Raw genomic sequence first — 57671 nt, forward strand, 5'->3', positions numbered from 1 at the left:
TTTCAATTGAAAAGCTTTGACCCTAGCATCGTCTTTGAATAAATCTCTTAAAAGCCTGTTTACATCACTATGTTTGTCCTTTTTGCTCATTTGAGTGAAATAACCAAATAAAATATTTGTGGTATATCAGTAAAATTAGACATAAGAGGAAAAGTTTGGAAAAAAAACCAAACTTTTTATAAACAAGCTTTTGAACAATTGTTCAAATAGTATTTAGAGGCTACTTTTTTCAAACCAACCATCAATCATAGAATTTATTATAAATGGTGATTTGAAGAGGTTTGGTTTATGGTTATCGTAAGGTTTATCATACTTTATTAAAGTAAGGGAAAGATTATTACTATCTTAGACAAAGAGAAACACATAAAATTTGTGTTCAAAAGTTGTTTTTTGCTTTCCGTGTTCTTAACGGGAATGCCCTTAAGATTAAAGTGTCAAAGAATTGATATTTAGATAATTAAAAATTGGATGTGGTTTCTGCCACCCCGACAGAATCTAACCCACTGATTTTCAGTGGGTTTTTTGTTTTCAAAATCTTTTTTAGATTTTAAAAATTCACCTATTGTACCCAAAAATTTAATTTTAGGACTTTAGTATGGATCAAAAGGATATAAAGTGATGGGTGTAATTCTTGAAGCCTTACTTAGGAAAATGTTTGGCGTTAAATTCTTTGACAAAATCGTTTTGTCGAACGTTCCATTTTTTTCGAGACCTTATAATTAGGGTAGTCAAATAAATGGCAACGGAGTGATCATACTTGATGTATCTTGTTTTGTCCACTATAAATTTTTCACCATACTTAAGTTTCAGCCATGGAAGAGCTTTGATGATTTTCCGGTCAATGATTCCTCCCCTATGCATAAGAAGATTTCGGACTTGAGTTAGTTCATTAAAATCCTTTTTACAACTTCTGGTACTCGTCCGGACAATCCAAAAGGAGCAAGTAATTTTTCAAACCTCTGATATCCGTAGTTGATACCAATCGTGGATGATTTTTCATAAGTGGCAAACATGTAGTCATAAACTTCTTCCTTGCTAAGTTGCATGAACTCTGCTAATTTTATTTTAATACTAGAAAGTTCTTCAATATCTTCTAATCTAGTCGATTTTGCAATTTACCATAACCTTGTTCCAAGGATTTGATTGCCCTTGAGATATAATTACAAGGTAATCAGTTGGGAACAGAGCCACTTGCACAATGTTTCCGTAGATTGGTAGATTGCATGAACATAGGTTTTTGTTTTTTTGGTTTATTTCCAATAGGTTACTTTATTGGATTGATAGATTTTCAAAGATATTTTTGTTTTTTGTTTGATTAAATGTATTAATTGTTTTACTTAGCAATATGTAATACATAATACAATATGAAAAAAATTATAGCAGCCACCTATGCGCCAATGCATGAAGATAAGAACTTGAATCTGGAAATTGTTAAAGATTATGCCAAGTTTTTAAAGGAGAATAAAGTAATGGGGGCTTTTGTAAACGGTTCAACCGGCGATTTTGTGTCCTTGAGTACTTTGGAGCGCAAACGACTTATTGAAGCCTGGGGTAAAAGTAAGCCCGAGGGATTTTACCTGATCAACCATGTGGGACATACCAATTTAAGGGAAAGTAAAGAGTTGGCAGAACACTCCTCGGACATTGTTGATGCCATAGCAGCTTTGCCCCCTTTTTACTTCAGACCTAAGCGTATGGATGATTTATTGGTATACTGCTCCGAGGTGGCGCAATCTGCACCCAATTTGCCCTTTTACTACTATCATATTCCTGTTTTGACCGGAGTTGATTTTTTAATGGCCGATTTTTTGGATAGGGCAACGGAAATGATTCCGAACTTTTCAGGTATTAAATATACCAATGACCACATACAGGATTTTGGTAAATGTTTGGAGTTTGCCCCGGAAAGAATAAGTCTTTTTTTCGGGATAGATGAAAAATTTATGGATAGCCTCATGACTGGGGCAACCGGATGGGTTGGTAGTACCTATAACCATTTGGCCCCTTTGTATATCAAAATCGCTTCTTGTGTGTCCCATGGTGAAATGGAAGAGGCAAAACTTCTACAGAAAAAGGCTATCACTTTTGTAGAGACCCTGGAGTCCTTAGGTGGTTTTCACGGGGGAAGTAAGAGCTTTATGAAACAGTTCGGATTGGATATGGGTCCCAGCCGCTTTCCACATAAGGCTTTCGATGATGATAAACTTTTAAAAGCAAGACGCTTTTTTGAAGAGATGGAAATTTATGGGTATATGTCAAAGCCTTTTCACGATGACAAAGCTCAACAGTAAAAAAATTTAATGAATTATGTAATACATAATACAAATAATTTTTATATTCGCTACATAACACTTAGATAATCAAACTTTAAAATTTATGAAACTCTCAAACTATGCAGAAAAATGTTCAAGAGGTAATCTGGTGGGAAGCCCTTTGAAAAAGGGGAAGCTCATTCAATTCCTTCTTTTTGTATTGGTTGGTCTGCTTTCGGACGGAATGTATGGTCAGGAAGTAAAGGTCACTGGAAATGTAACAGGCTCAGATGGTGTGCCACTACCCGGAGCTTCTGTTTTGGTGAAGAATACCACCAATGGAACCCAAACAGATTTTGATGGCAATTATATCATTGAAGCTAATGCTGGTGATATTTTGGTCTTCAGTTATATTGGGTTCACCACCCAAGAAATAGCGGTCAACAACCAAACCACTGTTGATGTGATTTTGGCGGAGAATACGGCGATGTTGGACGAAGTGGTGGTAACGGGATATGGTACGCAGTCAAGGGCAACCTTGACCTCGTCTGTGTCAAAGTTGGATACCCAGGTTTTGGAAAGTGCCACACGTTCCAATCCGGCCACGGCGCTGCAAGGTACCATTGCCGGTTTACGGGTGACCAATACCACAGGCCAGCCGGGATCTACACCAGAAATTGTACTACGTGGAGGAACCAATTTTAGTGGTAGTGACGCTCCATTGATTTTGGTTGATGGGGTTCCCAGTTCCTTTTACGCCTTAAACTCAGATGATATTGAATCAATAGAGGTATTAAAAGATGCGGCGGCCACGGCCATTTATGGTGCACGATCGGCCAATGGGGTTATTTTGATCACTACAAAGACGGGTAAATCAGGTAAGTCTTCCATCAATTATAAGTACAGATATAGCGTAAACAATGAGCGCAATGATCAAAAATATATAGGGGCGGCAGATCACATTGATTACAACAGACAATCAGTGGCTTGGTATAGGGAGGCGTCCGGCGACCCTGGTGCGTTTAGTGCCTTTTTGGATGGGAACCATAGTGCGGCAACTGGAAATAATGCCACAAATGACCCCTTTACCACGCAATTATTGACCTCAGATAATCAGTACCTCCTTAATCAGCCAGGGTGGCAATCCATTCCGGATATTTTAAATCCTAGTCAACAGATTCTGTTTTATGACAATAAGGATGTAGGGGACCGAATTTATCAAACCAGTGAATCCAAGGACCATTATATATCCTTTGATGGAGGCAACGAAAAAGGTACATACTACTTAGGATTGGGTCTTTTGGACAACGATGGGCTTACCTTGGGAACGGGTTTTAAAAGGTATTCCGGTAAATTCAGTGGATCTTATAAAATCAGTGATAGGCTCAAGGTGAACTCCAATATTTTATATTCCCACTCCAATTTAAGCCTGGGAGGGTTGGGGAGCGAAGATACGGTTTTCAGAAGGTTCCAAGGTCAAGCGGCAACCTCCAGAACCTATGATAGCAATCCCGATGGAACTTGGTCCGATCAATATGCACCAGGGCAGAACCAAGGTTTTGGTAACCCTTTGTATTATCAGGATAAGTTTGTCAGAAAGAACTTGGAACAGCGTTTAACCGCTTCGGTGGGCCTCGATTGGAATCTTATGGATGAATTGAAGTTCTCTTTGAACGGAAGCCATTTCACCATCAATAACCATAACGAGAGTTTTAACAAAGCCTATAGGGTTGGCAGCAATACGGGGCCTTTACGCACCGGACGTGAAGCGTCCGTTAGCTTGACCCGAACATTGAGAAACCAGTTGACAAGCACCCTGAACTACATTAAATCTTTTGGAAACCACAATGTCAATGCATTGGTGGGGGCGGAATATTATAAAGATAATATTTTTCTTTCCTCTGCGGGAACCAGGAATTCCCCAACGGATCTGATCCAGACGCTCAATGCAGGGGCAGAGGCCAATGGGATACCCTCCACCTTTGAGTCCGAGCAAGTCATTGTATCGGCTTTTGGTAGGTTGCTGTATGATTATGATAACAAATATTTGGTTGGATTTACATTCAGGAATGACGGTGCCTCAAGGTTGGGTAACAACAAATTCGGGTTCTTCCCGGGTGCATCCCTTGGTTGGAATGTGCATAACGAGAACTTCTTTCAAGATTCAGGACTAGAGAAGACCATATCCGTATTAAAGCCTAGATTGAGTTATGGTGTCAATGGGAATGTTAGTTCACTGACCCCTCCTGGGGCACCAGATTATTTAGGGAACTATGTGGTTTTTGGAGCCTATAGCGGACAAGGAATCTATAATGGGCAAACAGGTTATGCCAATTCAAGTTTACCAACACAAGATTTGGTTTGGGAGCGTTCAACAACGCTAAACGCTGGTTTGGATCTGTCTTTGTTCAATAGTCGATTGAATCTGATCATGGATGTTTATTCAAGGGATATCAAGGATAAAATTGCAAACTTGACCTTGCCCTATTATACAGGTTTCGGTTCTATAAGGACCAATAATGGAACTTATAGAAACAGAGGTGTTGAACTCCAGATAAATGGGGATATCATCAGAAAAGATGATTTTACTTGGAACTTAGGGGCCACCATCACTTCCAATAAGAACTATGTGGTGGAACTGCCTGAAAATGACAATGATTTGAACAGGCAGGGTGGAACCTTGATTTGGAATTCTGAAACAGGCCAAGAAGAGTGGGTCGGTGGACTTCAAGAAGGACAACGCTATGGAGGTGATTTGGTGGTGGCCTTTGAACAGGAATCCATTTATGCCAACCAGGCCGAGGCGGATGCCGATAATGGCATTACTGATGAATATGTGCCCGGAGCTAGCCGTAACCAACGATGGGCAGGTGATGTAAAGTGGGTCGATCAAAATGGGGATGGAGTGATCAATAACCTCGATAGAAAAGTTATTGGACGTACCACGCCTGATTTTACTGGAGGTTTCAACACCAGTCTTACCTACAAAAACTTTAGTCTGTTCGTGCAAACGGATTTTGCCACAGGACACTTGGTATGGAACCATATCAGGAACAAAGGGTATGCCCAGACACAGGGTAACTTGGAGCAACCGATCGAGGTCTTGGATTCATGGACCCCTGACAATACCGATACCGATTGGCCCCGTTTTGTTTTTGTAAATGGTACCAAGAACGTTTGGAGAGGAAGCGAAAGCATAGGAAGCTTGCAGACTGAGGCCAACGAAAAGTTCTGGGAAAAGGGGGATTATTTGGCACTGAGGGAAGTAACGTTGACGTATAATGTCCCTACTGAATATTTTAATGATGTGATCAAAAGGTTGAGCATTAATGTAACAGGGACCAACCTGCATTATTTTAAAAGTATGAGCGGGGATACCCCTGAGGTTGGTGGCGTGCAGTACGGGGAATTTCCGGTACCTAAAACCATTACGGTCGGACTTAATGTAACATTTTAAAAAATACAGAAATGAGAAAGTATATAGTAATATCAATAATAATATTGGGCCTCTTAGCTTGCGAAAGTGAATTGGAACTGGTAGCGCCAAGTGAATTGACAGTGGCTGGGTTTTGGGACACCGAGGAAGGTGCAAGAACGGCCCATACAGGATTGTATGCTGATTTAAGGGATGCCACAGGAGGGTTATGGTCACTCGGTGAAATACGAAGCGATGTATGGGGAGGGAGAACCTATGAAAGCCCCGCAGATGTGTCCTTGATAGAATCCAGCTTTACGGTCTCAACCGCTCCTTATGGGGGCTGGGGTGGACTTTATACCCAGATTCATCGAATCAATGATTTCTTACTTAATATTCCGGACATAAACTTTTTAAACGAGTCCGATAAAAGCCATTTAATTGGACAAGCCTATGGATTAAGGGCATTGTATTACTATACCTTGTTAAAATCTTGGGGTAATGTTCCCATTATTTTGGAACCTTTGGCAACCGTTGACCCAGCTGGACTCAGCAGGGAAAGGTCCTCCCAAAGTGATGTCATGGCACAAATTAAGTCGGATATTGAAGCTTCCTTGAGCGCTTTTGGTTCGGACGATAGTTTTTGGGAAGGCAACAAGAACTTTTGGAGCAAGGCGGCCACCTTGACCCTGAAAGGTGATGTCTATATATGGTCCGGGAATTTGATGGGAGGAGGCAATGCCGATTTTACCGAAGCTAAAACAGCCTTGCAACAAATCGCTTCTTTTGGGATAAGTCTGGAACCCACAATCGATAATTTATGGGGAGTACCAAACGAAGGGAACAGTGAGTTCATTTTTGCAGTGCAATATCAACGGGATGAAGCCTCTAACATTTATAATAGTTTTACAGGTAGAAGTACAGAGATCAATCCCCAGTTTAACGCCATGGGAGAATCCATGAGCGACTTTATCATTGCAGGGGCCAATAGATATGGGCAATCTGAAAAGACCATTTTGCTGTTGGATGACAATGATGATGCTAGAAAGGATGCAACGTTCATTAGATTGTATACGGATGACAATGGCGGTGCCGGTTATCCCACCTATAGCGAGCCTACATATTTTGGATCGATACTTAAAAAGTTTTTGGGGCAAGTGGATGGATCTGAGCGGATTTTTGAAAATGATGTACCGTTGTACAGATATGCCGATGTACTCTTGCTATTGGCCGAAGCCAAAAATCTTCTTGGAGAAGACCCTTCGGGTGAGATCAACCAAATACGGCAAAGAGCTTATGGAGCCAATTATGATCCGGGTACCCATGGTTATGTGAATGGTTCCCAAACCGATAATGCCAATGCCATCTTGGACGAACGTTACAAGGAGTTTGTAGGGGAGGGAAAACGTTGGTGGGATCTAAGGCGGGCCGGAGACAGCTTCGTGATAGATAATGTAAGTTTTCTTAGCTCTGGAGATGAGTATAAATTAATATTGCCCATTTCTGAAGATATGATAGGTAGGAATCCATTGTTGGATCAAACACCTGGATGGCAGTAAAATCTAATTGATTGATTTGAGTTAGTTAGTTTAGTTTAGTTCAAGTGAAAGGGCCCGATAGTAGTCGGGCCTTTTTGTGTTTTATGATGTAAATCCCAAAGGGATATCAATGGTCTCCAGTTTTCTTGGCCCTCTGTTTTTTAGAAGAGGTGTTACTTCTTTCCGTTTTTGAAAATATGATCAAAATGGGGTTCTAAATGTCTTCGCATGGCATTTCTAAAAGTCTCTGGAGTGCCTACTTTTAGATTGTCCAAAAGCATCCTGTGGGTCACAAACGTGCCTTTCGTATAGTGATAGTCATCCAGATTACGATTCTTGGTTTCTTTCAAGTAAACATATTCAAAAACAGGTAAGAGCAAGCCTTGGAACCTCTGTAATGTATCATTCTTGGAAATTTGGTAGAGTTTTCCATGAAAGGCAACTTCCTTGTCCAAAGAAAATCTGGCTTTGCCTGTACTGGTGGCTTCTTCCGCTTCCACAATTTCTTCAAGCTCCTCAAGTTCCTTTTGGGTCTTATGCTCAAAAAGAAAGTCGGCCATACCCATTTCAAGGATCATCCGAAGCTCAAACAGATTTTTTAAGGTCTTCGTGCCCAATAGGGTAGGGTCCATGATCCGCTCAAAATTGTTGATGATGTCGGGTTGCTTTAAAATCATTCCCCGATGTTTTTTTGATTCTATCAGCCCCAAGGTTCGTAACCGCAATAAAGCTTCTCGCACAACAGTTCTACTTACCCCAAGGTTGGTGGCAAAATCCAATTCCTTTGGAATGGGGTCGCCAGGCCCAAGATTATTCTCCTTAAAAAATTCCAACAACCTGATTTCTACTTTATCAACCAGTGAAAGGGTATCTACTGGCTTTAACTTTTTTAGTGGCTCCATAAAGCTTTTGGTTAACTGTAATGGGATTGAAATAGCAGGCAAATTGCTGGAATTTGCCATACTTTAAACATAACATCTTTTTCCTCTGTTGTGACAAAGATATTTAAAATATATTGTATGTTTGCATTATGTCATACATAATATGAAATATTCTAAAGTTTACAAAAGTGCACTCTTTGGAGATGTGATCCCTTTTTGGGAAACCCATTCAGTGGACAAAAGGAATGGGGGTTACTTTACTTGCTTAAATCGGGAAGGAAAGGTTTATGACCATGATAAATTTGTATGGCTGCAAGGTAGACAGGCTTGGTTGTTCTCTATGCTGTATAATTCTGTTGAACAGAAGCAAGATTGGTTGGATATGGCCAAGACAGGAATCGATTTTTTGAGAAAATTCGGAAGGGATGGCCACGGCAATTTTTATTTTTCCCTCACTCGTGAAGGAAATCCATTGGTACAACCGTATAACATATTTTCCGATTGTTTTGCTGCAATGGCCTTTTCCCAATATGCCAAGGCCACGGACGATGAAGAAATGGGAAACTTGGCAAGGCAGATCTATAATAACATTTTAAGTAGGAGGGAGCAACCCAAAGGGCCATATGAAAAAGCTACAGGAAATAGACCTTTGAAAAATTTCGCCTTGCCTATGATACTTTCAAACTTGGTTTTGGAGCTTGAACATGTACTGGATCCAAAGGAAGTTGAGACGACGATTGACATTTGTGTTGATGAGGTTATGGAAGTGTTTTTAAGGGAAGGCTCTAATCTAATATACGAATACGTAAACCCGGATGGGTCACTCAACAATTCTTTTGAAGGTCGACTCATCAACCCGGGCCATGGTCTTGAGGCCATGTGGTTTATAATGGACATAGGGGTGCGGCGTAATGATTTGGGATTGATTCAAAAAGCAAAGCAGACCATACTCAGTTTGTTGGACTTTGGATGGGATGAACAATACGGCGGAATTTTTTACTTTAAGGATGCCATGGGCTACCCGCCGCAACAATTGGAACACGATCAAAAACTCTGGTGGGTCCATTTGGAAGCCTTAGTAGCCTTGGCTAAGGCTTATGAACAAACAGGGTGCGATAAAATTTGGCAATGGTATGAAAAAGTCCATGAATACACTTGGTCACATTTCCCCGACCCGGAAAATGGGGAGTGGTTTGGATATTTAAACCGTCAGGGAGAACCTCATATAACGCTCAAGGGAGGGAAGTGGAAAGGTTGTTTTCATGTACCAAGGGCCCTGTATCAATGCTGGAAAACATTTGAAAGAATAGAAAACAAAGAAAATAAATAATCAATGGGATTGGTGAAGAATAAACTCGGGATGACAGTTACGGCCTTAGCATTGGCAGGGATTATATCATGTGGACAAAAAAAGGATGCCGGAATCCAAATAGAAACACTGCAGCCAACTATGCCAGTTTTGGCCAAGAAGGAACGGAATGCAATTTTACATATGGGCATAACCTTGACCGATACTTTGGAAAGTAGGCAGCTGGAAACCTTTACATTTTCATTCGAAGGTACCACGGATATCAATGATATTGCCCAGGCAACAGTTTTGTATGGTGAAACCGGCAACATGGAAGAGGAAACTGTTTTTGGCACAATCACAAAACCAACAGCAACATTTACCATCACGGGGAGTAGTCCCATACGGTCCGGTGAACATAATTTTTGGCTATCTGTTGAATTGAAGGACATCCCGGAATTGACCCATAAAATAAATGCTGAGCTTGTATCTATAAAGCTTAATGATGGAACTGAGGTGAGACCCAAAATTACTTCAGGGATGAGTCCCCAACGTATAGGAATCGCCCTTAAGCAAGCAGGTGAGGATAATATTGACACCTATCGCATTCCCGGTCTGGCCACCACGAATAAGGGAACCTTGATTGCGGTGTACGATAATAGGTATAATGACCCGGTGGATCTTCAAGAAGATATTGATGTTGGGATGAGCAGAAGCACGGACGGGGGGCAAACGTGGGAACCTATGAAAGTTATCATGGATATGGGAGAGTACGGAGGTCTATCAGAAGATCAGAACGGTATTGGAGATCCCGCAGTGCTTGTAGACAAAAACACAAATACCATTTGGGTGGCGGCCCTTTGGCTCCATGGTCATCCAGGAGAGCGTGCATGGAATGCTTCCCAGCCTGGAATGTTACCAAAGGAGACAGGCCAACTGATTTTGGTAAAAAGTGAAGATGATGGGGTTACTTGGTCCAAGCCCGTCAATATCACATCCATGACCAAGAAACCAGAATGGCAATTGTTTTTCAATGGGCCGGGCTCCGGGATAACGATGGAGAACGGGACGTTGGTCTTTGCCGCACAATATAAGGACAAGGACAGGGTACCGCATTCCACTATCATCTACAGTGAAGATGGTGGTCAATCTTGGACCGTTGGAACAGGGGCAAAGTCTGAGACTACCGAAGCGCAAGTGGTGGAAATCTCCAATGGGGTTCTCATGCTGAACATGAGGGACGATAGAAATCGGTCCAATCGAAACGATTCCATCAATGGCCGGTCCGTGGCCATAAGTAATGATATGGGCAAAACTTGGGAAGAACATCCAACTTCCCGAGAAGCATTGATCGAGCCCAACTGTATGGCGAGCATCATTGTTTATGAACATCCTGAACGGGGAAAAATCCTGTTCTTTTCAAACCCCAATTCAAAGACCAAACGGAACCATATCACCATAAAGACCAGTTTCGATGGTGGAATGAGCTGGCCGGAGAATAACCAGCTAGAACTTTATGAAGAAGGAACGTATGGTTATTCCTGTCTTACCATGGTTGATGAAGACCATATCGGAATTCTCTATGAAGGAGTCAAGGAGCTATATTTCCAAAAGATTCCGATTTCTGATTTGATACAATAGGCCATGGAGCGTTTAAAAAAAGCCTTTGCCCTGTTTTCGATACTCATTTCTTTGTTGACCATCAATACCTTATGCTCACAAAGTTTTCAGTCTAAGTTTACCGTTGAAACACTGAATAATGCTCCTGTAAAATTGATTCCCTTTCCCCAAAAGGTGGAATGGGGTAAAGGGGTACGATTGATTTCATCTTTTCGGGTGGAGACGGATTCAACTTTGCCCTTGTCAATTCAGTCCGAATTGGAGTCCATTTGTCGTGACACAGGAATCCTAATGGATGGTAAGGCCACTGATACAATACATTTCCATAAAGACCCTTCCCTTCCAGATGAAGGATATGATCTTACTGTTACAGAAATGGCAATTCATATTACCGCTGCTACAGAGGAAGGTCAATATTATGCCCTACAGACCCTAAGACAATTGATTTCCCATCAGAAGGATGTTATTTTACTCAATCAATGCACTATCTCAGATTGGCCTGCCTTTTCCATAAGGGGCTATATGTTGGATGTGGGTAGAAATTTTCAAAGTATCCAATCGCTCAAGGAACAAATGGATGTGATGGCGAGGTACAAATTGAATACCTTCCAATGGCATTTGACCGATAGACCGGCATGGCGTATTGAAAGTAAGGTCCATCCAGAACTCAATGACCCCAAAAACCATAGACCTTCGCGAGACCCTGGCAGGTTCTATACGTATGCTGAAATACGGGATTTTATTGAATATGCCGCTGAGCGACAGATACAGGTAATACCGGAAATAGATATGCCTGGGCATAGCGATGCCTTCACAACGGCTACCGGATATAAGATGGAGTCAAGGGAAGGGATTAAAATTCTTGAAAGGATTTTGGAGGAGTTTTTTAATGAGATTCCCAAAAGCTACTGTCCAATCCTACACATTGGTTCTGATGAAGTTGAGATAGAAGACCCCAAGGGATTTATGGATCACATGGTGAACTTTGTTCGGGAGCATGATAGGGACGTCATGGTTTGGAACCCGGGACTGGAAGCCGATAATGATGTTATCCGTCAAACTTGGAAGCCTAATAATGTAGGCCACAGAGGGTACAGGGAAGTGGACTCTTGGAACAATTACATCAATAATGGCGATCCGTTCATCCATATCCCAAAACTTTTCTTTAAGCCCATCGGAAATGGTTCAAAAAATAAAATCTTGGGGGGAATCATTTGTTTATGGCCCGATGTCAATCTCAATGCAGAGGAGGAGGCCATCACTACCAATCCGCTGTATCCTTCCCTGCTCACCTACGCATGGACCACTTGGACTGCAGATGTTCAAAAGGCATCCAAAGATTATCTCACCATGGTACCCCCAAAGGGAACGGTTGAAAATGAGTATTTTGCAGCGTTCGAGAAATTCTTAATGCACCACAAAGAAGCTTATTTTAAGGATAAGCCCTTTCCCTATGTAGCACAGGCCAATACAATTTGGGAACTAATGGGTCCTATGGAGACGGCCCATAAAAGCAAGATTAAGAAGCTTGCAACCGGAAATACGGTCTATATCCGTGATCGTTTCAAACAGGGAGGCCAATTTCCAGAGGCCCAACCCGGAGAAACCTATATTGCAAAAACATATGTTCACTCCAGTAAAGAACAGGAAGTAGATGCCTGGATAAGTTTTGAAACACCATACAGGGCCAATAGGGTATATTCGGGTATTCCCCAAAGGGGAAAATGGGATGCGAATGGGGGTACAGTTTTGTTGAATGGACAGCCTCTGCCATCACCAGAATGGAAGAATCCCGGATGGAAACCCACAAAAACGGAAGGTTGGGGCACATTCCAAGATCAGGAAACACCATGGAAAAAAGAAGAACTGTATTGGACGAGGGAGCCCACCAAATTGTTTTTAAAAAAAGGATGGAACGAAGTGGAGATAAAAGTGCCTGGAACCAATTCATATCAAAACTGGATGTTCACTTTTGCCATAGGGCAGCCAGGAATCGAATTTTCCACTAAACCGGTTACCGAATGAAAAAAATAGTCGGCCATTTATTGATTGCAACCGTTTTATTGTTTGGATGTAATGTGAGGGCACAGCAGTTAGCTGATAAGGTCAAAATTGAAGAAGGAGTTGCATTGCCCTCAAAAATACAAGGTGAAACCGCTTTGGGGTACGCTGGAATGTTGGGAGGTCAATTGGGTGATGTGATTTTGGCAGCTGGTGGGGCCAATTTTCCCAATGGACGACCGTGGGAGGGAGGTGAGAAAGTATGGAGCGATGACATCTACCTTTTTGAAAACGGAGTTTGGCATAATGCTGAAGAGAAATTGCCAAAACCATTGGCATATGGGGCATCAGTACAATTACCCAACGGTATCTTATGCATTGGCGGTGAAAATGCAAGTAATACCAGTAATTTGGTTTTTCTGATAGGATATGACCCAGATAGCGGAGAAATCACTTTTGCGGATTATCCGTCTCTTCCTGAACCCCTGGCCTATACCACAGCAGTCCTTGAAGGAGGATATGTGTATGTAGCTGGAGGGAAAAACGATGACAGAAGTACCAATACTTTTTACCGAATGTCATTGGAATCAGAAAAGTGGGAAAAGCTGCCTGACTTTCCGGGAGAACCACGCGCACTGCATGTGGCATTGGTTCAAGAAACCCAGTACTCCCGAAAACTCTTTCTCATTGGAGGCCGAAACCAAATTTCAGGTCAAAAATCAACACCATTGACCTCTTTTGTCTCTTATGACCTTGGTAATGGTAGATGGCAGGAAGAAGGCAATATTGCCATTGATGGAAAGCCAAGGGTTGTCATGGGCGCATCAGGGCAAGCAATGGGTTCCATGCATCTTTTGATCTATGGGGGATCGGATGAAATCCTGTTCAACAAGTTGGAAGAGATTGCCTTGCAGGTTCCATCTGAACAAAACGATTCCATTGTTGGAGGAATGATTCGTAAAAGAGACTCCATTTTGAACAACCACCCTGGATTTTCAAGAGAGATATTGGCCTATAACACCATAACCCAAACGTGGTTTGTGTACGATACGTTGCCCCGACCCCTTCCTGTAACGGCCCTTTCTTTTCCAATGACCGATAATCAGGGGCTTAGAATTGTTTCGGGCGAGATTTCCCCGGGGGTCAGGACACCAATGGTGCTGACCCTGACATTGGGAGAAGCTGCCAATCCATTTGGGACCATAAATTATGTAGTACTGATAGCCTATTTATTGTTATCCTTATTGATAGGGGTGTATTTTTCCTATAAACAAAAGTCGACCAACGACTACTTCATTGGAGGCGGGCGTATTCCATGGTGGGCCAGTGGACTCAGTGTTTTTGGAACGCTGTTGAGTGCCATTACATTTATGGCCATACCGGCAAAAGCATTTGTCACGGATTGGTCATTTTTTATGCTGAATATGACAGCAATCATCATCACGCCGGTAATAGCGTTGGTGTTCATTCCTTTTTTCAATCGACTTAAGATTACCACGGCCTATGAATTTCTGGAAGAGCGTTTTAATTACTTGGCAAGGGCCTTTGGTAGTCTATCGTTTATTCTATTCCAGTTTGGGAGAATAGGGATTGTACTTTTATTGCCTTCGTTGGCGATAACCATTGTAACGGGAATCCCTGTGGAAACCTGTATTCTCATCATGAGCTTGCTTTGTATTGTGTATACGGCTTTTGGAGGTATCGAAGCTGTGATTTGGACCGATGTGATGCAGGTCATTGTTCTTTTGGGGGGAAGTATTCTGGCTGTGGTCTGGATAATGCTGAATACCGAGGCTTCTTTTGGGGAGATGGTTTCCTATGCTTCGGAAAGGAACAAGTTCAATATAGCCAATATGGATTTTGATTTTACGACCGCTACCTTTTGGGTCGTGACCATTGGTGGATTGGCTTCAGCCTTGGTCACCCAAGGAACGGATCAGACCATAGTACAACGCTATTTGACCAGTAGTGATGTGAAAAATTCCAAGAAAACCCTGTATACCAATGCGGTATTGACCCTTCCGGCCACCATTATTTTCTTTGGATTGGGAACCTTGTTGTTCATTTTTTACACGGAAGCCCCGGAACGATTGTCCCCTGGCATTTCAAACAATGACTCCATTTTTCCATGGTATATAGTTAGGGAACTTCCCGTTGGGGTTTCAGGGCTGTTGGTGGCAGGTATTTTTTCTGCAGCAATGAGCAGCATAAGCAGTAGTCTTAATTCGGTTTCCACCGCTTTTTGTAATGATTTCTATAAACGTTTCTACGATGACGTTCCTGACAGAAAACTGTTGAAGATTGCACGTATTGCAACCGTGCTCACAGGTCTTGTGGGCATGGTGTTGGCCCTATGGATGGCCAATTCCAATATAAAATCCCTTTGGGATGAATTCTATCGCTATTTAGGATTGTTTACCGGAGGTCTGGGGGGTATGTTCCTCTTGGGGATTCTTACCAAAAAGGCCAATGGTGTTGGCACCCTTATGGGATTGGTGTCCAGCGCGGTATTGATATGGTACATAAATGCTTATACCGAAATCAGCTTCTTGATGTATGCTTTTCTTGGTATGGTATCCTGTTTTGTTTTGGGCTACATTTTTAGTTTGGTATTCAGAGAAAAGAATTGAAGGATGAAGAGTTTGTTGGCGTTTGTGTTTTGTCTTTTTGGAATCAACCTGATTGCTGCCCAATTGAGTTTACCAAGTTTCTTTAGTGACCATATGGTCCTTCAAAGGGATAAACCTATTCATTTTTGGGGCAAGGGTACACCTGATATGCTGGTGCGTGTACAATTTCTAAGCCATACCAAACAGGCGAGAGTGGCCAAAGACTCTACATGGAGTGTGTATTTTAAGGCACAAGATGCGAACAATCTACCTGGGGCCGTTCATATTTCCCAAGGACGGGAGAAAATTGTTTTGTCCAATATGTTGATTGGTGATGTGTGGCTTTGCATAGGACAATCCAATATGGAATGGCCCATGGAAAAGGAGATGCACTTTGAGGAAGAACTCAAAAATATTGGCCAAACTTCGTTACGGTTCTACAATCCTACGTATGCGGGTAAGAATGTTTATAACAGGGTTTTTAGCGATTCCATTGGGAAAAGGTTACAGGTTGATAGGTTTTATGAGGGCAACTGGCAATTGAGCGACAGCAGTACCATAAAAACAATGAGTGCGGTAGGCTATTATTTTGGAAAAAAGATAGCCAAAGAAGAAAAAATACCCATTGGGTTGATCAATTTGGGCATTGGGGGAGCCCCTTTGGAAACCTTCATCAGCCTAACGACCTTAAAAAATGATCTTCAGTTTTCCGGGAAGACCAGAAAAGATTGGATACATAATGACAACCTACCTGTTTGGATACGGGAAAGGGCAACTCAAAATACCAAGACCGCAGCAAATATACCTTCCGATAGTTTGGGACCAAACCATGCCTATAAGCCTGGGTTTGCCTATTCTGCAGGAATAGAGCCTATGTTGGGGATGCCCATAAGGGGCATAATTTGGTATCAAGGGGAGAGCAATGCCCAAGAAATTGAACGCGTTCAAGAATATGCCGATTTGCAAGAACTAATGATTTTGGATTATCGGGAAAAATGGAGAGCACCCCAAATGCCATTTTATTGGGTACAGCTATCTTCCATTGATTCAACACAGTACAAATCACAATACTGGCCTCTTTTTCGGGATGAACAACGTAAAGCATTGGAGAGAATTAAATATGTAGGGATGGCCGTGTCCAGTGATATTGGGGAGAGGAACGATGTTCATCCCACCAATAAGAAAGATGTGGGAGAGCGTTTGGCCAGATGGGCCTTAAAAGATGTGTATGGCCATGATGTAATACCTTCGGGACCGCTTCCCAAAAAAGCCATTTATAAAAATGGCCAGGTTATCGTGTCGTTCAAATATGGTCATGGACTTTCTGTAAGCGGCGGGCAATCCATTAAAGGTTTTTCTGTGGACGGAAAAAGCCAGATAGAAGCTTTTGTCGTGGATGATAACATTGTGATACCGGTTTCCAAAAGACCTGATTTTTTATATTATGGATGGCAACCATGGACAAAAGCCAATCTGATCAATTCTGAAAAACTACCAGCGTCCACATTTAAGATTAAAGTAGGGAGTACTGACAAAAATTAACTTTGTTGTTCACAGTCATATTATTTGTTGATTTTAATCAAAGGAAGGTCAAAGATTGATAATAGGAGACCAATTACAAAATTGGGAATCTATTTAGTTGTTTTCTAGGTGGATAGAGGACTTTTTAGCGTTCTGCCACAATCTCTGGTATTCATAAGGCCTCAGAGAGTTTCTCCTTCCGAGACTTATTTTTTTGCAAACATCTCATTACCTAACGTTTTTTAACTCTTCTTGGTGAGATTTGAACATTTTTAATGCTGGTGATTCTATGTTAGATTTCTTCTGTAATCAGAAACACTTTTGAGGCTCTAAAAACAGCTATTTTGAATAATTTTTATTTGAAATAATCAATCTAAATTTAGACTTGACAATGCATTATATGACAACTTCTCATTTGCCATATAATGCATTCAAAAGTTAAGGTTATTGGAAATTGGATATATACATTCCATTGTACATATTTATTACGGTTATATTTGAAAAATATGTTTTTGGTTTTTCAGAGGAGTCTCAAAATTTAAATAGATGAAAAATCTTAATTTAATATTTTAACCAAAAAGAAATCTGTGAGAATGATAAGTTTTGTTGATTCTTAAACTTTTACATATTCTTTCTAATATTGCCAATGATTGATTTACTTCAGAAGATAACCTTGTTCAACTTCTTACTTTTCACTGTGCTTATCTGGTATCATAGAAAAAAGTTGGATGATGCTATTTTTATCTTTTCTTTTTTTCTTTTGGGAAAGGGAATTACTTTGTTGAGTAATTTATTATTGGAAGGTTCAATTTTTTCGGGGAATGGATTTGCTTTTTATAGTGGTGTTTTATTGAACTCTTTTTTACTCTTCTACGCGCCTATTTTGTATTGGTTTACTTTGAATATTGTTCGGTCCGGGGTCTCAATTAAAAAGTTCATCCTACATTTTGTACCGTTTTTCATTTTTACCATACTTAATGTTATACTGGTTATCTTATTGGTGATAGGTGTTCGGAATTCTGGTTTTGAAAGCTTTTTAATGCTTAGGAATAATTTTCAATCCCTATACTTCTTACAAGTTGTTGCTTATACCGGTATATCTTTTTGGACTGTCCATAGAACTGAAAAACGCAATCCAAGTTTTAATAAAATGTTGAAATGGTTAAAACAGGTGCTCTTGTTGTTTTTGGCCATTTGGGTTCTGTTTTTTTCAAGCTCTGTGTTGCAAAACAATTCAACCTTCTCAGAAATACTGACATTGATAGGGGTCTTTTTTTTACTGTTGCTATCCAACGCAACCATAGTTTTAATGTTAAGTAGCCCCGAGGTTTTTTACAACAACTTGTCCGTTAAGTTGAAGAAAGAACCCAACAATGATGTCATAAATAAGAAAGTCTACAACAGATTATGTGACCTCATGGTAAATAGGGAGTTGTACAAAAACGCAGATTTAAAAATTGGCGACCTTTCTACTGCATTGGGCGAATCCCCCAGAAATGTTTCCAGCCTAATCAATAATTTTTTTAAAGGCAACTTTTATGATTTTGTAAATTATTATAGAATAGAAGAAGCCAAATCACTTTTAAAAAATGGTAAAGACGATATGACCATTTTAACGATACTATATGAATCCGGATTTAACAATAAATCCGTTTTTAATGCAGTGTTCAAGAAAATGGTTGGTGAAACACCATCCGCCTATCGAAAAAACCATATTACCAAACTTTATGGCTAGTATTTTTTACAATCTTTTCTTTTAAACTCCCTGTTAAAGTCTCTTAAAAGTAGGTAAAGATTTTTGCAGCTGCAGCTATTCGGACGACTTGAAAAGCTAAAACCGGTACGTTTGCTTCCAAATTAAAAATGAATTAAAGCAGACTGTATGATACGTTTATCTTCCATTTGGGCTTTTCTTTTTGTATCAATTATAGGGTCATATTCCATCAATGCCCAATCACTTAAGCGAAAAGGACTTTTAGGTGTCATGATGCAAACCTTGAACGACAGTATTGCGGCCCAACATAACCTTAAGGTCAGCTCCGGAATACATATTATCTCCGTAATGCCCAATTCCACTTTTTCAAATTTGGGTGTGGAACAGGGTAACGTGTTAACAAAACTAAATGACAGTTCGGTGAATGATGTTCAAGACGTTCTGGATATTACGGCACAATTATACGAAGGAGACCTGTTGGAAGTGGAATATTGGTCAGGCGATAAAAGGATGAGCAATTCTACCCGTCTTCTAGGAAGACCAAAGGAAAACTTTGAAAGCGGAAGTGTCTTTTACGATGAGGTGGTTTACGAAGGTAATACCCTAAGAAGCATTTTAGTGACACCTAAACACAAGTCGCAGCCACCAGTGATTTACTTTCTTCAGGGATATACCTGTGGTTCGGTAGAAACCGTATCCAACGATGCCCCAATGAAAAAGTTGCTGCTCGATTGGGTAAATGCTGGCTTTGCCGTGTACAGGGTTGAAAAACCGGGTGTGGGCGACAGTAAAAGTGATAGGCCATGTTCTGAAATAGGCTTTGAGGAAGAATTGAAGGCATTTAAGGAAGGATATGCGGATTTATTGAAAAAAAACAATGTGGACACCAATAATATTTTCATGTTCGGACACTCCATGGGAGGAGTGATAGCTCCACTCTTGAACGAAGTAAAACCACCTAGAGGAATCATTACCTATGGCAGCGTTGGTAAAAACTGGTATGATTACATGATTGACCTCTATACCAAACAGCCCAAGCATTTTGGGGTTTCCGAGGCACAAATTAGGGAAAACAACAAAATCAATCTAAAGTTCAATGACGATTTACTGATTCACAAATTATCAGGAAAGGAAATGGCGGAGAAAAAAGAATACGCTTCACAATTCAACCTGGACGACCTTGAAAGAGGCCAATATATTGGGCGTAATTTCAAATTTTGGCAAGGACTTGTTGATGTTGACATCACAAAGGCCTGGTCTATGGTAAAAACAAATGTCTTGGCCATGCACGGCGAATTTGACATTCAGGCAATAGATGAAGAAGGAGCACGCATAATAGCTGATTTAGTCAACAAAAATAGCGGTAAGGGAACTTTTTTATTGATAGAAAATGCAGATCATGGTTTTGTTAACTTCAATTCCATGGAACATAATGTCCAGACCCTTTCCGGTGGAAATATGCTATCCTATGCTAGTGAAAACTATAATGCCGAAATAGCCAAGAAAAGTATTGAATGGATGCGAAATAAGCTTAAATCCTAGACCAATGAGACTTAAGTTTTTGGTTTCTCTAGGCGTACTTTCTTTTTTGTGTACAAGTAAGTCACAGGAAATTGATTTGAATCTGAAGAAGGAGCAATGGAAAGAAGATTAACAGTATAACATGAACATAAAGAAGCTCTTTTCCACAATCCTGACACTCCTTTTTATAGGTATCTGTATGTGCAGTGCACAAACCGACTCTGTACTGGTTTGTGACGTCAAGTTCAAGAACCAAAAATTTAACAACCCACATGCAGGCAGTGGATTTCTGTTGGAATATGATGGCAAGGTGTATGCATGTACTGCCAAGCATGTGCTGTTTTTTGCAAAGACCGATAGCATGAAAACCATAAGTTTTGGCGGCAAGCTCAAATCTTGGGAGTTTGTTTCCAAAAAGAATGAAAAAAACAAAGTTCATGCAGGCAAATTAATCAATGAAAACCCAAATGAAGCCATAGAAATGCCTCCAAAGGGAGATTGGCTGGTTTTTGAAATTCAGGGAGATGTACCAAAAGACATTATTATCTATTCGCTGCGGGAGAAACCTTTGAATAAAGGAGAGAAAGTCAGCTTTTTAGGCTATCCCTATAACACCACAAAACCTGTAAATGTGGTTGGTTCATTGATAGACTTCACCAAAGAGGGCAATTTAAGCTTGGATGTTCCCAAAGGAAATTATGCCGGGTGTAGCGGTGGACCGGTCCTGGATACGAATGGCAAGTTGGTTGGATTGGTATCTATGGGGTATTTTGACCAAAAGGAAAACAAAATGGTTTTTGAACCCTCCTCTTCAGATAATTTTAAAGCTTTGATTCAAAGTAAAGAAAGGCGTACTACTGGATGTGCCAAAACTGAGTTTTATTCAAACCTGGCGGGAATTATCTCACCAAATATGGAATACTTGGGAAGGGGAAAGATATCGATGGAAGAAGCCATGGCATTAAAACATTATCGGTTTGCCTATAATGGGAAAGAAGAATTACTGAGCATCCAATATTTCGATAAAGATCAACCAGACAACGATAGCTATTATGGCACCCATGAGGTCAGGTACGTTCACCATGAGGACAGGCTCATTAGGTCTTACCATGATGTCCGGGGTGAAAAATCCGCTGCTTACAGACACTATTATTTGGGGGGTGATATACACAAAGAAGTTTTTCAGTTGGATAAAAACAATAACAAGACCTTTTTAGTCTTAAGGGATTCTTTGGGCAACCAGATTGAAAGCGGAATAGGTACTTACCTATTTGAATTTAAAAGAATTGATGACAGGACATTTGTTCAAAAGCAATTCAAGAAAAACGGAACACCTAATGTGCTGACTACGTATTTCCCTTTCCACAATGCCAAAATTTCTATATCTGAAAATGGTTTTTTAAAGTCAATTGTAAATGTAGATGATAAAGGGAATCCTATTCTGAGCCTAGATGCCGGGTATGCATCAGTAGCTTTTGATTTTGATGAATACGGAAATGAACTCGGTTGGTCGTTTCATGATGTATCCGGCAATTTAGCAAATAGAAAGAATCATTTGAACATGGACTACCGTTTTGCAAAAGTGGCGTATACCTTCAATTGGAAAAATAAAAAACTGGGGTTATACAATGGTTTTAAAGAATCCTACTTTGATATGGAAAATAAACCTGTTGAAAACGACAAAGGGGTTAATTCAATTCACTATGAATATGACCAAAATGGAATTTTCTTGAACATGACCAAATATGATTTAAATGGTGAAAAAGTTGAATAATAGTGATTCAAAGATGAATCCAAAACATAAAGCACAGCGTCATTAAAAGAACAAAATGCTTTTTGAATCATCCTAAACCATACATTTTTTCAATCAATATTTAAATCGGAAAACCTAGATAAACACTTGAATTAAAACTAAAATGAGAAAACTATTCATCGTTCTGACAACAATTTTTTATCACAAACATTTATAGCAGGATGGGTGAGCCTTTTAGATTGATTGTGATAAAAAAGTAAAAAATGAAAATTCAATATTTGATAAATGTTTTTTTGCTGATGGTCGGTTGCACCAATACTGATGATGTCTTTCAGCAGTACGCAACCGTGACCAAACCTGTTAAGTTGGGATTGGGCCATTTGTCCGTTGACTCAGTTCAGTGGAACAACGTCTACGTGTCAAAAACCAGGGAACTGTATTTCACCAAAATGGAAAAATCAACATCTGCTATATATAGGATGAAATATCAAGATGGTATTTTCCATGAACTTGAAAAAATAGATTTTCCGGCTGAAGCTTCGCATTCAGATGCTTATGTGAATCCAGAGGGAAACCTTATGCTGTTTTCTTCATTAATGCAAGAGCAAGAAAACGATACGGTCAAAGATTGGAATATATGGAAATCCGTCAGAAAAAATGGCAAATGGCAACAACCAGAACCATTTTTTGTCCAAAATTTGGAAGGAGACCAATTCTATCCCTGGATGGCAGAAAGTAAGAACCTCTATTTCTCTATCAAACCGAAGGGTTTCAATAACAGTGATCTGTACATATCAGAATATGTGAACGGAACCTATAAAGAACCAAAGGCACTCCCATATTATATCAATTCCCTAAAATTGGAAGGAAATGCCTTTGTTGCCCCTGATGAAAGCTATTTGGTTTTTGCCGGATTTGAACGGGACCAAAACTTGGGAAAATCGGATTTATACATCAGTTTTAACCAAAACGGTAGATGGTCTTTGCCCATCTGGTTGGGTGCAGATATCAATTCTGAAGGATATGACGGAAGTCCATTTGTGACACAAGATGAAAAATACCTGATTTTTACCAGTAGTAGGGGCAACAGTGACGAGAATATATTTTTCAACCATTACATAGTCTCATTTGATCTCAATAAATTTTTGGAAAAAGAAAACTCCACCCCCCATTCTGGAACGGTCCCAGTCAGATTTCAGGTAGGTGCCGTTACCACGGAAAATGTGGAGTACGGTGGAAGTATTTCATCGAACAACGATGCAATCTATTATACAAAAGCCTCTTCCGATTTTAGGGAACGACAAATTACCGTAAGCAAAATTGAGGACGGTATATTTTTAAAACCTGAAAGTGTTGTAATAGGAGGGAAAGTGTATACCGATGCGAGTGATGCCCAGATTTCAGAAGACGGCGCATACCTCTATTTTAAAATGAAAGGTGGAGTACCAAAAGACCTACATAGAAAAGATGGGAACATTTGGCGAAGCAAACTAAGCAATGGGGCTTGGCAGGAAGCGGAGATGCTTCCCGAAGAAATCAATTCAACCTTAAATGAATATTATCCGTTGCGGACACGAAGTGGAAATATTTATTTCAGCCGGGAAGATAAGGATGAAAACTATGATATCTATGTTTCAAGATGGGTCGAAGGAAAGTACCAGAAGGCAGAACCTCTCCCAGATTATATAAACACCGATCTATTGGAATCTGATGCTTATGTTTCACCAGATGAATCCTTCATGATCTTTGTTAGAATGTATGCGGAAGGAGACCTAGGGGTATCTGACCTTTACATTTCGTTTCAGGAAAATGGAATATGGGGAAGGCCCAAAAATATGAGGTCGTTGAACAGCGAAGGAGTGGACGGAAGCCCATTTGTAACACCAGATGGTAAAAAGTTGTTGTTCACTTCCACAAGGGATTCCGATAACCCAGAAAATTTTGATGGCCATTTGGACATTTATGCCGTTCCATTTAATGCTGAGGATTGGAGGTAGTAAACAAAATGGATTAAGGCACATTTAACTTTAAAAATAACTGTACATGAACAAAAAACACAATCTTTTTTGGATTCTTTTTATACTTCCGATACTGACTTTTTCCCAAAAGCAGGATTTTGGAACAATAGAGAAAGAATTTTTGGATGCTTTTGAAGTATTGGACATACCTGATTTGCAGGTCAATTATGTGAACATGCTCCAGGATGTTTCCGAAGAGAAGGATTTGGCTAAACAAGAGACCTTTTTTAAAGGGATGCTTGAAAAAATAAATAACATTGATAGTTCCAAACTAACAGATCATCAATGGATCAATTATGAAATCATCAATTATGAAATCAATTTAAATCTCGAAAGAATCCATTTGGAACAAAATTGGAAAAAGGTTGATCTGGATGATACCAAAAGTATTTACACTGTCCCCAACGGAAAAAATTGGTATAGCTATCTCTTAAAACGTTGGGTGGATGCTGAGGTGAAACCGGGAGAACTATTCAGTTTTGGATTGGAAGAGATAGCAATGGTGAAGTCCAATATGAAACGGTTACAGAGCGCTTCAGGATTGTCCGAGGAGGAATTTCAAGAATATTTGGGGGACCAGGATTTTTATTTTGAAAACCCGGAAGACATTCAAAAAGCATTTGAAAAAATCAAGGAAGAGGTTGGGGCACGCTCAAAGAATCTTTTTCCGTACATCTCAGAAATACCAGAAGTTGATATCGCTAGAAGCAGCAACCAAAATATGGTACAAGTTCCCGCTTATTACAGCAACAACACTTTTTTCTACAATGTTTTCGATAAACCGTTCAATAAAAGGCAATTGGGATGGTTTTATGCCCATGAGGCCATACCGGGGCACCATTATCAATCTATGGTCAACAACATAGTTGAGAGAACCCGGATACAACAACTTTTTTGGTATCCCGGATATGTCGAAGGCTGGGGTGCATATGTGGAACATTTGGGTAATGAATTGGGAATTTTTAAAACCATATATGACGAGTACGGTAAATGGGAATGGGATCTGATCAGGTCCGTTAGGGTTTGTCTTGATGTTGCGTTAAACCACTATGGTTGGTCCGATGACAAGGCCCTTGCATTTTGGAAAGAACACATTAAAGATCAAGATGATATTGGTGTTCGGGAAATTAACAGAATGAAACGTTGGCCAGCACAGGTAATTACCTATAAATACGGGTCAAAAGTATTTTTGGGACTTCTCCAAGATGCAAAGTCAAACTCTGACTTTGACTTTAATACCTTTCATCATGAGGTATTAGGGCATGGGGACATACCTATTAGCATTATCAAAAAAATGATGAAGAAAAAATAAAACTCTTATTTGAAAACTGGTTATTGCAAAGGCAACGTTTTATCCGTTTTTATGGTTATACCAATAAGTTAGAAACAATATGACGTGAAACTATTGGCACATGAAAAGGATACTTATCATCTTCATGGCATTTGGAATGCTTTCTTGCAATCCAAATAAAGAAATTAAAGAGAGAATAAAAACAGGAAACTTTATTGGAATAATTAAAAACGGCAACTTTTCCGATAATATTGGTTTTATAATAGAAAAAGACTCTGTCAGTTTCAAGGTTTTCTTTACGAGCTAACAGCAAAATACCATCGAATTCCGTTTCAAGATGTTGAATTGAAAGGAAATTCAATAAATTTTAAGTTGCAAAGTGATTTTTACGCATATTCTTTCAAAAACAAATGGCTAGATAATTATAGCAAACCTCAGGGTCTACTTATAGTTGATACCATAAAGGTTCCGTATACATTGGAAAAGGATCTTTTTGATAATCGTAAGGCTCCAAAAAGTGAAGATGTTGGTTTTGTGTCCGGTGGATCAAGTCTTAATGGAACTATTTGGTATCCTGATAACAGTAAAGGGAACCCCTTATAATTGTGACTTCTTCTGGAAACTCAGACCGAAGTGCTTCAGGTGCGGAGGCCATATTATTTGCTCAAAGAGGGTTTACCATATTTCATTATGACAAAAGAGGAACTGGTAATTCCGATCTTGAATTTAAGAAACCTATAAGGTGTCCTATTTTTGTCCAATATCCACAAAAATCACACTAACGATACGGGTTTAGTGATTTGTTTCTAATCTTCGTTAAGTTGAACCCCTATTTCTATATATGTCAATAGTAAAGCATTAACAAAAAGTAGAACTTATAGCAGTATTTTAGTTGTAATATGGTCATAAACCTAACCTGTTCTTCTTTTTTTGAAATAACTATCGCTTAAGTACCCCTACGTAAATTATGTATATAGGTGCGTATTTTATTTGATTCTACATGGATATAACTTGCGGCGTGAAAGCATAAAGACTTTTTCACATGCCCAAATCAACGCTTCAATCACTACCGATTGTACTAGTCCTATTTATGTTATGTTCAGCAAGCCTGATCGGACAAACCGTAAATCGACCCCATACCTCTATAGGAGACTTGATCAATAGCGAATGGACTCCATTACCCTACGAAGGGGGAGGGCATTCACGTACCCGGGCCACCATGGACGGTTATTTGCCAACATTGGAAGACGGGGCGGTAGCCGTAGAGTTCATCCTTAAAGGAGGCGATGGCGGACGTGCCACTTGGCAAGGTTTGGTGGCGCAGAAAATAGGACAGGGCGGGGAAGGGGGCACCGTACGGTTTACCTTGCCCATTACCAGTGAAAATGCAGGAGACCGGCTCCATTTTTTTATAGGATCTCGTGGAGAATCCGATGCTCATGATGTTGCCGCCAGCGGTGGCGGTGGCGGGGCTACGGCAATAACCCCATACAACCAAGCTACAAATCCCATAGCAATTGCTGCCGGTGGTGGTGGTGGAGCGGCAATCGAAGCCGTGGTTTCCCATGGGTATGGTGGTGGGATTGCCAGGGATGGAAAAGATTCTTGTGGAGAAAATGGGAGGGCAGTTATCCCCCCTACTGATTGGGGAACAGGTGGAGGTCCTACATCAGGTTACTATGGGGAGGAAGCAGGACAGAGATTCTTTGTATTTTCAGGTGGAGGAGGAAGACTAAAGGAAAGGCCAGTAAGTAGTGAATATGACATTTTTAAAGAAGATATTGTAGGGAAATCACCATATAGAGGAGGTGCAGGAGGATATCATCCACCTACGGAATTATATAGCGGAGATTGTTCGGGAGGGTTATTTGATCCTACATGTAAAAAAACAGTAATTAGGGATGTCAATCGAGGTGGTGCGGGCTGGGCCGGTGGCGGGGCCGGTTCGATATTTTATCCACGTAATGAATTTGCAGAATGTTCAAATCAGTTTCTAGGTAAAGGAGCGGCAGGCGGCGGAGGCGGCGGTTATTATGGTGGCGGTGGTGGCGATTTGGAGCGTGGTGGCGGCGGTGGAGAGTCATTTACTTTCACGGATGCCATTAATGTGGTAAGAACAGAAGGAGGAACGACTAGTAATCCTGTTACCGGTTATATCCGATACAGGGTCATTTACGATGAACAGCCTCCTGTGGCGGTTTGCAAGGATATTACAGTGTCTCTTGATCCTGAGAATCCTTTATTTGCAGATGGTTCTGTCACCATAACTGCGGCTGATATAGATGCAGGGTCCACGGATAATATTTCCATAGCTTCTATGTCCCTATCACAAACCACCTTTACCTGTGATGATGTTGGTACCGTCCCAGTTACCTTAACGGTTCTTGATGTAAGGGGCAATGAGGCTACCTGTACGGCCAATGTAACCGTAGTGGACAATACCCCTCCCTTTATGCTTTCGATGACCAATTTTATTGAAATGGGACATAATACTTCTGTGGAACTTACACCACAAGGCCCTTTCGATATTTCGGATAATTGTGGAAGCTATACCGCTGTAGCCAGCACGCGTACCGCAACCTGTGCCGATATTGGGACCAATGTATCGGTTCCCATTGAGGTAACCGACCAATATGGGAATACGGCTACCTATAATTACATTTATCAAATCAGCAAGGATACGCCTCCTATCGTGAACACGAAACCCGTTACCATTTATCTGGGTGCCAATGGGGGCGCAACCCTAACACCTGAAGATATAGACGATAACAGTATAGATGCCAATGGCTGTTACACCACATTTACCAGAACATTGAGTAAAACCAATTTTACCTGTGCCGATGCGGGAACGCATACGGTTACCTTAACGGTCAATGACGGTTATAATTCGGTTTCGGCCACAGCCACGGTTACTGTGGTAGATCCCTATGATCGCGGTTCAGGTGTCATTTATGTGGATGAACAGGCCGCGGGGGCAAACAATGGAACCTCGTGGAACGATGCATATACCGATTTACAGGATGCACTTGCCCTCTCTGCCAATTGTGGTTTAACCGAGATATGGGTGGCCCAAGGCACCTACAAACCGGGAGCTTCAGAATACGATTCTTTTGTCATTCCAGAAGGGGTTACCCTTTTGGGAGGTTTTACCGGAAATGAAACTTCCTCCGATCAAAGAGATTGGAATGCGGCTCCGACCATCTTAAGTGGGGATATCAATGGGAATGCATTGGCAGATACCGGGGACAGTCATACCATTTTGACCGTCTTACAACCCAATGTGATTGTAGATGGATTCATTGTCCAGTATTCCTATGCGGACGATCCTTCGGACAATAGTGAAGTGGGTATTGGCCGAACTGGGGGAGGTCTTTATATAAATCAAAATGCCAACTTTTTACTGAAAAATAGCATACTACATGATAATATAGCCTTCAGTGATGGTAGTAATGGTGTGGGAGGTGCTTTGATCAGTTTTACCGGGGACACCAAATTGATAAATTGCTTGCTCTATAATAATAATGCGACCACTGCCGGAGGTGCTGTATCCTGTGAATCCGGTGAAGTTGAAATTATAAATTCCACCTTGGACAATAACACTTCGACCATGGGGGGAGGTATCCATTTAAGCGATGGGGGCTTGTTGGTTGTGAACTCCATACTTTCCAATAATACCGGCACCAATGGCCATATCAACATGGTTGGTGGTTTTGGACGGATGTATAATTCATTGATCTATAACGGAGATGTTTCGGGCGGTGTGACACAGGCCCGTAATTTGACTTCAACCCCTGAATTTGAAGATGCAGCCCAATATGATTTTAGATTAAAAGCTAGTAGCCCTGGTATAAATACGGGGAGCAATAATTTTGTGGTATCGTTAGGAGCACCGGAATCTGCAGTCGATTTGGCCGGAAACGAGCGTATTTATGATTATGCCAATGGCGGTACAGTGGATATGGGCGCCTATGAGTTACAAGACATGGCTCCCGTGGCCATTTGTCAGGATATTACAGCTACTCTCGATTCAAACGGTAGGGTAATTATAAGTCCAGAGGAAATCGATAACGGCTCTTATGATCAGGATAGTGAAATAACACTTGCCCTTGATGTTACTGAATTTGATTGTTCAACCTTAGGAATCAATCAAGTGGTATTGACCGTAACCGCAGATAATGGGGTCAGTTCGCAATGCATCGCCACGGTCACCGTGGTGGATACCATGGCTCCAATACCCAACTCGGCAAACCTTCCGGACATTGTCGCTGAATGTGGGGTCAGTGAACTGTCACCGCCTTCTGTAATGGATAATTGCAGCGCCACGGTCATTATTTCCCATGATGCTATATTGCCTATGACCCAACAGGGAACCAAGGTAGTGACCTGGACCTACGAAGATGAAAATGGCAATACAAGTTTTCAGACCCAAAATGTGATTATTGAGGACACCACCCCTCCAGAATTGATTTCAGAAATGGATTTGGACCTCACGGTATATTGCAATCAAGTACCGGAAATACCCAATCCGGTTTTTGAGGATAATTGTGATTTGGAAGTTCAATTTGAGTATGGCCAAAACGAGACTGTTTCAGGTGAAGGATACCAGATAGAGCGTTACTGGACAGCCACTGATTCCAAGGGCAATGAAACACACATTGAACAAAACATCACGGTACTTCCCACACAGATAAGTGTTGATGAAAACATTTCGGTCTGCAATACCCAAACCCGTTTGGATCTTTATGATAGTATAGAGGGTGAAGCAGGGAATGGAATCTGGGAATCCCAAAGTAATGGGGTTGGTTTAAACGGCTCGGTAATCGATCCATCGGTCATGGGTATGGGAACTTACATTTTCACGTACACGGAGCAAGCCGGAATGTGTGCCAATCAGGTTGTTGTTGAAATAAACGTAGAAGATGGTTGTGACATGGATGGGGAGTTACGAATAGAGGTCTCCAAGGTGCTTACCCCAAATGAAGATGGGCATAACGATTATTTCATTGTTGGAGGCTCCGATACCTATGGAGAAAAAATATCACTAGTGGTTTTTGATCGTTGGGGCCAGCAGGTCTACAAGTCAGAAGATTATAAAAACGATTGGAATGCAACACAGGGCAATAACCCATTGTCCTCGGGAACTTATTTCTATGTGATACAGGTTTTACATACCAAAATAGGGCCCATCAAGGGCAGTATCTACATTGGAACAAAATAGGATTAGGATGAAGAAGTATGTCATTTGGATTATGGTAGGAGTTTTGTACCCAGGTATTGCTTTTGCACAACAGGCCCCACAGTTTACACAGTACCTGTACAATCCAGTCAGTATTAACCCCGCATTTGCAGGAAGTACACAGAGCTTTTCGGCGATTTTGATGCATCGTTCCCAATGGACTGGTTTTGATGGAGCCCCATCTACCCAAATATTTTCGGTACATACGCCTTTACGGAATGAGAAGGTAGGGTTGGGCCTTTCCCTTGTAAGCGATAGTTTGGGCGAAGAGAAATTTGATTATTTCTATGGAGATTTCTCCTATACGTTACAGGTAGGTGGGGCTACGCGTCTGGCCTTTGGGATAAAGGCAGGTTTTACCCATTATTCCTTGAACCCTGGACTTTTGAATAACCCCGATGTGCAAGTGGACCCCTTTTTCAATTCATATTCGGATAGTTGGTCCCCAAATATTGGGGTGGGAAGTTTTCTGTATGGAAAACAGTGGTACATGGCTTTATCGGTACCGCAACTGTTCAATGTTGATTATATAGCAAATACTGATTCATCCTATAGGATTGCGGAAAGCACCAATTTATATTTCACGGCTGGATATGGTTTGACTCTTGCCCCATCCATCGAATTGCAGCCAACAACCATGTTTATAGTGACCAATAGCACCTTGGTTTCCATTGATGTGGGAACCAATGTTACGTTTTATGACCGATTCATGTTAGGAGCCAACTATCGTTTTAACAGTTATGATGCAGTAGGTGGTCTGGGAAGTCTTAGGATAGGGGAAAAGCTGAGGTTGGGGTATGCCTATGAAATTCCGGTATCAGGGATTCGACCATATACAGGAGGTACACATGAGTTCTTTTTAAGATATGATTTTATTTCCAACATTTATTGAGACCAAGGACGATTCATCATAGATATTGAAAATGTTGGGTATACTGGAATGTGTAAAGCGAGATATTCGTATATCTCCCTAAAAAAATACGTAATAATGGTATTTTTATGGCTGTGAATAAATCTCCCATACCCATACTGATATTGTTTTTTTGTTTGGTTGTTGGAACAGGTCGTTCCCAAACCTTCAAGGATCATGGTGAGATAATCGGTAATTTGGATTCAATCCCAACATTTGAAGAAAAAGTAGCTTATTTAAACGGTTTGCTTAAGGAGGGGAGGTTAAATAACAATTGGGTGGATAACGATTTTCTTCAGTATCGGGATTCGTTATTGGTCCAAGAGCAATGGAAAAAAGCCCTGCTGTTCACCAATACCTTGGGCATGTATTACATCTACGAATCCATCAACCATAAAAAGGCTTATGGCATATTGAAGGAGTATCAGCCTTATCTCCATTACAATAGCGATGAAAAGCAGATAGCTTTCTTTTACATCACCTATGCAGAGGCGGCGACCTTTATGCAGTTTTACAAAGAATCCTTGGAAATATTGGATAAGGGAATTGTTTTTATGGAAAAGCATAAGGATTCCTCGTTATATGAATTTGGTTATGCCTATTTAAAGGCTGGTGAGAATAGTGATAAGGTTAACGAGATCTCCCAGAGTGTGGGCTATTTTGAAAAGGCCAAGAAGATATTTTCCCATCAAAGGGATACACTGATGTATTTGTGGGCACAGAACGGTTTGGCACAACTTTATGGTAAGAATGGGTTATATGATAGAGCACAGGAGGCCCGCCAGGAGGTTTTTGAAAAGGGCATTGAGATAAAGGAGTATCAGGTGGTTACTATGGCGCGTTTGGCCGCCTGCAATGAGGCCGATCGCCAAAATAATCTTGCCGAAGAACTTCATCAAATCCGAATGGCACTTAAAGAGAAGGGCCATGAATCCGATGTACAGGGGATTGTGGATATTTTGACTCTTTCTTATGCAGTCTCCATTTATGCCAAAAACGGGATCAAGGATACATCGAACCTTTATAAAAAGGAATTGATGACCAAGATAGGGCCCCATATCAACAATCCTTTCTTGGGGACGTATTATCAGTTGGCTTTGAGTCAGAATGCGTTGGTCAATAACCAATTGGTTCAAGCGGAAAGGTATGCCCAAAAAGCCCTTGATGGGGTTAAAGGCTCTTTTGAGGCCGAAAATATTATGCGCTCAGAGTTTTTGTTGGCAAACATTTATGAACGGATGAACAATTTGGAGGAGTCAATCCAACATTATAAAAAATATACACAGATGAAAGATTCCGTCAATAATGTAACCTCTAGGCGAAAATTTGCCTTTATGCAGGCCGAACTTGAAACGGAAAAGAAGGATATGGAAATTGCAAAACAACGGCAGGACATTAAGATATTGGATGCCCAGAACAAGGAAAAGACCTATTGGTTGGTCTTTGGAGGTATACTACTTGTTGGTGGGTCTGGTTTTTTATGGTTGTACAGGAACAGGCGGTTTGCCGAAAAGGAGCAAGAACTTACCGAAAAATATTCCCAAGACCTGTTAAGGCAGCAAGAAAGGGAAAGGGAGTATATTGCCCGCGAATTGCACGATGGTGTTGGGCAGCAACTTACCATATTATCAAAAAAAGCTAGGGATGCCAACCAAACAGAATTGTTGCAACTTTCCCAAGATACCCTTGATGAAGTAAGACAGGTGGGAAAAGGTCTTCTTCCCCTTGCATTGGTCAGTTTGGGAATTACAGGTGCCATTCAACAGTTGATCTATACCTTTGATGAGAAATATGATATTATTTTCACCTTGGAAATGGATTCCATAGAGGGTTGCTTTTCCAAGGAGCAAAATGTAAACCTCTATCGTTTTGTACAAGAGGCAATGACCAATTTGGTAAAACATTCACAGGCTACCGAGGTGTTGATTGAGATTGTAAGGGAATCCAATAGTGTGAAATTGTTGATTGAGGACAATGGAATAGGTTTCAGCCATGAAGAAAAATACAAGGGCCAAGGTCTAGGACTCAAAACAATGGGGCAAAGAATCCGGATGATGGGTGGAAGGGTTCAAATCCGGACCGCCAACAACAGAGGAACATCCATTAACGCAAATATTCCTATTATCAATGCATAATTCCCATACTTTATTGATCGCCGATGATCATCCGCTGTTATTAAAGGGGCTGGTAGATGAGCTTGGATCCAAAGGATATAATGTGATTGCCCAGGCAACCAACGGCTTGGAGGCTTTGGAGGCACTGGCGGACCAGCAACCCGATATTGCCATTTTGGATATTCAAATGCCCATGCTCTCCGGGATAGAAGTTATCGCAAAGGCAAGGGAAGTAGGTTGTGAGACCCGTTTTATCCTACTCACCTCGCACAAGGAGGAGGGGCTTGTGTATAGGGCCAAACAATTGGGAATCAGTGGCTATTTGATGAAGGAGGAACCTTTTTCGGAAATCCAGAAATGCATTCAAATGGTCAGTGTGGGAAGTACATATTTTAGCAAAAGCTTTGAACAAGTGGTTGAAACGACAATCAATCCGCAACTCCAAAAACTGAAACTATTGTCCTCCTCAGAGCGTACCATTCTTCGAATGATGGCCCAGTCCAAAACTTCTAAGGAAATTGCAGGGGAGTTGTTGATTTCTTTGCGGACTGTCCAGAAACATAGGAGTAATATGATTCAAAAATTGGAATTGGGGAGCGATGGGGATCAATGGACTTCATGGATCTCGAAGTACAAGGATTTGATATTATCCCTATAACCTGTATTTAATCTGTTACAGATACGTACCCCTACGTAAAAATTGTGTATGGGTACGTATTTTTATTGAGGTCTTGGCGATTTAACTTGTAGTTCCGAAAAAACAAAGGTTGAATCAATGCCCGAATCACAATTTCAAACCGTATGTATTACGTTTTGTTTACTTATCTCAAGTTTGTTTGGGCCAAGCCTACGCATGGCCGGTTTTCACGGGCACATTAAAATGCATGACAATATTGGAAGTTCTTTTTTGTCCAAGAAAAAGGAAGGTCTTACATATGCCTTAAAGGATGGCCTAATTGTGAAGCTTGCTCAATTACCACTGTTTTTTATTGGTCTTTCCTTTGGTAAGGAAAAAAATCCAAGAAAGGATTCAAACGGCAATGAACGGTTAATAGCATACTCAAATATAAATTATTTAAAAACTTTTAACCCTATTTCAATTTATGGTCGTCTTACTAATGTTATGAATGCAAACCAACATAATATTATGCTGAGATCATCAGGCATCGTAACTGTTTACTCATTGATTGAGTTGTTTTAGTTAGTTTGGAATAGGGCAGTCTTTGATTGCCCTTTTTTTGTGCCATGAATAGTTCTGGGCACTTGTGTATTGCAATCATCCACAAAGAGTTTTGAATTCAATGGATTCATGATTCTTGCGTATTCAAATGGAACGAACAAAACCAAGGGCCGCTACTGGAAAAATTACAATGTAAGGTCAAAATAACCTCTTAAAACTGAAAGCCAATAAAACATACCGTCTAACACCCAAGGAATACAAAATTCTTTTTGATACCCACCATGTTGCACTTTGCTTGTTTTGCAATCGTTATTTGAACGACCTTGAAATGGCAAAGGATGTTGTGCAGGAAATCTTCATCAAAGTTTGGAACCAAAAAACGGTTTTTAAATGCCAGGATACGGTTAGGTCCTATTTGTACACAGCGGTAAAGAATAGATCATTGGATGTGTTGAAGAGCAAGCGGTATAAATCCAAATGTGATTTATCCGAAGAGGCAATACAAAGCATGGAGACTGATTCTTTTTTTTCGAGTGAGCTTGTTTTGCAAGAAACCGCACGCTTGGTGGACCATGCAGTAAATACCTTGCCCTTAAGATGTAAGAAAATCATAAAACTAAGTTTGTTGGGCTATAAAAATGGTGAGATAGCCAACGAATTGGAAATAACCCTGAATACGGTAAAAGCACAGAAAAAAATAGCCTATCGTAAGCTCCGTTTCCAACTTCGGGAGCACATTGCACTAGTGACCCACATTTTTTTGCCATAAAAACGGAAAACTTTTAACCCCATAGGCAACTTCCATCGTCTTTAAGTAAAAGGACAGCAACAATTATAATATGTTAAGAGATTTCAGCAAACTAATGGAACTGGCCAAAAAACTGGCCAGGACAATCCTACTACGCGAAAGGATTGAAGAGGTGGATACCTCAGAGGAGCTGAATCAAGACGAGCGCGATTATATAATGCAAAAATTGGCAGAACCCAGCCATTGGCTTGAAAGAAGTCGCTTGAAAAAGGATGTGGATGAAACACATACCATGGAATGGGAAAGGTTAAAGGCAAGCACAATACAGGACTCCAAACTTAAGTATTTGAATACGGTACTCAAGATTGCGGCAGTTTTTATCGGAGTTGTTGGATGCACCTATTTTTTTCTCTTTCAAAATTTCACCAATGATGTGGGCCAACCATTGATCAAACAAGAAGCCATTACCCTGGAGCTTGAAAATGGTTCCGTTGAAAAACTGACAAAATCAGATCATAAACAGTTTAGGAACCGTCAAGGTAAAATAGTGGGGTTGCAAAAAGCCGGTCAACTGGATTATACGTCCGATAGTGAACAGCCCGCCGGTTTGGATAATACAGATAAACCACTGGAATATCATAAACTGACCGTTCCCTATGGAAAAACATTTCAGCTTGTTCTATCCGATGGAACCAAGGTGCACTTGAATGCCGGGACCTCCTTGAAGTATCCCGTTCGGTTTGTCAAAGGCAAAACTAGGGAAGTTTTTATGGAAGGTGAGGCTTTTTTTGATGTCCATAAAAACAAGGAGCAACCCTTTATAGTCAATGCGGATGATTTGGGTGTTAAGGTCCTGGGGACTCGGTTTGTTGTTTCTTCCTATCCGGAGGATGCCTATGTGAATACGGTTTTACTGGAAGGCTCCGTTGGGCTATACAAAAGTTCTCAGGAAAAAAATGGGGAGGAGTATACGATGTTGGAGCCGGGGTTTATGGGGGCATGGAGCAAGGAGAGAGGGGATATTTCTGTCAAAGAAGTAGATACGGGTATCTATACGGCATGGACAAAGGGGAGGATGGTGTTCAGTCATATGAAATTCAAGGATATCATCAAAAAATTGGCACGATGCTACAATGTGTCAATTACAAACAGCAACGCCCAACTAGGGGAAGAAACCTTCACGGCAACATTTGATGTCAAAATAGAAACTATGGAGGATATATTGGAGTCTTTTAAAAGAAATTATGGCTTCGATTACCATATGGAAAACAATCAAATCAAAATTTACTAACGCAAAAGAAACTACGTGCCTATGAAATGAATACTGGAATATAAATAACCATCACTCTGAAGAAAAAAATCGGAAAATGCGGACACATTCCCCGATTGGATAAAAGAGTGATTTAAACCAAATGTTAAATCATCTTAATACAGAACAAAGATATGAAAATCCTTTCGATGTTGAGGGGCATGCCCCCCTTATACTTGAAGTTAGACCTTAAAATGAAACTAGCAGTCTATCTTTTTATCATTTCCCTTTTTCAGGTTCAGGCAAATTCATATGCCCAGAACACCAAGATCACTTTGCATTTAGAGAATGTCAGTGTTGAAAAAGTATTGAGGGAAATAGAGTCGAACACACAGTTCAAGTTTTTGTACAACGTTAACGAAATTGAATATGCCAAGAAGGTCTCCATCAATGTAAAAAATAAACGGATCTCCAAAATCTTGGAAGAATTGTTCTTAAAAACCCCTATAACCTATGAGGTTTTCAAGAAACAAATCATACTCAAGCGTTCTTTGTCCAAAGGAGATGGGGCCAACCCCCCAAAAAATACAGATGCCAATGATTACCAACAAATGGTTTCGGGGTCTGTTAAGGACATTGACGGGAATCCATTGCCCGGGGTCAATGTTTTGGTGGATGGAACAACTACCGGAACCCAGACCGACTTTGATGGCGAGTATTCCATAGAAGCGGAAAAAGGAGATGTCCTTGTATTTTCCTACATGGGGATGATCACACAGCGTGTTGAAGTTACCACCGATGTTATTACAGTAACCATGGAAGAAAATACCAGTAAACTGGATGAAGTGGTTGTTGTGGGATATGGGGTACAGAAGAAAGAAAACCTGACAGGAGCAGTCGGGGAGACCTCTAGTGTGGTCCTTGAAAATAGGGCTGTCCAAAATGCTGGTCAAGCTTTACAGGGTACCGTGGCGAATCTCACCGTAACGACCAACCCGGGTTCCCCTGGAAGAATCGGCCAAGGTTCTGCCTTTCAAATTCGGGGACTTGGTGATATCAATGGTGGAGCGGCACCGTTGGTTCTCATAGATGGTGTGCAAGGCGACCTAAACCTGTTAAATCCGGTTGATATTGAAAGTATCTCGGTATTGAAAGATGCGGCTTCAGCTGCAATTTATGGGGCCCGTGCAACTTTTGGGGTCATTTTGGTGACCACAAAAAAAGGTTCCAGAAAGAAAACCAAAGTGAGTATCAACAGCTCCGTGTCGAACAATGCCCAGACGCTTTCTCCAAAAACAGTGAATTCATTGCATTATGCGGAAACGATGAACGCAGCTGCGGCCAATTCTGGAATGAACCCGATTTTTGGTCCAGATCAAATGGATAGGATAAGACGATACCTTTCAGACCCAGGTAGTGTTCCGACCACGGTTCCCGAGCCAGGTGATCCTTCACGATGGAGTTATGGACTGGGTAATGCCAACGTGGATTATTTTGATGCGTACTACAGTGATTCCATGGTAAGCCAAAAGCACGATTTTGCGGTAAGTGGCGGAGGTGATAATACGGATTACCGTATCTCCTTGGGTTATCTGGATCAAGATGGGGTTTTTGAGATAGGGAAAGATAATTATAAGCGATACAATCTATTGGCCAATATCAATACAGATTTGAATGAGAAGCTCAAGTTTAAGTTCCAGACTTTGTATAACAGGGGCTTTACCAATGAGCCTTATGATTATTCGGCCCAAACGGGGGATTTGTTCCATATTGCATACACCAGACAGCCCCATTGGCCGTTGTACGACCCCAATGGATACCCCTTATGGACTTCGGAAATCCAATATTTTGAAGGTTCAAGACGCAAGACTAGGGAAGATGAATTAAAATTGATGGGAACTGTGGAGTTTGAGCCCGTAAAAGATTGGAAAACCACGGCGAGGTACTCGTATTCCAAATTAATGACCGAAGTCAACGCCCATCAGGCAATTTTACAGGCACATGATACGGATGGGAACCCATACGATATTCAGTCTGTCAATGCCGTGAGCAAGACAAATGCATCAAGGGATTACGAAAGTTTGGAGTTGTTTTCCTCCTACGATAAAACTATCGGTGGACATTATTTTAACATTCTGCTAGGGGGCCAGCGAGAAGATTACACCCGTAACGCTATATCGGGTTATGTTCCCAATTTGGTCACCGATGCCATACCGTCTTTGAATACGGGAACGGGTATTAGACAAACCTCCGATTCGATTGATGAGTGGGTCAATATTGGTTTTTTTGGCCGGGTAAACTACAATTATAAGGGAAAGTATTTGTTTGAGGCAAATGCCAGATATGATGGAACCTCAAAATTTCCTGTGGGAAATCAATGGGGCTTTTTCCCATCGGTATCCGCAGGTTGGAATATAGCCAAGGAGAACTTTTTCAAGGTTGAGGAAATAAACACCCTTAAACTAAGAGCCTCTTATGGGGAGCTCGGAAATCAGCAGATTTCAAATTACCTTTTTTATGCCCAAGTACCCATACGTACCAACTTGGGTTATATTATAGATGGGGAGCGCCCGAACTATATCTCAGCGCCGGGATTGGTAAGCAATAATTTGACCTGGGCAACCGCCAACACACTGGATTTTGGTTTGGATGTAACCATGTTGAAGAATCGTTTGAGCTTAAGCTTCGACTGGTTTGAAAGAAAGACTTTGGATATGGTCGGTCCCGCTGAGGCCCTGCCTTCCATTTTGGGAGTGGGGGTCCCTGTAACGAACAATGCCGATATGGTGACCAAGGGATTTGAGTTGACCTTGGGTTGGAACGATGTCATTAACGAGGACTTTAATTACTCGCTTCAATTCAATTTGTCGGATAACTTTTCTAAAGTTACCAAATACAATAGCTCAACCAATAATATTTGGGGCTATTACCCAGGTAAGGAAATTGGTGAAATATGGGGATATACCACTGCAGGAATTATCCAAAACAATGAGCAGTTGAACAATATGGCCGACCAGACCACATACATCTATGGTGGAAACTGGAATCTTGGAGATATTGAATATACTGATCTGAACGGGGATGGTGTGATCTCCCAGGGAGAGAACACTGTCGAAGATCCAGGGGATTTAAGAAGAATAGGAAATACCACACCACGGTACGCCTTTGGATTTACCTCTCGATTTGAATGGAAAGGATTCGATTTTAATATGTTTTGGCAGGGGATTGCCAAAAGAGAGGTTTTCCTTGGCGATATTCCATTTTTTGGACTTACGGGCTCTTGGACACAGCAAGTGTTCGAGACCACAATGGATTATTGGACCCCTGAAAATACGGATGCCTATTTTGCAAGGCCATATGCAACCGGCGAAATCAGAAAAAATCAACAGCAGCAAACAAGGTATTTACAAGATGCTTCCTATGTACGGTTGAAAAACCTTCAATTGGGCTACTCCCTACCCAATACTATTCTGGATCCTGTGGGACTTAATAGGCTCAGGGTATATGTGAGTGGTGAAAATTTGCTCACCCTTTCTCCCATTGATGAGAATTTTGACCCGGAAAGACTACATGGATGGTATGGTCCGGGTAAATCATACCCATTGTTTAGAACAATTACCATGGGTGTAAATATTGAATTTTAAAATTGGACAAGATCATGAAAAAACATACACTAGTCACAATGATGGCCGTACTCTTTGTTGCGATGCTATCATGCGAAGATGAATTGACCACGATTCCAAAGGACACTATTACCGATCAAGGTATTACATTCTCGGCCAATGAGATGGAAATGTACGCCAACCAGTTTTATACATCGTTGCCAGGAACCATGGCTGCGTGGGCATGGGAATCCGATGCCGCTTCGGATAATGACGTTCCAGCATCATTTACCTCATATCCATTGGCATTTGGCACCCAGACCATTCCGGCTTCTGGCGGAGGTTGGGGATGGGGCAATATCCGCAATGTCAATTTTTTCTTGGATAATATCTCCGTATCCGAAGCGCCACAATCTGCACAAGACAAGTACCTTGGGGAAATTCTCTTTTTTAAAGCCTTCTTTTATTTTGATTTGATGAAAAGGTTTGGGGATTTACCTTGGTTGTCCACTACCTTGGATGTGGATTCCCCTGAACTTTTCGAAGGGCGTTTGTCCCGATCGGTGGTTGCCGATTCCATACTTTCCGTGTTGGATCGTTCCATTGATAAGCTCCCATCAAAATCACAGACCCAGGAAGGACGTATCCATAGGGATGTTGCACTTCTCTTTAAGGCAAGGGTTGCTCTTTATGAAGGTACTTGGGAGAAATATCATGCAGGAACCCCTTTTGAAGGCGATGGTAGGGATGTTAATAGGTTTTTTACCCAAGCTAGGGATGCTGCCGAAGAAGTCATGGAGGGCGGATATACGCTTTATAATGATTTTTCGCACCCGGAGATCCCAGATGGCTTTAGTTATTGGAGGTTGTTCTCAACACCGAGTTCAGAGATTTCAAGCATATCTGAAGTGCTATTGGCAAGGGAGTACAGTGCCGATTTGGATTTGATATATTGGGGTCAACAGATCAGAACGTCCGGAGGACCAAATGGACATGGGATTTCAAAATCCTTGGTGGATGCTTATCTATGTGATGATGGATTGCCCATTGGCATAAGTCCACAATATATGGGTGATGAAACATTGGAAGAGGTTACTACCAATAGAGACCCCCGTATGAAAATGACCATCTCCACTCCGGGAATGCCAATCAAGATATCCAATGGTATCGTGGATGCATACCAACTACCTTTTTTAACGTTGAATCCATGGCCCAATACTACCGGGTATCAAATTTACAAGTGGCTCAGTCCATTTATAGCAACAGAAGATGCTTCAGGTAACAATACGTCCAATGCGGTTCCTTTGTTTAGATATGCAGAGGCATTGCTCATAGCTGCCGAGGCACATGAAGAGTTGGGAACCTGTACTCAGGAAGTGTTGGATAGGACCATCAACTTATTGAGGGACAGGGCAGGAGTTCCCCACTTGGATGAGACTGTTGGGTTTGCCGATCCCAATTGGAATTTTCCCGGGCTAACACCTTTAATGAATGAAATCAGAAGGGAAAGAAGAGTGGAGTTGGCTTTTGAAGGATTCAGGAGGGATGACTTGTATCGCTGGGCGGCCACCGATTTGATTCGCGCCCCCCGACTTGGGTCTAAATTGGAACAATGGAGAGATCGACCTTTTGAGCCTGCCTACGATGTAGACGAAGTATCCACACGGATAGAAAATGTTGATGGCTATATTTCTCCTCTGCTACAAACCTTTGGCGAAGGGGAGGTAGGCTTTGATCCTTCAAAAAATTACTTGGCGCCATTGCCTGTAGATCAGCTTACCTTAAACCCAAACCTGGGACAAAACCCGGGATACTAATCATTGCATTTATAAGAAGTGGTTTAGTTGCGGTCTTCCAATTTTTACGGAAGGCCGTACACTAAATCATGAATCATATTCTGGTTATATTCGTCTAATGGGTTTCGCAGCAATCCACCATTTACCCCTTACAACATTCAGCATCCTTAAAAAGCAATCTCTTCAAATGAAATCAGTTCTAAAAATATTAATGTTCCTTGGGCCTATGGCGATCATCTATTTACTATTGGTATGGTATACAGCTCCTCAGAAAATGCACGTGTACTGTGAAGAGGGCAATGATCTGTACAAGGTGATCCAAAGGTTGGAATATATGGATGTAGTGCGTTATGATAACTTGGATGATTTATTGGATGGTATCGGTAAGGGAGAATCGGCACTTATTTTGGCAGACGATTACCCAAATGAACGTCTGAACGTACCAGACAATTTTTTTGATCTTTTAAAAGAGAAGAAAAGCAGGTTTTATATAGAGTTCGCGGATAAACTTCCCGGGGTGAAGACCCAGCCCAAAAATAAAACACCAAAGTATGAACGAGCCGTGGTAAACTCCTCTTTTTTTGGAAACCAGCCAGACAGTTTGGACATTTTGTCCATCAATGGACTTACCTATGTTCCAACCCAAGTTTCCAATGCCCATATTGTGGCTGCAAGGGTTGCAGGCCTGGATAGCGCTATTTATGGCGTTCCGAAAGAAAACAACCCTTTATTGTTCCCATTGAACAATTATGATGGATTGGTGTCCACCACTGGGTTAAGTAACTTTATCAAAGGAAGGTACGCCCCGCAAGTTGAATGGCAGGGGATATGGAAAAGGATTTTTCAATTTTTATTGGACGATGGTACTGTAATTGAAAAGTTGGACTGGAATCCCAAGATACAGACCACTTATGACCGCAACGAGCAATTACCTTCCGATTATCAGAAAAAAAGCGTTGAGAAGGGCGTTGAATGGTTTAGAAATGCCAAAATGCTTGTGCCTGAAAAATATAATGGTATTCTACATAACACTCACAATGAGGAAATAAAAACCGAATTCATTAACTGGAGTGATACCATTTCAAATGGGGATGGCAGTAATGGGGTGTTTGAATGTGTTTTTTCCAGAATTGATGAAAAAGGAAATCAACCCATCGGGGTGGTACTCCGGGGCGATTGCACAGGTGAGGTGGCTGGTGCATTTGCGGCATCGGGAAAGTTACTTGGTAGGGAAGAGAACTACGAAATAGCCAATAACCTTTTGGAGTTTTACTTGAAAGAGTCATCTGCACTGAAAGGGGAGTATGGCAATCCAACCCATGGAGCCTATGGACTTGTACCTTGGGGCATTTCCAGTTATGCGTGGTACAAGGCAAATTATGGGGATGACAATGCCCGTCTCTTTCTTGGCGCTATTATCACTGCGGCAATTACCGGAAATACGGAACAGGATGATACATTGATGCGTATGTTGCTCGCATTGCACCGGACCACGGGAAAAAATGGTTTTAGGGGCGATAGGATAGATTTACCACAATTACAGGAAAACGGCTGGCAACATTATTATGAGGGTAAGGTTATGAACCTTTCTCCACACATGGAAGCATATCTATGGGCCTGTTTCCTTTGGGCCTATGACAAAACTGGGGATCCTATTTTTCTGGAGCGCACTAAACAGGCAATAAAAACTACCATGGAAGGCTATCCCAATAAATGGAAATGGATGAACGGACTGGCACAGGAAAAAGCCAGGATCCTCCTGCCTCTTGCGTGGTTGGTTCGTGTGGAAAACACAGATGAAAATAGAAAAATGCTCTATACCGCCTTGGATGGATTATTGGAGCTTCAGGACGATAGCGGCGCCATAAGGGAAGAATTGGGAAGCATTGAAAAAGGTGTTTTTCCACCTTCAAAGAGTAATGCTGATTATGGATTGCACGAGGCTTCTTTGATTGCAAAGAACGGCGACCCTGTCAGTGACCTACTGTATACCACCAATTTTGCCTTGGTAGGTTTGCATGAAGCTTGGTACACCCTCAAGGATCCCCGTATCAAGAAATCAGTGGATCAACTATCCGAGTTTCTCTGTCGCATACAGGTCAAATCACCGGAACATCCAGAGCTTCATGGAGGGTGGATGAGGGCCTTCGACTTTGAAAGGTTCGAACATTGGGGGTCCAATGCTGATGCCGGTTGGGGAGCATGGGCCATAGAAAGTGGCTGGACGCAAGGATGGATCACAACCATGTTGTCACTGCGAGAACTTGATACTTCCATTTGGGACCTGACCAAGAATTCCGAAATAAACAATCATTATGATGCATTGAAGAAAGAAATGCTTCCAACTGGAAAAAAACAATAAGATATAGCAATCAGATAAAATAAGAATGAACTTGAAAGAAGAAATGAAAAGCAGAAGGGGGTTTGTCAAAAAATCCTTGATAGCGGCTACAGGCATCAGTATTATACCAAGACATGTTTTGGGAGGTCCAAATTTTATTCCTCCCAGCGATCAACTTACCAAAGCGGTGATCGGTGTAGGCGGTATGGGCCAAGGCCATTTAACTTATGAGGGAACCAAATTGTTGGCCATTTGTGATGCCGATGCAAAACACTTGGCAGATACCCTCAAGAAAGTCAGCGGTGATGTTAAGGGATACCGCGATTTTAGGGAAGTACTTGACAGACCGGACATTGATATCATCCATATTGCCACCCCTCCCCACTGGCATGGGCTCATGTCCATTATGGCGGCAGAGGCAGGTAAGGATGTCTGGTGTGAAAAACCGATGACCAGGACCATTGGAGAGGGCAAGCGTGTTGTTGAAGCCATGAAGGTGCATGGGAAAATGTTTAGGCTGAATACTTGGTTTCGCTTTAAGAGTAACTTCTATGGGATGGGGACGCCCGTTAAAAAACTTAAAAAAGTGGTCGACAGTGGTGTGTTGGGATGGCCGTTAAAAGTAACCATAAGTGGCATTACCGGGTTTAATTGGAAGTTCTACTGGGTAGGAAAGGAGAATTTGACTCCTCAGCCCGTACCCGGGCATTTGGATTATAATATGTGGTTGGGACCAGCTCCCGAAAAACCTTATAATCCGCATAGGGTCCATTCCACTTTTAGAGGGTATTGGGATTACGACGGAGGCGGATTGGGTGATATGGGGCAACATTATATCGATCCCGTTCAATACTTTTTGGGCAAGGACCATACCAGTCCAGTTAAGGTTGAGGTGGATGCCCCGCAGCAGCATTATGATGCCATTGGGACTTGGAGAAGAATAACCTATACCTATGCCGATGGCTGTCAAATTATATTGGATGGCGAAAACCGTGATAAGAACGCTGCCTATATTGAGGGGCCTGATGGCAAAATATTCAATGGATTCAAATCCACTGTTCCCAACATCGAAGGCTTGATCAATACCCTTCCCGATCCAGAGGAGCAAATAACTACATTTTCGGAGTCCGTTAAAACCCGTCAAAAGTTTGCATTGAATGAAGAGAATGGACACCGATCGGCAACTATTGTCAATATGGGGGTAGTGGCATTGCGACTGGGCAGGGACTTGGATTTTGATCCCGTTAAGCAAGAGTTTGTGAATGATCCGGAAGCCAATAGATTACTGGACCAACCCATGCGTACTTCATGGGCCACTTGATCATTCGCCATAATACCCAAATTGAAGAATAAAAGTATGTACCTATGGGATTTGAGGGAAACCAATCGAAACAGGTCGTGTTCCATCGGTCAAAAAATCACAAAAAAATGAAAAGGATAAAATATACTATATCAACGCTCTTTTTGCTCTTTGCCTTACAAACTTCCATTGGGCAGATAAACCGGACCTTGGAAACCAAAGTGGTGGATATATTGGCACAATTCCCGACCGAGGATTTGGAGCATTCGGACAGGTTAATGCAAGAAATGTTGGATTTGGATGCCAAGGGAATCCATGAATTCTGTAAACGTATCATTCCTCTGGGAACGGGAGACGACACCCAAGCAAGATATGCTGTTCACAGCTTGGCGGTGTATGCTGGAAACCACAAAGAAAGTAGCGTCGAAAAAGCACTGCTAACTGCCTTGGACAATGCAGAAGGGACGGAGGTGAAAACATTTTTCATAGATCGTTTGGCGTTTTGTGGAAGTGATGTAAGTATAGAATTACTGACCAAATACCTTAAGGACGAAGAACTATTTAAACCTGCCTTGGCCACGTTGACGGCAATAGGTACATCAAACGCGGCACAAGCCATTTATAGCACGACCCAGTCCTACAACGGAAATAGGAAAGCGGCATGTATTGCAGCATTGGGACACTTGCGCTATGCCCCTGCATCAGAAGCTCTGGTTGAGGTGATGTCCGATTCAAAATCGGATAGTTTTCTAAAACAGAAAACGCTTATGGCCTTGGCGGAAATAGCCAACCCTGATTCATATGATATTCTTTCCAAAGCAGTCCAAAGTGAGGATTATCAATTGGGAAACAACAGGGGCATTATCGCTTATATCCATTATGGTAATAGACTTGTTGATGAAGGAAATTTATCCTTGGCCCAAACTATAGCCGAGTCATTGTTGAAAAACTGTACTCAGGACAGCCAACTGAATTTTAGGGTGGCGGGCATCAATCTGCTATCCGCTTCCAAAGGAAAAAATGCCACAAAGACGTTTTTGAAAGAGGCAAAGCACCATGATGAGGCCTATAGGGGGAGCGTTTTAAAAGCAGCCGGCCAGAACCTTACACCCAGTGGAGTCTTGAAATGGGTCAAACAATACAAGAAAATAGGAGATACTGGAAAAATTCAACTTTTGGAAATGTTGCGGCAACGTCAAGAACCTGAAGTGTTGGATGACTGTATCTCAAAAGCAATCCTTTCGGACAATGAATCTTTAAGGTTGGCAGGGGTTAGAGCTTTGGCTTTTCAAGATAAGGAAATGGCCTTGCCCTTACTTTTTAAGACATTACAAAACACCGATACTGATGCGACTTTTGCAGGTATTGAAAATACCTTGTTGAAAATTGTAGGTGTGGAAGATGCCCCGCTCGTTGCCGGTGAATTACAGAACATGTATAATCAGAAAGGGAAGAGCGTATTGGTCAATGTTCTCGCCAAACGAAATGCAACAGATCAATTTGATGTGATCGCCAAGATGTTGGATCAAGCGGATCCTGGTTTACAAAAGGCCATCTATAAGGCACTACCATCCGTTTCTTCCGAAGATGACTTAACGGAACTGATGGATATACTCTCCTCGGCAGAAGATATAGAGGACATTAATTACGTGCAGCAGGCCATTGTCAAAGTTCTTGATGGCACCCAGCAAGAAAAATCTTCCTTGGTTTACAACGCATTTGCGGATTTTGGCGATAAGTCCAAATTAATTCCCATCCTTCCTGCAATTAAAGGTGATAAAGCATTGTCGCTGATAGCGGAACAATTGCAATCCGACAAAGGTGAAGACAAAATGGCTGCAATACAGGCGCTTGCCGTGTGGGACGGTAACGAAAGCCTTCCGTATATGTTCAATGCTATAATCGATTCACCAAAGGGCATCAGGGATTTGGCCTTTGGCGAGTATTTGAAAAAGGTTACCACCTCGGATTATCCCGATGACCAAAAACTGTTGTTGATACGCAAGTTAATGCCACACAGCAACACCATAGCGGAGAAAAAGCAAGTAATTCAGGCAGCCCAATCGGCAAAGACATTCTTGTCTTTGGTTTTTGTTTCGGATTATCTGGATGACCCCAACTTGGGCTCTGACGCATCCAATGCCATTGTAAATATTGCCTTGCCAACGCCTGGAGTCAATAATGGACTTCGTGGGGATGTGGTAAGAAAGGCCGTTTCAAAGAGTATGTTGAACTTATCGGGCCCAGATAGTCAGTATATCAAAATTGATGCGAAAGAGTTTTTGGATAAAATGCCCAAGGAAGAAGGATTCGTGTCCATATTCAATGGAAAGGACCTCACCGGTTGGGAAGGTCTGGTGGAAAATCCAATCAAAAGGCAAAAAATGTCCAAAAGTGCCCTGAAAAAAGCACGGGAAAAAGCCAATGCACAAATGTTGAAGGACTGGTATGTAAAAGATGGAGTCATAGGATTCAAAGGAGAAGGTTATAATAATATTTGTACTATAAAAGATTATGGCGATTTTGAGATGTTGGTGGATTGGAAAATAACCCATGGTGGAGATAGTGGAATATATCTGAGGGGTACTCCACAAGTCCAAATCTGGGATACCGCACAAACCAAGGTCGGGGCAGAAGTTGGAAGTGGAGGATTGTACAATAATCAAAAAAATGCCAGTAAACCTTTGGTAGTGGCAGACAACCCCATAAATGAGTGGAACACATTTAGGATTAAAATGGTAGGGGAACGGGTTACTGTCCATTTGAACGGAAAATTGGTTACCGATAATGTTGTTTTGGAAAATTACTGGGATAGGGAAAGGGCCATTTTTGCAAAAGAAGCCATTGAGCTACAGGCCCATGGAGAAGATTTGGGATTCAGGAACATTTATGTTCGTGAGATACGATCTGGGAATGAACTTTTAAGCCTTGAGGAACAAAAAGAAGGATTTCAGTCTCTTTTCAACGGAAAGGATTTGGACCATTGGATCGGGAATAAAACGGATTATTTGGTTGAGAACAATGAACTGGCGGTTCAGCCCAAACGAGGAGGTCATGGAAACCTGTATACCGCCAACGAGTATTCTGATTTTACTTTTCGTTTTGATTTTAAGTTGACCCCCGGAGCCAACAATGGTCTTGGTATTCATGCCCCGTTGGAGGGCGATGTGGCCTATGTTGGAAAGGAGTTGCAAATTTTGGACAACACTGCACCGATCTATGCCAATTTAAAGCCCTATCAGTATCACGGCTCGGTATACGGGATAGCTGCTTCCAAAAAAGGATTTTTAAATCCTGTTGGCGAATGGAATTCCCAAGAAGTCATTGTAAAAGGAGACCATATTAAAATTATTCTGAATGATCAAGTCATTCTTGATGAGGACATTAAAAAAGCTTCGGAAAACGGTACTGCAGATGGTCAAGAACATCCAGGACTCCAGAGAAATAGTGGGCATATGGCATTTTTGGGTCACGGCTCCGCACTGTGGTTCCGAAATATCAGAATCAAGGAATTAAAGTAAAAAAGGGGGGCACAAGAATATAAGGTTCTGGTCTTGGCTAGCTACGTGGCCATCGAGGTCCTTGTGAGATATGATTTCCTTTAATGGATAAACGTAGGATATGGTATTGATAGCGGACAGTGGCTCTACCAAGTGCGATTGGCGAGTTTATGATGGAATCGGCGCAAAGGTGTTTCAAAAGAGGACCAATGGAATCAATCCCATGATTCATTCTGATGAGGACATAGGGTTACTCGTCCAAGAGGTGAGAAATGAGATTCCAAATGAGATTTTACAGGTGGAGTTTTACTGTGCAGGAGGTAAATCCGAAGAATCGCAACAAAGATTGTTTCAGGTATTTTCCCAATTTTTTAAAGAGGCTCAGGTGAGAATAGAAGACGATTTGGGAATTGCAGTAAAATGTGCCAAGGGTGAGCCCAGCGTGGTATGCATTTTAGGTACTGGGGCCAATAGTTGTTTCTTTGATGGCGCCAAGATTCATAAACGGTTACCCGATTGGGGTTATCAGGTTATGGATTTAGGTAGCGGCAATTATTTTGGTAGAGAGCTATTGCGTAGTTATGCATACGGTTATATGCCCCGTGATTTGATGGGGAAATTTGAGGACAGCCATAATCTGAACAATAAAGACATACTTCATGAGCTGTACCAAGGAGGGAACCCAAGTTCATATCTGGCCAAATTTGCCAAGTTTATGATAGAGAATCGCGACCATCTTTTCCTACGGTCAATGATCCGGGATGGTGTAGATAAAGTCTTTGAGCACGTGTTAGGACCCTATCGGTATGAAATGGAGCAATACCCATTGTATTTTATTGGCTCCATTTCCTTTTATTTACAGGATTTCCTTAGAGAGAAAGCGAAAGTACTTGATTGTAAGGCAGTCCATTTTATTGGGAAACCCATAGAGTATTTATCAGAGGGATAAAAAAAGTAGTTTTGGTGGTGTACTCTTTTAATTTTCCGGTTCCTTAAAAAGAAGGTCCTAAAATTACATGAAGCTATATCCCTGATCATCAATCTTTTTTGTTTTATGCGTATACCAATAAACAACATCATGAATCTTTTGGTTGAATTGAAAGAAGATTTGTTTTTAGCTTATTGACCAAAATTCATGGACCAACAGTATCTGATTAAAGTTGTTGGGAAAGAGGGTTGATATTCTTTCTCAACACTGTTGTATGATGTCTTAACTGGCTTCTCCAAATGAACACACTAGCTTACTAAATTGATAAGGTTGCTTATGGCTAGCCCAACTATTAAAAGAAGTCCAAGTGCGCCCCAGATTTTGGTGAATTTTGAATTGACATTTTCCCCCATAATGGTTTTGTCATTACCAATTAAGTACATGGTGATACCAATAAAAGGGACCAAAAAGATGGTAATACTCTGGGCAAAAACAATGAGTTCCAGTGGCAGGTTTCCAAAAATTAGGGCAATGGCCGATCCTGCCACCATGACCATGGATATGAATACCTTTACCATCCTATGATTTAAGCTGCTGTTGTATCCAAGGGTATCCCCCAAAAGTGAGCCTCCCAGCACGGCGTTCCCAATAAGGGATGAAAAAGAACTGCCAAACAGGCCAATTAAGAACAAGAAAGATGCATAATCACCAAGAAGAGGCTCCAGTGCCTTTCCCATATCGCTGGCAGAGGATACTTTTATGCCTTGGGGTTGAAGAACGTTGGCAGCACAGATCATAACCGTGGCGCTCATTACTCCCAATATAATGATACCTACTCTACTGCTCAGTCGTTCGGTACCATCAGGTTCATTGGTCTTGGATAACTTTTTGCGTTCTTGGACCAGATAGGATTGATAGAAAGCCCCAACCAAGGAAAAACAGGATGCGGTAAAAGCAACAATGAGTCCCACGGAACCCACGGGAACGGAAGGCGCCAATCCTTTTACTACATTAAGTAGATTGGGTTGTATCAATATTGCAGTGGCCATAAAGGACAATAACATGAGTATGACCAAGGTTATCATTATTTTTTCCAATAGCTTATAGAACGATTTAAAGAACAAAAGCATAATGCCAATGATGTTAAAGGTCACAATCCAAATTTTTGGACTTGTGTTGGATGCTTCTGCTATTGAAATGGCCACACCGGTGGAATTCCCGGCCTGAAAGGATATGGCGACCAAAAAGATTCCTATCCCGATGAGCAATGAAACGGGCTTTCCAAATTTCTTTCGAATCAAGGTGAGCAATGATTCTGTATTTTGGGCACCTATTCGCGCACCCATGGTAGTGAAGACCATCATAAAGAATATGGCCACCACAATTACCCATAGCAGGGCATTGCCATAATCTGCACCCATTTTGGAGGTAATGGTCATTTTGCTTGGACCGAAGACCAAGGCCGCTGTAATGATTCCTGGGCCTAAAACAAGTAGCCAGTTGGCTTTTGATGATTTCTTATATGTTGACATAATTGCTGTGGGTTGTATAAAATCTGTTGATATATTTTCTAGGGGGACCATTTCCAATCCCGTATGATAAGAATGAGTTCATGAAAATTGAATAAGTCTATAGATGGTTTTGAATAAGCATGGGTTTTTTCAATATCAGTTGGGTTATGACTGTTTTCAAATGTAGACAATCTATTCGAAGTTTTGCTAATATTGTATACATTATTATACTAATATAGTCTTCATAATGAAATGCCTTAATACAAGGTTCTTAGTCCTTATAGTTATCTATAACCTGATTTATAGGCCTATTTTTGTTAAATATCAAGATTTATTTTTTTTGTATACAAAATATTTATATGTTAGTATACATAATTATATATCAACTCTCAAATTTGGGTAAAAAATTTAGTGCTATTGGTGTCGGCTTAGATAACTAGCGGATGCTTTCCATGGAAATTGCTGTCTACGAGGGTGTTCCTGGAGAGATGAGTCGTGTTTATCAATAGGTGAACGAAGATGGCCATAAAACAACTACTAACTACGATGAAGAAAAAAATGTAATCAATTTGGACCAGAATTTCAGTTTGACAAATAACTACAACTATAACCATGATAAATAATGAAAACACACTTTAAAGGTAAAGAGGGCAAGATGTGGAACAGGGCCAAAATTGGGCTTCTTGTTGTTCTTGTAATGAATTTCCATGCAATGACTTCAATGGAATTGAACGCCATGGAAAGTGAAAGGGGGGTATTGCCAAATCACCAACAAAACAATATAACCGGTAAAATAACGGACATTAATGGTGTTGCTCTTGCAGATGTGGAAATCTTTAACCTAACCACGGGACAAGCGGTGTTGTCCGATGGGAATGGGATGTATTCCATAGCTGGAGAGGACTCCGATGTGCTGCAATTCAGTTTAATAGGGTTTGTAAGTCAAATGCTACAAGCGGAGCACTCCGCCGCAGTGGTACTGGCTTTTGCGCCCAAAGAATTGGATGAGGTCGTTGTTGTGGGGTATGGTACTCAAAAAAAGGCCAACCTCACGGGAGCGGTTACTTCGGTGGAGTTCAATGAATCCACCAGCAGTAGGCCCAACATGAACCTTTCATCCGCTTTGGTAGGATTGAGTTCAGGGTTGAATGTTTCTCAGACCTCGGCCACTCCAGGAGCGGAAGGCTTCAATATATTGGTAAGGGGAAGGGGAACCATGAACGATGCTTCACCGTTGGTGATCATTGATGGTGTTCCTGGAAACCTAAATGATGTGAATCCTAACGATGTTGAAAGCATATCTGTTTTAAAAGACGCATCATCTGCCGCTATTTATGGATCACGGGCCGCCAATGGGGTTATTCTGGTAACCACCAAAAGAGGTAAGGGTGAAGAGTTCAAGGTTACTTATAGTGGTTATACAGGACGTATATCCGCAGCCAAAAGAATAGATTTTATTACCGATATGGCTACCCATATGGAGTTGGTCAACGAATCTGAGGGGATGGAGAAATACCCAAATACCCTGATCGAGGAATGGAGAAGGGAGTCTGCAAGTGGAAACCCACTTTACCCGAACACGGATTGGTACGATGAGATGTTGAAGACTTCGATACTTACCGAGCACAACCTATCTGTTCGTGGCGGTGGTGAAAAAGGAAACTTTGCCATTTCATTGGGGTATTTGAAGAATGAAGGAATCATAGATAAATCCGATTATACACGATATAACTTTAGGGTGAATGCCGATGCTAAGGTCAAGGACTTCTTGACTATTGGCGGGAATGTCTTTGGTTCTTGGTCCGATAGAGGTCCAATAGATGTGGGCAGCTTCTTTTCAAGCATCCGGAATACAACACCAGGGGTAATACCGGTTTCCGAGGATGGCAGATATGGAGGTGAAATGTTTTTGGGCCTCCCCGCTGGATCAAACCCAAGGGCTTATGTGGACAATGCCCGGGGCAACTATGAAAAATTGCAGTTAGGATTGAAATTCTACGGCATTGTGGACATATTCAAGAACCTGGAATGGGAAAATAGCTTCGGTTTCAACTATACAAACAATAGGGATTGGGAATATGCGCGACCCTATGCGCTGTGGAATTTCCAAACCGATTTTGAATATCAGAAGAGACCCAGTATAAACAGTTTGTTCAATGAGAACAGAAGAAGCTACTCCACCGTGGTGAGCTCACTTCTTCGCTTTAATGAAACCTTTAATGAAACCCACAGCGTTTCCGCTTTGGTGGGCTTTGATCAGCAATACAACCGTTTGGATAGGTTCAACGCCAAGAAGAACGATATTCTGGGCGATGATGCCATTTATATATTGGACGCCGGAACCAATCTTGAATCGGCCGGTGGTTCAGGAACAGATGATGCGCTCAGGTCTTATTTTGGAAGGCTGAACTACAACTACAAAGGAAGGTATTTGTTGGAGGCCAATGCCAGGTATGATGGCTCCTCAAGATTTGCGGATGACAATAGATGGGGATTCTTCCCTTCATTCTCTGCAGGTTGGAGAATTTTGGAAGAACCTTTTGCCAACGGCTGGAAGAATACATTTGATGAGATCAAGATAAGAGGTTCTTGGGGAAAACTCGGGAACAACAGGATTGGGGATTATTCCTATCAGGAAGTATATGGATCATACTTATACCCATTTGGAGGTTCGCTCCAGCAGGGTGTTGGTCCAAGGGAAATCGCCAACAGCAAGTTAAAGTGGGAGACCACTACAATCAGCAATATTGGGTTGGACCTAGCATTTTTGTCCAGAAGATTGACCTTGTCCGCAGAATATTTCGACAAGACAACCAGCGATATCTTGACCAAGATTCCTATTCCTTTGGTTTTGGGTAACTTCTCGCCCCCGTGGCAGAATATCGCTGAGATGGAAAACAAAGGGTTTGAATTTCAGCTGGGTTATCAAGGAAACATAGGCCAGGATTTCAGCTACCATTTTGCGGGTAACCTCTCAACGGTAAAGAACAACGTGACCAAGTTTAATGGGGAACAATCCATAAGCGGTCCTTCTATAACAGAGGAAGGCAGTGCCTTTAACAGCTTTTATCTTTTGGAATTTGATAGGATCATTCAGGATCAATCCGAGATCGATCAGTTGATTGCGGATGGATACACCTTTGGCTCTTATGTGGGAGGAACCCCGGAACCAGGTGATATGCTCTACAAGGATGCAAACGGGGATATGATATTTGACGATCAAGATAGGGTGGTCAAGAGTTATTCCGCATTGCCCAAGGTTACCTACGGATTCAATTTTAATGTAGCCTACAAAGGCTTTGATCTGAACGTTGTGGCCCAGGGAGCCGAAGGTGTAAAACAGTATTGGGGTAATGATGGTTTCAATACATTCAACATCAACGAAGGCTTTTTGCAGCGCAAGGAAATTCTAAATCGTTGGACGCCTGAAAATAGATCTACGGTGTATCCTAGGTTGCGTACTTCGGGGTCGGCACTCAATACCGTGTATAGTGACTATTGGTTGCACGATACATCGTATTTCCGGATTAAATCATTGCAGTTGGGATATGTGTTGCCCCAAGACGTGACGTCCAAGTTTAAGGTAGACAGGTTAAGGCTGTATACCAACCTTGAAAACTATTTCACGTTTACAAGTTTTGATGGATACAATCCAGAGAATGCAGCTGTTTCATATCCTTTGATGAAACAATGGGTGGTTGGACTGAATTTAACATTTTAAAAGAAAAGTCATGATTAAAAATATAAATAGGATATTGCTCGCGCTACTTTCCATTTTCACAGTAGTTTCATGTAGCGATGATTTTCTGGATAGGGACTCCTTGGTAGGCCTGTCCGAAGGAGGCTTTTGGAAATCGGAACAAGATGCCGTAATGGGGGTTAATGCACTTTATGACGCCAATCGGGAATTTACCAACAGTATTGTGGTGTATGGTATGATGGATGATTTTACCGATATTTCCTACCAGTCATGGGCCACAGGTTTGACCACTGGAAATTTTCCGTCCAACGCCTCATTTTACTCCAACTCTTGGGGAATATTCTTTAAGGGAATATACCGGGCCAATACCATTTTGGAAAATGTGCCCGATATTGAGATGGGCGAAGCTGTTAAGAACCGATCTTTGGGAGAGGCAAGGTTTTTCAGGGGGTATTATTATTTCAAACTGTGGGATTTCTTTGGAGCAGTGCCACTTTATGATACCGCAATGAACGTTGATGAGTCCTATAAACCTAGAAACACGGAAGAGGAAGTATATAACTTTATCGTGGAAGACATGACCGAGGCCTTCAATCTTTTGCCGGAAAGCTACGAGCAGACCAACAAAGGCCGTGCAACCAAATGGGCGGCATTGGCCATGCGTGGCAAGGCGCACCTTTGGGCCAAAGAGTATGAAAAGGCGGCAGCGGATTTTAAATATTTAATGGACAATAGCGACAGGGACTTGGTAGATGATTTTCATAGTTTGTTCCGCGTGGCGGGCAACAATAACGAGGAGGTTATTTTTGATGTGCAGTATATTGCCGAACAAGGATATGGTTTGGCCACGGACAGGAATTATGGCAATGCGAGGGGAGCAACATCAGGTTCTCAGCGTACAAGGCCAACCCCTAAATTGGTCAATGCTTATGAAATGATTGATGGTACCCCCTTCGATTTTGCCAACTTCACGGATGCAGGTGGGGATACATTTGACCCCAACGATCCTGCAGACTGGGAAGATGAGGATTCGGTAAGAGCTCTTTTTGAGAACAGGGATCCCCGTATGCAACAGGCCATTGTGGTGCCATGGTCTACCTTTGTGGGTGGAGGTGAAGTGGAATACCTTTACAGGTTCCCAGTGGATACATCGGACCCATTGGCGTATGTGCCCATCTGGACGGGAGGAAGCTATGCTTGGAGAAAATTTGTGGAGACTGGCTCTGTGTACACCTTGCAGAACAATATGCCTCAAAACTTCCCACTCATTAGATTGGCAGATGTTATTTTGATGTATGCCGAAGCTCAAAATGAGGTGAGCCCGGCTGCTCAGAGTGTTTATGACGCTGTAAATGAGGTTCGCGAGCGCGCAGGGATGCCAGATTTGCCAGACGGATTGAATGGAGACCAGATGAGGGAGAGAATCCGTAACGAACGTATGGTGGAACTATGTGGTGAAGGGCAACGGTATTCGGATATCCGAAGATGGGGTATTGCCAAAGACGTTGTGGACGGGGTATGGATGACCGAGTTTACCGGAGTAAATATCAGACAGAGGGGATTCCCGGACCATTATTATTTATGGCCAATTCCGCAAACGGAAATTGATGTGAATCCGGCTTTGACGCAAAATCCAGGCTGGTAGGGAAAAAAATCCCATTGTAGGAAAGACCTACAGCTTGATAAATTTTATTTGTACTATTCAAATCACAAAATGCTAAAGAGGTATATTTTAATAGTTCCTTTTGTATTGTGGGCATTACAAATGGTAGGGCAGGAGAGCAACTCTTCTGTCCTATCTCTGCATAAAGGGAAAATCAATAGGAAAACCGCCAAGATTGGAACGGTGGAAGGGAAGAAGTATGGGGTGCATCTTAAAGAAGACCTTGAAGGGGCAGATCATAGAGCTCGACCTGATGTTGAAGTTGAAATAAAGGCCCCGGGACAAGGGCTGTATGTTCTGGAATCCGAGGCCTATCCCATGGATAGGGGATTGTTGGAAAAGGAAGATACCACCGGATTGTTGACCACCTATGCGTATTTTCAGTTAGGGAATTCAAGACGTACCAAGCGTATTGTTTTTGATCGGTACAAGGCAGGTAGGCAGGAGTTGGGAAAATTTGCATTGATTGAA

At 41.6% G+C, this 57671-nt stretch carries 34 protein-coding genes (2 of these 34 only partly in view); 30 read left to right on the plus strand and 4 right to left on the minus strand.

Annotation, left to right across the window (positions count from 1 at the left end):
• Together DN53_RS10290 and DN53_RS17930 are read right to left on the minus strand one after the other, a co-directional pair.
• Nucleotides 1–90: the 5' portion of an ImmA/IrrE family metallo-endopeptidase gene (locus DN53_RS10290; protein WP_129654191.1), read on the minus strand. The gene continues 1173 nt to the left of window position 1, outside the view; only the first 90 of its 1263 coding nucleotides appear in the window; it begins with the start codon at nucleotides 88–90; the stop codon falls past the left edge of the window.
• Nucleotides 91–881: 791 nt separating this feature from the next.
• Entirely contained in the window at nucleotides 882–1046 is a 165-nt protein-coding gene (locus tag DN53_RS17930; protein ID WP_165357361.1) for a hypothetical protein, read from the minus strand.
• Nucleotides 1047–1364: 318 nt separating this feature from the next.
• Here DN53_RS17930 and DN53_RS10295 point away from each other — a divergent pair, with 318 nt between their 5' ends.
• From DN53_RS10295 to DN53_RS10305, 3 genes are all read left to right on the plus strand, one after another.
• Nucleotides 1365–2291: a dihydrodipicolinate synthase family protein gene (locus DN53_RS10295; RefSeq protein ID WP_129654192.1), complete on the plus strand. Its 927-nt coding sequence runs from the start codon at nucleotides 1365–1367 to the stop codon at nucleotides 2289–2291.
• Nucleotides 2292–2376: 85 nt separating this feature from the next.
• Nucleotides 2377–5709: a SusC/RagA family TonB-linked outer membrane protein gene (locus tag DN53_RS10300; RefSeq protein WP_129654193.1), complete on the plus strand. Its 3333-nt coding sequence runs from the start codon at nucleotides 2377–2379 to the stop codon at nucleotides 5707–5709.
• Between the two features lie 11 nt (nucleotides 5710–5720).
• A complete protein-coding gene (locus tag DN53_RS10305; protein ID WP_129654194.1) occupies nucleotides 5721–7226 on the plus strand; it encodes a RagB/SusD family nutrient uptake outer membrane protein in 1506 nt (501 codons plus the stop codon).
• A gap of 152 nt (nucleotides 7227–7378) precedes the next feature.
• Here DN53_RS10305 and DN53_RS10310 read toward each other — a convergent pair whose 3' ends face one another.
• Nucleotides 7379–8107 (minus strand): FadR/GntR family transcriptional regulator, encoded by a 729-nt coding sequence (locus tag DN53_RS10310; protein ID WP_129654195.1) that lies wholly within the window; start codon nucleotides 8105–8107, stop codon nucleotides 7379–7381.
• 142 nt (nucleotides 8108–8249) lie between these two features.
• Between DN53_RS10310 and DN53_RS10315 the strand changes: the two genes are divergently transcribed.
• From DN53_RS10315 to DN53_RS10430, 24 genes are all read left to right on the plus strand, one after another.
• Nucleotides 8250–9416: a n-acyl-d-glucosamine 2-epimerase gene (locus tag DN53_RS10315; protein WP_129654196.1), complete on the plus strand. Its 1167-nt coding sequence runs from the start codon at nucleotides 8250–8252 to the stop codon at nucleotides 9414–9416.
• A gap of 3 nt (nucleotides 9417–9419) precedes the next feature.
• Nucleotides 9420–11015 carry a sialidase family protein gene (locus DN53_RS10320; RefSeq protein ID WP_242502114.1) on the plus strand — a complete coding sequence of 532 codons (1596 nt, stop codon included), beginning with the start codon at nucleotides 9420–9422 and terminating at the stop codon, nucleotides 11013–11015.
• A 3-nt stretch (nucleotides 11016–11018) separates the two neighbouring features.
• Entirely contained in the window at nucleotides 11019–13019 is a 2001-nt protein-coding gene (locus DN53_RS10325) for a family 20 glycosylhydrolase (RefSeq protein WP_129654197.1), read from the plus strand.
• On the plus strand, nucleotides 13016–15625 hold the full coding sequence (locus tag DN53_RS10330; protein ID WP_129654198.1) for a sodium:solute symporter family protein: 2610 nt from the start codon (nucleotides 13016–13018) through the stop codon (nucleotides 15623–15625). Before DN53_RS10325 ends, DN53_RS10330 begins: the two co-directional genes overlap by 4 nt.
• A gap of 3 nt (nucleotides 15626–15628) precedes the next feature.
• A complete protein-coding gene (locus tag DN53_RS10335) occupies nucleotides 15629–17146 on the plus strand; it encodes a sialate O-acetylesterase (RefSeq protein WP_129654199.1) in 1518 nt (505 codons plus the stop codon).
• A 1288-nt stretch (nucleotides 17147–18434) separates the two neighbouring features.
• Nucleotides 18435–18860 carry a helix-turn-helix domain-containing protein gene (locus DN53_RS17935; protein WP_165357363.1) on the plus strand — a complete coding sequence of 142 codons (426 nt, stop codon included), beginning with the start codon at nucleotides 18435–18437 and terminating at the stop codon, nucleotides 18858–18860.
• Between the two features lie 147 nt (nucleotides 18861–19007).
• Entirely contained in the window at nucleotides 19008–20381 is a 1374-nt protein-coding gene (locus tag DN53_RS10345; protein WP_129654201.1) for a serine aminopeptidase domain-containing protein, read from the plus strand.
• A gap of 121 nt (nucleotides 20382–20502) precedes the next feature.
• On the plus strand, nucleotides 20503–22134 hold the full coding sequence (locus DN53_RS10350) for a trypsin-like peptidase domain-containing protein (RefSeq protein ID WP_129654202.1): 1632 nt from the start codon (nucleotides 20503–20505) through the stop codon (nucleotides 22132–22134).
• Nucleotides 22135–22376: 242 nt separating this feature from the next.
• A complete protein-coding gene (locus DN53_RS10355; RefSeq protein WP_129654203.1) occupies nucleotides 22377–24110 on the plus strand; it encodes a PD40 domain-containing protein in 1734 nt (577 codons plus the stop codon).
• 46 nt (nucleotides 24111–24156) lie between these two features.
• Nucleotides 24157–25443 carry a DUF885 domain-containing protein gene (locus DN53_RS10360; protein ID WP_129654204.1) on the plus strand — a complete coding sequence of 429 codons (1287 nt, stop codon included), beginning with the start codon at nucleotides 24157–24159 and terminating at the stop codon, nucleotides 25441–25443.
• A gap of 100 nt (nucleotides 25444–25543) precedes the next feature.
• Nucleotides 25544–25729, plus strand: a complete 186-nt coding sequence (locus DN53_RS10365; protein WP_129654205.1) for a hypothetical protein — start codon at nucleotides 25544–25546, stop codon at nucleotides 25727–25729.
• A 783-nt stretch (nucleotides 25730–26512) separates the two neighbouring features.
• The gene (locus tag DN53_RS10370) at nucleotides 26513–30640 is read left to right on the plus strand and encodes a T9SS type B sorting domain-containing protein (protein ID WP_165357365.1); all 4128 of its coding nucleotides are present in this window, start codon (nucleotides 26513–26515) and stop codon (nucleotides 30638–30640) included.
• Nucleotides 30641–30647: 7 nt separating this feature from the next.
• The gene (locus DN53_RS10375) at nucleotides 30648–31550 is read left to right on the plus strand and encodes a PorP/SprF family type IX secretion system membrane protein (protein WP_129654207.1); all 903 of its coding nucleotides are present in this window, start codon (nucleotides 30648–30650) and stop codon (nucleotides 31548–31550) included.
• 296 nt (nucleotides 31551–31846) lie between these two features.
• On the plus strand, nucleotides 31847–33703 hold the full coding sequence (locus DN53_RS10380; RefSeq protein WP_165357367.1) for a tetratricopeptide repeat-containing sensor histidine kinase: 1857 nt from the start codon (nucleotides 31847–31849) through the stop codon (nucleotides 33701–33703).
• Nucleotides 33696–34340, plus strand: coding sequence for a response regulator transcription factor (locus tag DN53_RS10385; RefSeq protein WP_129654209.1), 645 nt, complete (start codon nucleotides 33696–33698; stop codon nucleotides 34338–34340). The genes DN53_RS10380 and DN53_RS10385 overlap by 8 nt, the downstream gene beginning before the upstream one ends.
• Nucleotides 34341–34457: 117 nt before the next feature.
• On the plus strand, nucleotides 34458–34883 hold the full coding sequence (locus DN53_RS10390; protein ID WP_129654210.1) for a hypothetical protein: 426 nt from the start codon (nucleotides 34458–34460) through the stop codon (nucleotides 34881–34883).
• A gap of 241 nt (nucleotides 34884–35124) precedes the next feature.
• A complete protein-coding gene (locus tag DN53_RS10395; protein ID WP_129654211.1) occupies nucleotides 35125–35631 on the plus strand; it encodes an RNA polymerase sigma-70 factor in 507 nt (168 codons plus the stop codon).
• A 70-nt stretch (nucleotides 35632–35701) separates the two neighbouring features.
• A complete protein-coding gene (locus DN53_RS10400; protein ID WP_129654212.1) occupies nucleotides 35702–36901 on the plus strand; it encodes a FecR family protein in 1200 nt (399 codons plus the stop codon).
• A 212-nt stretch (nucleotides 36902–37113) separates the two neighbouring features.
• A complete protein-coding gene (locus DN53_RS10405) occupies nucleotides 37114–40503 on the plus strand; it encodes a TonB-dependent receptor (RefSeq protein WP_165357369.1) in 3390 nt (1129 codons plus the stop codon).
• A gap of 14 nt (nucleotides 40504–40517) precedes the next feature.
• On the plus strand, nucleotides 40518–42278 hold the full coding sequence (locus DN53_RS10410) for a RagB/SusD family nutrient uptake outer membrane protein (RefSeq protein ID WP_129654214.1): 1761 nt from the start codon (nucleotides 40518–40520) through the stop codon (nucleotides 42276–42278).
• A gap of 166 nt (nucleotides 42279–42444) precedes the next feature.
• Nucleotides 42445–44619: a hypothetical protein gene (locus DN53_RS10415; protein WP_129654215.1), complete on the plus strand. Its 2175-nt coding sequence runs from the start codon at nucleotides 42445–42447 to the stop codon at nucleotides 44617–44619.
• A 25-nt stretch (nucleotides 44620–44644) separates the two neighbouring features.
• Nucleotides 44645–45919 (plus strand): Gfo/Idh/MocA family oxidoreductase, encoded by a 1275-nt coding sequence (locus tag DN53_RS10420; protein WP_242502116.1) that lies wholly within the window; start codon nucleotides 44645–44647, stop codon nucleotides 45917–45919.
• A gap of 107 nt (nucleotides 45920–46026) precedes the next feature.
• Nucleotides 46027–49419 carry a 3-keto-alpha-glucoside-1,2-lyase-like domain-containing protein gene (locus DN53_RS10425; RefSeq protein ID WP_165357370.1) on the plus strand — a complete coding sequence of 1131 codons (3393 nt, stop codon included), beginning with the start codon at nucleotides 46027–46029 and terminating at the stop codon, nucleotides 49417–49419.
• Between the two features lie 100 nt (nucleotides 49420–49519).
• Nucleotides 49520–50347, plus strand: coding sequence for an N-acetylglucosamine kinase (locus DN53_RS10430; RefSeq protein ID WP_129654217.1), 828 nt, complete (start codon nucleotides 49520–49522; stop codon nucleotides 50345–50347).
• 287 nt (nucleotides 50348–50634) lie between these two features.
• Here the strand turns inward: DN53_RS10430 and DN53_RS10435 are convergent, their stop codons facing one another.
• Nucleotides 50635–51858, minus strand: coding sequence for an Nramp family divalent metal transporter (locus DN53_RS10435; RefSeq protein ID WP_129654218.1), 1224 nt, complete (start codon nucleotides 51856–51858; stop codon nucleotides 50635–50637).
• A gap of 601 nt (nucleotides 51859–52459) precedes the next feature.
• Between DN53_RS10435 and DN53_RS10440 the strand changes: the two genes are divergently transcribed.
• The 3 genes from DN53_RS10440 to DN53_RS10450 form a co-directional block, all read left to right on the plus strand.
• Nucleotides 52460–55558: a SusC/RagA family TonB-linked outer membrane protein gene (locus DN53_RS10440; protein WP_129654219.1), complete on the plus strand. Its 3099-nt coding sequence runs from the start codon at nucleotides 52460–52462 to the stop codon at nucleotides 55556–55558.
• Between the two features lie 10 nt (nucleotides 55559–55568).
• Nucleotides 55569–57182, plus strand: a complete 1614-nt coding sequence (locus DN53_RS10445; RefSeq protein ID WP_129654220.1) for a RagB/SusD family nutrient uptake outer membrane protein — start codon at nucleotides 55569–55571, stop codon at nucleotides 57180–57182.
• A gap of 69 nt (nucleotides 57183–57251) precedes the next feature.
• Nucleotides 57252–57671, plus strand: partial view of a hypothetical protein gene (locus DN53_RS10450; RefSeq protein WP_129654221.1) — the 5' portion only. It continues 2319 nt past the right edge of the window; only the first 420 of its 2739 coding nucleotides appear in the window; it begins with the start codon at nucleotides 57252–57254; its stop codon lies beyond the right edge, outside the window.

Source organism: Flagellimonas olearia, assembly GCF_004150225.1.
Classification (GTDB): domain Bacteria; phylum Bacteroidota; class Bacteroidia; order Flavobacteriales; family Flavobacteriaceae; genus Flagellimonas; species Flagellimonas olearia.

Excerpts from the sequence above, each read along its gene's own strand:
- DN53_RS10445 (WP_129654220.1), top strand. The coding sequence starts at position 55,569 with ATGATTAAAAATATAAATAGGATATTGCTCGCGCTACTTTCCATTTTC.
- DN53_RS17935 (WP_165357363.1), top strand. The coding sequence starts at position 18,435 with ATGTTAAGTAGCCCCGAGGTTTTTTACAACAACTTGTCCGTTAAGTTG.
- DN53_RS10320 (WP_242502114.1), top strand. The coding sequence starts at position 9,420 with ATGGGATTGGTGAAGAATAAACTCGGGATGACAGTTACGGCCTTAGCA.
- DN53_RS10350 (WP_129654202.1), top strand. The coding sequence starts at position 20,503 with ATGAACATAAAGAAGCTCTTTTCCACAATCCTGACACTCCTTTTTATA.
- DN53_RS17930 (WP_165357361.1), bottom strand. The coding sequence starts at position 1,046 with ATGCAACTTAGCAAGGAAGAAGTTTATGACTACATGTTTGCCACTTAT.
- DN53_RS10360 (WP_129654204.1), top strand. The coding sequence starts at position 24,157 with ATGAACAAAAAACACAATCTTTTTTGGATTCTTTTTATACTTCCGATA.
- DN53_RS10430 (WP_129654217.1), top strand. The coding sequence starts at position 49,520 with ATGGTATTGATAGCGGACAGTGGCTCTACCAAGTGCGATTGGCGAGTT.
- DN53_RS10330 (WP_129654198.1), top strand. The coding sequence starts at position 13,016 with ATGAAAAAAATAGTCGGCCATTTATTGATTGCAACCGTTTTATTGTTT.
- DN53_RS10405 (WP_165357369.1), top strand. The coding sequence starts at position 37,114 with ATGAAACTAGCAGTCTATCTTTTTATCATTTCCCTTTTTCAGGTTCAG.
- DN53_RS10415 (WP_129654215.1), top strand. The coding sequence starts at position 42,445 with ATGAAATCAGTTCTAAAAATATTAATGTTCCTTGGGCCTATGGCGATC.
- DN53_RS10425 (WP_165357370.1), top strand. The coding sequence starts at position 46,027 with ATGAAAAGGATAAAATATACTATATCAACGCTCTTTTTGCTCTTTGCC.
- DN53_RS10440 (WP_129654219.1), top strand. The coding sequence starts at position 52,460 with ATGAAAACACACTTTAAAGGTAAAGAGGGCAAGATGTGGAACAGGGCC.
- DN53_RS10310 (WP_129654195.1), bottom strand. The coding sequence starts at position 8,107 with ATGGAGCCACTAAAAAAGTTAAAGCCAGTAGATACCCTTTCACTGGTT.
- DN53_RS10410 (WP_129654214.1), top strand. The coding sequence starts at position 40,518 with ATGAAAAAACATACACTAGTCACAATGATGGCCGTACTCTTTGTTGCG.
- DN53_RS10390 (WP_129654210.1), top strand. The coding sequence starts at position 34,458 with ATGCCCGAATCACAATTTCAAACCGTATGTATTACGTTTTGTTTACTT.
- DN53_RS10325 (WP_129654197.1), top strand. The coding sequence starts at position 11,019 with ATGGAGCGTTTAAAAAAAGCCTTTGCCCTGTTTTCGATACTCATTTCT.
- DN53_RS10300 (WP_129654193.1), top strand. The coding sequence starts at position 2,377 with ATGAAACTCTCAAACTATGCAGAAAAATGTTCAAGAGGTAATCTGGTG.
- DN53_RS10335 (WP_129654199.1), top strand. The coding sequence starts at position 15,629 with ATGAAGAGTTTGTTGGCGTTTGTGTTTTGTCTTTTTGGAATCAACCTG.
- DN53_RS10295 (WP_129654192.1), top strand. The coding sequence starts at position 1,365 with ATGAAAAAAATTATAGCAGCCACCTATGCGCCAATGCATGAAGATAAG.
- DN53_RS10370 (WP_165357365.1), top strand. The coding sequence starts at position 26,513 with ATGTTATGTTCAGCAAGCCTGATCGGACAAACCGTAAATCGACCCCAT.
- DN53_RS10345 (WP_129654201.1), top strand. The coding sequence starts at position 19,008 with ATGATACGTTTATCTTCCATTTGGGCTTTTCTTTTTGTATCAATTATA.
- DN53_RS10305 (WP_129654194.1), top strand. The coding sequence starts at position 5,721 with ATGAGAAAGTATATAGTAATATCAATAATAATATTGGGCCTCTTAGCT.
- DN53_RS10355 (WP_129654203.1), top strand. The coding sequence starts at position 22,377 with ATGAAAATTCAATATTTGATAAATGTTTTTTTGCTGATGGTCGGTTGC.
- DN53_RS10375 (WP_129654207.1), top strand. The coding sequence starts at position 30,648 with ATGAAGAAGTATGTCATTTGGATTATGGTAGGAGTTTTGTACCCAGGT.
- DN53_RS10400 (WP_129654212.1), top strand. The coding sequence starts at position 35,702 with ATGTTAAGAGATTTCAGCAAACTAATGGAACTGGCCAAAAAACTGGCC.
- DN53_RS10385 (WP_129654209.1), top strand. The coding sequence starts at position 33,696 with ATGCATAATTCCCATACTTTATTGATCGCCGATGATCATCCGCTGTTA.
- DN53_RS10315 (WP_129654196.1), top strand. The coding sequence starts at position 8,250 with ATGAAATATTCTAAAGTTTACAAAAGTGCACTCTTTGGAGATGTGATC.
- DN53_RS10365 (WP_129654205.1), top strand. The coding sequence starts at position 25,544 with ATGAAAAGGATACTTATCATCTTCATGGCATTTGGAATGCTTTCTTGC.
- DN53_RS10420 (WP_242502116.1), top strand. The coding sequence starts at position 44,645 with ATGAACTTGAAAGAAGAAATGAAAAGCAGAAGGGGGTTTGTCAAAAAA.
- DN53_RS10435 (WP_129654218.1), bottom strand. The coding sequence starts at position 51,858 with ATGTCAACATATAAGAAATCATCAAAAGCCAACTGGCTACTTGTTTTA.